The sequence below is a fragment of the Curtobacterium sp. MCBA15_009 genome (assembly GCF_001864895.1).
Taxonomy (GTDB): Bacteria; Actinomycetota; Actinomycetes; order Actinomycetales; family Microbacteriaceae; genus Curtobacterium.
The window spans coordinates 1-57,671 of the sequence record NZ_MJGO01000012.1 but is presented as its reverse complement, the minus strand read 5'-3'; the positions used below and the strand labels follow the sequence as shown (position 1 = coordinate 57,671).

The following is a 57,671-nucleotide window of genomic DNA, read 5'->3' as shown; positions in this document are numbered from 1 at the left end:
CTCATGCGGCGGCACGGCGACCTGCTCGAACAGCTCGACACGGCGTCGATCGTCCGGGGCGTCGCCGCGCGCGACCCGCGGGTGTCGGACGGCGACACCGTGCAGCTCTGGCCGCACCGCGTGGGGACGGACGCGATGTTCATCGCGCTGTTCCGACGCGTCGGCTGACCACCGCGCCGACTGACCACCGCGCCGACCGGGACGGGGCTCAGCGCGACCGTCGGTAGGCACTGCCGTCGCACGTGTGCACGGCCGTGTCGTCGAACAGGGTGCGCAGGTTGTACGCGGCGCAGTCCCGGAAGGTGCCGATGCTTATCCACCGCGCCGAGCGGCGCAGCTCGCCCTTGGAGGGGCCGTCCGAGCCGATGCCGGCGCGGTGCACCGTCCAGGCGATGTCCTGCGCCTCGGCGTCGAGGTAGCGCATCACCGACTCGTTGTCCGCGTGCTGCCCGATGTACTCCCGCGCGAGCGTCGACCGGACGAGGCGGAGCACGGGCGCGAGGCGCTTGCCGGGAGGCGCACTCAGCCCACCGGCCTGGTACAGCAGCCGCCGGGTGCCGCTCCGGCGCATGGCCGGCACGAGCGTGCGGACGAACGCGGTGTTGACCGGTCGCTCGCGCTGCGCGGCGACGTCCCCGAGCATCACGACCACGCCCGTCACGCCGTCGAGCAGCGCGTCGAGGTCGAGGCCGTCGGTGACCGAGCCCTGCTCGACCTGCAGGTCGTCGTGCTGGACCGCCAGCTTCGACGGTGTCCGGACGACGGCGCGGACGCGGTGTCCGGCCTCGAGTGCGAGCCGGGTGAAGTGCTGGCCGGTCTGTCCGGTGGCGCCGAACACGAGCAGGTGCTGTCGAGGTGTCATGCGCCCAATCTAGGCACTGACTAGAAAATAGACAATGCCTAGTACCGCGCTAGGCTGGTGGCATGCCGGAGCGTCCCTTCCACCACGGGAACCTGCGGGCCGTGCTGCTCGACGAGGCCGTCCAGGTCCTGCGCGAGGACGGCGTCGACGGGGTGTCCCTCCGTGACCTGGCGCGGCGGGCCGGGGTCAGCCACGGTGCGCCGCGGAGCCACTTCGTCGACCGCCAGGCCCTGCTCGACGCCCTCGCCGTGCTCGGCTTCGAACGACTGACCAGCGCGGTGCGCCGGGCCCTCTCCGGGTCGGGCGACCTCGACGGCCGGTTCCGCCGGGTCGCCCTGGCGTACGTCGACTTCGCCGTCGACGACGCGGCGCTCATGGACCTCATGTTCCAGGCGTCGACGGCCGGACGGTCCGGATCCGTGCGGACCGCTGCCGAGTCACTGTTCGCCGTGCTCGACGGCGCACTCGGTGCGTCCGCGCCGGAGCCCGGCGAGGACGCCCGGACCACCTTCAAGCTCCTGTTCGCCGCCACCATGCAGGGGATCGCGGCCCTCGTCGTGTCGCGCCGGATCGACCGCCCGCAGGGCGAGCGGCTGGTCGAAGCAGCACTCGGGACGATGCTCCGGTCCGACCTCGGCACGCGCGCCCTCGGCGACGGCTGAGTCCGCCCGGAACGGTGTGGCGCGCACCGGTGCGGGGCGGCCGGGCAGGTGCGCGCCGGTAGGCTCGACGGGTGACGATCCGCATCTCGCCGAGCATCCTGTCCGCCGACTTCGCGAACCTCGAGCGGGAGCTGCACCGCATCGAGACCGCCGACCTGGTGCACGTCGACGTGATGGACAACCACTTCGTGCCGAACCTGACCCTCGGGCTGCCGATCGTGCAGCGCCTGCAAGAGGTCTCGCCGGTGCCGCTCGACGTCCACCTCATGATCACCGACGCCGACACCGAGGCCCCGAAGTACGCCGAGACCGGTGCGTCGAGCGTGACCTTCCACTTCGAGGCCGCCACCGACCCCGTCGCCACCGCCGCGGCGATCCGGTCGAACGGGGCGAGGGCCGCCGTCGCCGTGAAGCCCGGCACCCCGATCACCCCGGTGCTGCACCACCTCGACGCCTACGACATGATCCTGCTCATGACCGTCGAGCCGGGCTTCGGCGGCCAGTCGTTCATGCCCTCCGTGATGCCGAAGCTCGCCGACGCGCGCGCCGCCGTCGACGCCTCCGGGCTCGACGTCTGGCTCGAGGTGGACGGCGGCATCGCGGTCGACACCGTCGCCGAGGCCGTCCGCAGCGGCGCCGACACGCTCGTGGCCGGCTCGGCCGTCTACGGCGGCGAGCCCGCTGCCCGCATCGCCGACCTGCGCGCGGCGGCCGCCGCGGCCCGCTCGTGACCGGGGGAGCGCCGGGCGCGACCGGACCCGCCGAGCCGCACCGGGCCTCCCGTCCGGACGGTGCGTCGGCCGCGACCGCGGGGACCGGTAGCCTGGTCGGCGTGAAGACGTTCGACGACCTGTTCGCGGAGCTGACCGAGAAGGCGCGCACGCGCCCGGACGGCTCCGGCACCGTCGCCGAACTGGATGCCGGTGTGCACCAGATCGGCAAGAAGATCGTGGAAGAGGCCGCCGAGGTCTGGATGGCGGCCGAGTACGAGGGCGACGAGCGCACCTCGGAGGAGATCTCCCAGTTGATCTACCACCTCCAGGTGCTCATGGTCGCCAAGGGGCTCACCCCGGCGGACGTCTGGCGACATCTCTGATCCGCTGATCAGCCGCCGACACCCCTCCCAGAAAGCAGACCCCCTGATGCTCCGCATCGCCGTGCCCAACAAGGGCTCCCTGTCCGAGACCGCCTCCGAGATGCTCCGCGAGGCCGGGTACGCCGGCCGCCGCGACCCGAAGGCGCTGCACCTGCTCGACGAGCGCAACGGGGTGGAGTTCTTCTTCCTCCGACCGCGCGACATCGCGACCTACGTGGGGTCCGGCGCGCTCGACGTCGGCATCACCGGCCGTGACCTGCTGCTCGACTCCGGGTCCGAGGCGCACGAGGTCGACGCGCTCGGCTTCGCCGACTCGACGTTCCGCTTCGCCGGCACGCCCGGGCGCTTCGGGTCGCTGCAGGACCTCGACGGCGTCCGGGTGGCCACGAGCTACCCCGGCCTGGTCGGCGCGTTCCTCGCCGAGCACGGGGTGACCGCGACGCTCGTGAAGCTCGACGGCGCCGTCGAGAGCGCCGTCCGCCTCGGCGTCGCCGACGCCGTCGCCGACGTCGTCTCCACGGGCAGCACCCTCCGCCAGGCCGGGCTCGAGATCTTCGGCCCGGTGATCCTCGAGTCGACCGCGGTGCTCGTCTCCACCGACGAGACCATCCCCGGCGTCGACGTCCTGCGCCGACGCCTGCAGGGCGTCCTGGTCGCCCGCGGCTACGTCATGCTCGACTACGACGTGCCGACGGCCCTGCTCGAGCAGGCCACCGCGGTGGCCTCCGGCATCGAGTCGCCGACCGTGTCGCCGCTGCACGACCGCGACTGGGCCGCCGTCCGCGTGATGATCCCGCGCGACGACGCGAACCTCATCATGGATGCGCTCTACGACCTCGGCGCTCGGGCGATCCTCGTCAGCCCGATCCACGCCGCACGCCTGTGACCGCCGGTGGCGTGTCGGTCCGGGTCATCCCGTGCCTCGACGTCAAGGGCGGCCGGGTCGTCAAGGGCGTCAACTTCCTGGACCTCCAGGACGCCGGTGACCCCGTCGAGCTCGCGGCGCGGTACTACGAGCAGGGTGCCGACGAGCTGACCTTCCTGGACGTCGGCGCCACGGTCGAGAACCGGGCGACGATGTACGACACCGTGACCTGGACGGCCGAACAGGTCTTCATCCCGCTCACCGTCGGCGGCGGGGTCCGCAGCGTCGACGACGTCTCGCGGCTGCAGCAGTGCGGGGCCGACAAGATCGGTGTGAACAGCGCGGCCATCGCCCGGCACGAGCTCGTCGGCGAGATCGCCGACCGGTTCGGCGCGCAGGCCGTCGTGCTCTCGCTCGACGTCAAGCGCTCCGACCGGATGCCCTCGGGCTTCGTCGTCACCACGCACGGCGGGCGGACCGAGTCCGACCTCGACGCCGTCGCGTGGGCACGCGAGGCCGTCGAGCGCGGCGCCGGGGAACTGCTCGTCAACTCGATCGACGCCGACGGCACGAAGAACGGGTTCGACCTCGAACTCGTGGCCGCGGTGCGCGCCGTCTCGTCCGTCCCGGTCATCGCCTCGGGAGGCGCGGGTCGCGTCGAGCACTTCGCCCCCGCCGTCGACGCGGGTGCGGACGCAGTCCTCGCCGCGTCCGTCTTCCACCGTGGCGAGATGACGGTCGGCGACGTCAAGGCCGCGCTCCGCGCGACCGGCCACGCCGTCCGCTGACGCGGCCGCGCGCCGCCCGTCGCGGTTCTCCACACCCCACTGCCCGCGTCCCGGCACGCCGTAGGCTAGGAGCCTCATGACCGACAGCACCAGCACCGACACCGACGCGGTCCTCGACCGTGCACGCTTCGGAGCCGACGGGCTGCTCCCCGCCATCGTGCAAGAGGAGTCGTCGAAGGACGTCCTCATGCTCGGCTACATGGACCGGGAAGCGCTCCGACGCACCCTGACCGAGGGGCGCGTGACGTTCTGGTCCCGGTCGCGGAACGAGTACTGGCGCAAGGGCGACACCTCCGGGCACGCCCAGTACGTGCGGGGCGCTGCGCTCGACTGCGACGACGACACCCTGCTCGTGACCGTCCAGCAGGTCGGGGCCGCCTGCCACACCGGTGCGCACCGGTGCTTCGACGTCGACCCGCTCGCGCCGGTGACGGCGTCCGCGCCGTCGTCCGCCGGGTCGTCCGGCGCTGCAGGGCCTGACCGCGCGGATGCCGCCGGGTCCGCCGGCGCGGACGCGGACGCTGCTGTGGAGGCGACCCGGTGACCGCCGCGACCGTGTCCGACCAGCCGCACACGACCTCCCGGCCGGAGTTCGACGCCCTGCTCGGCGACCACCGGGTCGTGCCGGTGGTGCGCGCGCTCTACGCCGACAGCGAGACGCCGGTCGGTGTCTACCGGAAGCTGGCCGACGGCCGCCCCGGGTCGTTCCTGCTCGAGTCCGCCGGTCAGGGCGGCCTGTGGTCGCGCTGGTCGTTCGTCGGCGTCCGCAGCTTCGGCGTGCTGACGCAGGACGGCGAGCGTGCCGCCTGGATCGACACCGGCATCGACGCCGCCCGTGCCGTCGGGTCCCTCGAGGGCCAGCCGCTCGAGGTCCTCGCGCGGCTGCACGAGCGCTGGGCGACGCCGCGCGTCCCCGGCACGCCGCCGCTCGTCGGCGGCACCGTCGGCTTCATCGGCTGGGAGGCCGTCCGACAGCTCGAGCACCTGCCGAACGTCCCGCCGTCGGACTTCGACGTCCCCGGGCAGGCACTGTCCTTCGTGTCCGAGCTCGCCGCGCTCGACCACCGCACCGGGCTGGTGCTGCTCGTCGCGAGCGCCCTGAACGACGGCGTCGACGACCCCGACACGCTGTGGCTCGACGCGCAGGCCCGGCTCGACCGCATGCAGGCCGACCTCGTGCAGCCCTCGGTGGCGACCGTGGCCGAGGCCTTCGACATCGCCGAGCCGAGCCCGGTGCACCGGTCGACGCCGGACGAGTACATGGCGTCGGTCCTGCGCTCGAAGGACTTCATCCGCGACGGCGACGTCTTCCAGGTCGTCATCTCGCAGCGGTTCGACCACGAGGTGACCGCCGACCCGCTCGACGTCTACCGCGTGCTCCGGACGCTCAACCCGAGTCCGTACATGTACTTCCTCGCGCTCGCGGACACCGCCGACGAGCGCTTCTGGATCGTCGGCGCCTCACCGGAGGCCCTGGTCAAGGTGCAGGGCGGCCGGGCCATCACCCACCCGATCGCCGGGTCGCGCCCGCGCGGGGCGACCCCCGAGCAGGACGTCCGCCTGGGCGAGGACCTGCTCGGCGACCCGAAGGAGCGCGCCGAGCACCTGATGCTCGTCGACCTGGCCCGCAACGACCTGCAGAAGGTCTGCCAGCCAGGGTCCGTCGCGGTCACCGAGTTCATGACGGTCGAGCGGTTCAGCCACATCATGCACCTGGTGTCGAGCGTCGAGGGCGCGGTGCGCCCGGAGGCGTCGGCGATCGACGTCTTCCGCGCGACGTTCCCGGCCGGCACGCTCTCGGGGGCACCGAAGCCGCGCGCGCTCGAGATCATCGACGAGCTCGAACCCGCCGGCCGCGGCGCGTACGCCGGGGTCGTCGGCTACTTCGACTTCGCCGGGGACGCCGACCTCGCCATCGCCATCCGCACCGCCCTCATCAAGGACGGCGTCGCCCGTGTGCAGGCCGGTGCCGGTCTCGTCGCGGACTCGGACCCCGAGACCGAGCACGTCGAGGCCGTGAACAAGGCCGCCGCCCCGCTCCGCGCCGTGGCCACCGCGAACCGGATGCGCGAGGTGCGCGCATGAGGCGTTCCCGTCCGATCGTCGTCGTCGCCGGGCTCCTGGTGGCCGGCGTCGTGATGCTGGCCTGGACCCAGACGTGGTTCACCGTCCACCTGCACGCGGGCGACGCCGTCACCGGCACGGTCGACGCCGACGGCGCGGCCGTCGTGCCCTCGTACACGGCGTTGGCGATCGCGAGCCTGGCGCTGTTCCTCGCGATGACCATCGCCGGACGGGTGCTGCGCGTCGTCCTCGCCCTCGTCGAGGTCCTGCTCGGCCTCGGCGTCGTCGTCAGCGGCATCAGCGCCCTGCGCGACCCGGTCGCGGCCGCCCGCGGAGCGATCGGCCAGGTCGCCGGGGTGAGCGACCTCGGGGCCGTGCGCCGCGTGGTGACCGAGGTCGACGTGACCCCGTGGCCCGTCGTCGGCATCGTCGGCGGGGTGCTCGCGATGGCGCTCGGCGTCGTCGCGGTGGTCGTGCAGCGCTCCTGGCCGGGTCCGAGCCGCAAGTACGGCGCGGCGACGGCCGGCGCTGCCGCGGACGCCCGCGCGTCGGCGCCGGTCGAGCGCGACGCCGTCGTCGACTGGGACGACCTCAGTGCCGGGGTGGACCCGACGACGCTCGACGGGACGGCCGCCGCGGACGACCAGGGCGGCACGGGCGGCGCGGTCGCCGGTCCCGTCGGGGACGACACGGTAGGATCGACACGGCGTCGCTCGGACGACGACGCCGGAGCAGAACGAGGAGCACCGTGAGCAACACCGAACCCGCAGAACTCGGCGAAGGCCACTCGCCGGCAGCCTGGACCGCCGTCGTCATCATGCTGATCGGCTTCGCTGCGGGCACGTTGTTCTTCTGGTTCGACATGCCCTGGGGCGTGTGGGCGTCCGCCGCCGTCGTGCTCATCGGCCTCGTCGTCGGTGGTGTCATGAAGAAGGCCGGCTACGGCGTCGACGGCCCGAAGTTCGTCCCCAAGCACCACGGCGAGTAGGAACCCCGTGCCGAACGTGCTCGAGACCCTCGTCGCGGGCGCGCTCGAGGACGCCGCCACCCGTCGCCTCGACCGTCCCGTGACGGACGTCGAACGCGACCTCGACCGGGTGGCGCCGCCGCTCGACGCCCTCGACCACCTGCGTCCCGGTGACCACGTCAAGGTCATCGCCGAGGTCAAGCGCGCCAGTCCCTCACGCGGGTCGATGGCCCCGATCGAGGACCCGGCGTCGCTCGCCGCCGACTACGAGCGCGGCGGCGCGTCGACGATCAGCGTCCTGACCGAGGGGCGCAAGTTCCTCGGCAGCCTCGCCGACCTGCAGGCCGTCAAGCAGCGGGTCGCGATCCCGGTGCTCCGCAAGGACTTCATCGCCGACCCGTACCAGGTGCTCGAGGCCCGCGCGGCCGGAGCCGACGTCGTGCTGCTCATCGTGGCGGCGCTCGAGCAGCGGCAGCTCGTCGAGCTGCACACCCTGGCCGAGTTCCTCGGCATGCGCGTGCTCGTCGAGGCGCACTCCGGTGACGAGGTCGCTCGCGGGCTCGACGCCGGCGCGCGCATCCTCGGCGTGAACGCCCGCGACCTGACGGACTTCTCGCTCGACCGCGACCTGTTCGGGTCGCTCGCCGACCGCATCCCCGACGGGGTCGTGCGGGTCGCCGAGTCCGCGGTCGCCGGTCCTGCCGACGTGGCGCACTACCGAGCGGCCGGCGCCGACGTCGTGCTCGTGGGCGAGGCCCTCGTCACCGGCGCCGACCCCGCCGCCACCCTCGCATCGTTCATCGACGCCGCCGACCGCGGCTGACCCCCACACCGCATCCCGGCCGCGGACCGCGGCCGCACGACCCACCCCGTCCGGCTCCGGCTCCGCGCCGCGCCGGGCTCGTCCCGGAAGACCCCATCGTGACCTCACTCCGCGACCTGCACGGCCCCTACTTCGGCGAGTTCGGGGGACGCTTCGTCCCCGAGTCGCTCGTACTCGCCCTCGACGAGCTCGAGGCGGCGTTCCGCACGGCCTGGGCCGACCCCGAGTTCCGCGCGGAGCTCGACGCGCTCCAGCGCGACTACACCGGGCGTCCCTCGATCATCACCGAGGTGCCCCGCTTCGCGAAGCACGCCGGCGGTGCCCGCGTCATCCTCAAGCGCGAGGACCTCAACCACACCGGGTCGCACAAGATCAACAACGTGCTCGGGCAGGCGCTCGTCGCCCGTCGCCTCGGCAAGACGCGGCTCATCGCCGAGACCGGCGCCGGCCAGCACGGCGTCGCCACCGCGACCGCAGCAGCGCTCTTCGGCATGGAGTGCGTCGTGTACATGGGCGCGGTGGACACCGAGCGCCAGGCGCTCAACGTCGCCCGGATGCGACTGCTCGGCGCCGAGGTCATCCCGGTCGAGACCGGTTCCCGCACCCTGAAGGACGCCATCAACGAGGCGCTCCGCGACTGGGTCGCCAACGTCGAGTCGACGCACTACCTGCTCGGCACCGTCGCGGGACCGCACCCGTTCCCCGAGATGGTGCGCGAGTTCCACAAGGTCATCGGCGAAGAAGCCCGGCAGCAGGTCCTCGACACCGTCGGGCGCCTGCCGGACGCCGTCGCGGCGTGCGTCGGCGGCGGCTCGAACGCGATGGGGATCTTCGAGGCCTTCCTCGACGACGAGGGCGTCGCACTGTACGGCTTCGAGGCGGGCGGCGACGGCGTCGAGACCGGCCGGCACGCCGCGAGCATCACGCTCGGCCGACAGGGCGTGCTCCAGGGCACGAAGTCGTACCTGATGCAGGACGAGGACGGCCAGACCATCGAGAGCCACAGCATCTCCGCCGGCCTCGACTACCCGAGCGTCGGGCCGGAGCACGCGCACCTGGCCTCGATCGGCCGCGCGACCTACCGACCCATCACCGACGCCGAGGCGATGGAGGCGTTCCGCCTGCTGAGCCAGACCGAGGGGATCATCCCCGCGATCGAGTCGTCGCACGCGCTGGCCGGTGCCATGCAGCTCGGCAAGGAGCTCGGCCCCGACGGGGTCGTGCTCGTCAACCTGTCCGGCCGAGGGGACAAGGACGTCGCGTCCGCCAGTCGGTACTTCGGCATCCTCGACGAGAACGCGGTGCAGCTGTGAGCCAGAACCGGACCGTCGCCACGACGATCGACAGCGCCAACGCCGAGCGCGCCGGTGCCGTCGTCGGGTACCTGCCCGCCGGGTACCCGGACCTGCAGACCAGCGTCGACGCGGCCGTCGCCCTCGCCGAGAACGGCGTGGACGTCATCGAGCTCGGTCTGCCGTACTCCGACCCCGTGATGGACGGTCCCGTGATCCAGCGCGCGGCCGAGGAGAGCCTGGCGAACGGCTTCCGGGTCGCCCACGTCTTCGACGCCGTGCAGCAGATCACCGAGCGCGTGGACGTCCCCGTGCTCGTCATGACGTACTGGAACCCGGTGCTGCGCTACGGCGTCGACCGGTTCGCCGACGACCTCGTGTCCTCGGGTGCCGCCGGGCTCATCACGCCCGACCTCATCCCGGACGAGGCCTCCGAGTGGACCGCCGCGTCCGAGCGCACCGGCCTCGACCGCGTCTTCCTCGCCGCCCCCTCGTCGTCCGACGTGCGGATGCGCCAGGCCGTCGAGTCGAGCCGCGGCTTCGTGTACGCGGTCTCGACGATGGGCGTCACCGGCGCCCGCGCCGGGGTCGACGTCGCGGCCCGGACCGTCGTGTCCCGGCTGCGTGACGCCGGGGTCGAGCGCACGTGCGTCGGCCTCGGCATCTCCACCGCCGAGCAGGTCCGCGAGGTCCTCGAGTACGCCGACGGCGCGATCGTCGGTTCCGCGTTCGTCCGTGCCCTCGCCGACCTCGGCGTGCAGGGCGTCGCGGACCGCGCCGCCGACCTCACCGCGGGCGCCCGCCGCGGGTAGCCCCGGTTCCTGTCGGCCCCGTCCCGCGCGCTACAGTGAGCGGGGCCGACGCCACGTCGACACCGCGCCCAGTCAGTTCCGAAAGGCGACCGCACCTCCATGCCCCTCCTGAGCATCCCGAGCCCGAGCACCGCCTGGCAGTACTTCGACCTGACCGCATGGCTGCGCGACGTCTTCGGCTGGTCGCTGCCGCTCGACTTCCGCATCCACGCGTACGCGATCTGCATCCTCATCGGGATCGTCGCGGCCGTGGTGCTCGCGAACCGCCGTCTCAACGCGCGCGGTGTCGAGCGGTGGATCATCATCGACATCGCGATCTGGGCCGTGCCGGCCGGCATCATCGGCGGCCGGGCGTTCCACGTGCTCACGCACGTCAGCGACTACTTCGGCCCCGGCATCCTCTGGTGGAAGCCGTTCGCGATCTGGGAGGGCGGCCTCGCGATCTTCGGCGCGCTCATCCTCGGCTCGGTCGGTGCCTGGATCGGCTGCCGCCAGGTCGGGCTGCGGTTCTCGTCGTTCATCGACGCCGTCGTGCCGGGCGTCCTGCTCGCCCAGGCGTTCGGGCGGCTCGGCAACTACTTCAACCACGAGCTCTTCGGCATGCCGACGAGCCTGCCGTGGGGTCTGCAGATCGAGTCGTCGAACCCGGCGTACCCGGCCGGTCTGCCCGAGGGCACCCTGTTCCACCCGACCTTCCTGTACGAGATCATCTGGAACCTCGTCGGCGTCGCGGTGATCCTGCTGCTCGACCGCCGCTTCCAGCTGCAGTGGGGCAAGGTCCTCGCGCTGTACCTCATCTGGTACGGCACCGGCCGTTCCGTCCTCGAGTCGATTCGGGTGGACACGAGCGAGACCTTCGCCGGCATCCGCACGAACGTCTGGATGTCCTTCGCCGCGATCCTGCTCGGCATCGTCATCTTCGTCGTGCAGTCGCGACGCCACACCGGCAAGGAGCCGAGCCCGTACCTGCCGGGCCGCCAGCCCGGCCCGAAGTCCGATGTAGACTCCGACGACACGTTCTCGGAGCACGACGACGACGCGGACGACGACTCCACGCACGACCACTCCACGGACGTCCCGAGCACCGACCCGGTCGCGTCCCCGCGCTGACCGGACCGCACGGGTCCCACCAGCACCACCCGTCTGACCCCGCCACAAGCGGGTCCGACTCCTCGCCGGCCGACAGCGCACCTCACTGACGGCGGGCACGGGCACCAGTCCCGCCCGCTCGGGCGGAACGCACCACCGGGCCACCGCTGTCCCTGTTCCACTTCCTCGTGAGGACGGTTCCCCATGGCGCTCCAGCCAGACCAGACACCGGCATCGACGACGCTCGTGCCGCCGCACCGCCGCTTCTCGGCGATCCCGGACGCCACGGGTCTCTACGACCCGGCGAACGAGAAGGACGCCTGCGGTCTCGCGATGGTGGCGACCCTGCGCGGGACGCCGGGCCACGACATCGTCGACGCCGCCCTCGGCGCGCTCCGCAACCTCGAGCACCGCGGTGCGGTGGGCTCGGACGCGGGGACGGGCGACGGCGCCGGCATCCTCTGCCAGGTGCCCGACGAGTTCCTGCGGGCCGTCGTGCCGTTCGAGCTGCCCGCAGCGGGGGAGTACGCCGTCGGCACGGCCTACCTGCCCACCGACGACGACCGTCGGCACGCGGTCAAGGGCGCGATCGAGCGCCTCGCGCGGGAAGAGGGCCTGAAGGTCCTCGGCTGGCGCACCGTCCCGGTCCGGCCCGAGGTCCTCGGGTCGCTGGCGCGCGCCGCCATGCCGGCGTTCGAGCAGCTCTTCGTGGCGTCGGTCCGGCACGACGTGCACGGCCGCCCCTGGAGCGGCATCGCGCTCGACCGCCAGGCCTTCCGGCTGCGCAAGCGTGCCGAGCACGACGACGACCTGTACTTCATGTCGCTGTCGAGCCGGACCACGGTCTACAAGGGCATGGTCACGACGCTGCAGCTCGAGCCGTTCTACCCGGACCTCAGCGACGAGCGCTTCGCGTCGAAGCTCGCGATCGTGCACTCCCGCTACTCGACCAACACGTTCCCGTCGTGGCCGCTCGCCCAGCCGTTCCGGACGATCGCGCACAACGGCGAGATCAACACGGTCCGCGGCAACCGCAACTGGATGCGGGCGCGCCAGTCGCAGCTCGAGAGCGAGCTGCTCGGCGACATGGCACCGCTGCTGCCGATCGTCAGCCCCGGCGCCAGCGACTCGGCCTCGTTCGACGAGGTGCTCGAGCTGCTCACGCTGACCGGCCGCTCGCTGCCGCACGCGGTGTCGATGATGGTGCCCGAGGCGTGGGAGAACCAGGTCGCGATGGACCCGGACCTCCGTGCCTTCTACGAGTACCACTCGATGCTCATGGAGCCGTGGGACGGCCCCGCCGCCATCACGTTCACCGACGGCTCGCTCGTCGGCGCGACGCTCGACCGCAACGGCCTCCGCCCCGGACGCTTCCTGGTGACCGACGACGGACTCATCGTGATGGGCTCGGAGACCGGCGTCATCGACGTGCCGGCGGAGAAGGTCGTGCGCAAGGGCCGCCTCCGACCCGGACGGATGTTCCTCGTCGACACCGAGGCCGGCCGGATCATCGAGGACGACGAGGTGAAGCGCGGGCTGGCCGCATCGGGCCCGTGGGCCGAGTGGCTCGGGGCCGGTCGGATCAACCTCAACGACCTCCCGGACCGCGAGCACATCGTGCACACCCCGGCCTCGGTCACCCGACGGCAGCGTGCCTTCGGGTACACCGAGGAAGAGGTCCGCATCCTGCTCCGGCCGATGGCGCAGACCGGCGCGGAGCCGCTCGGTGCGATGGGGTCGGACACGCCGATCGCGGTGCTCTCGCAGCGGCCGCGCCTGCTGTTCGACTACTTCACGCAGCAGTTCGCGCAGGTCACGAACCCGCCGCTCGACTCGATCCGCGAGCAGGTCATCACGTCGATGGGGATGGGCCTCGGGCCGGAGCGCAACCTGCTCTCGGCCGGCCCCGAGCACGCGAAGCAGATCACGCTCGACTTCCCGGTGATCGACAACGACCAGCTCGCCAAGGTGCAGCACTTCGAGACCGGTTCCGGCCGCCACCTCACCGTGACGATCAAGGGGCTCTACCGTGTCGACGCCGGCAAGAAGGCGATGCAGAAGCGCATCGCCGCCGTGTGCGACGAGGTCGACGCCGCGATCGAGTCCGGCAAGCAGTTCATCGTGCTCTCCGACCGCGACGGCAACGCGGAGCAGGCGCCCGTGCCGTCGCTGCTGCTGCTCGCCGCGGTGCACCACCACCTCATCCGCACCGAGCAGCGCATGAAGGTCGGGCTCATCGTCGAGGCCGGCGACGTCCGCGAGGTCCACCACGTGGCCACGCTGATCGGGTACGGCGCCTCGGCGATCAACCCGTACCTCGCCATGGAGACCTGCGAGAACCTCGTGCGCTCCGGCATGATCAGCGGGATCAGCCCCGAGCAGGCCGTCAAGAACGTCATCAAGGCGCTCGGCAAGGGCGTCCTGAAGATCATGTCGAAGATGGGCATCTCGACCGTCTCGAGCTACGCGGGCGCCCAGGCGTTCGAAGCGGTGGGACTGAGCCAGGAGTTCGTCGACCGCTACTTCACCGGCACCTCGTCGATCCTCGGCGGCGTCGACATCGACGTCATCGCGAAGGAGAACGCCGAGCGCCACGCCCAGGCGTACCCGCAGGACGGCGCGGTGCTCTCGCACGAGCGGCTGCAGACCGGCGGCGAGTACCAGTGGCGCCGCGAAGGACCGCCGCACCTGTTCAACCCGGACACGGTCTTCCGTCTGCAGCACGCCACGCGGGCGCGGCGGTACGACATCTTCCGCGAGTACTCGAGCGCCGTGGACGACCAGTCCGAGGAGCTCATGACGCTCCGCGGCCTGTTCCGGTTCAAGCACGGTGTCCGCCCGCCGATCGCGCTCGACGACGTCGAGCCGATCGAGTCGATCGTGAAACGGTTCAACACCGGTGCCATGTCCTACGGGTCCATCTCGAAAGAGGCCCACGAGACGCTCGCCATCGCGATGAACCGCCTCGGCGGACGCTCGAACACCGGTGAGGGCGGCGAGGACGTCGACCGCCTGCTCGACCCGGAGCGCCGCAGCGCCATCAAGCAGGTGGCGTCGGGCCGGTTCGGCGTGACGAGCATGTACCTGACGCACGCCACGGACATCCAGCTGAAGATGGCCCAGGGTGCGAAACCCGGCGAGGGCGGCCAGCTGCCGCCGACGAAGGTCTACCCGTGGGTGGCCCGGACCCGGCACGCCACCGCGGGCGTCGGGCTCATCTCGCCGCCCCCGCACCACGACATCTACTCGATCGAGGACCTCAAGCAGCTGATCTTCGACGTGAAGCGCGCGAACCCCGCCGCCCGCGTCCACGTGAAGCTCGTGAGCCAGTCCGGCATCGGCGCGGTCGCCGCCGGCGTGACGAAGGCCCTGGCCGACGTCGTGCTCGTCTCCGGCCACGACGGCGGGACGGGGGCGTCACCGCTCAACTCGCTCAAGCACGCCGGCACGCCCTGGGAGATCGGTCTCGCCGAGACGCAGCAGACGCTCATGCTGAACGGCATGCGCGACCGCGTCGTCGTGCAGGTCGACGGCCAGATGAAGACCGGTCGCGACGTCGTCGTCGCCGCGCTCCTCGGGGCCGAGGAGTACGGCTTCGCCACCGCGCCGCTCGTGGTCGAGGGCTGCATCCTCATGCGTGTCTGCCACCTCGACACCTGCCCGGTGGGCGTCGCGACGCAGAACCCGGAGCTCCGCAAGCGCTTCTCGGGCAAGCCCGAGTTCGTCGTGAACTTCTTCGAGTTCATCGCACAGGAGGTCCGTGAGCTGCTCGCCGAGCTCGGCTTCCGCACGCTCGACGAGGCCATCGGCCAGTCCGACGTGCTCGACGTCGACCGTGCGCTCGAGCACTGGAAGGCCTCTGGCCTCGACCTCGGCCCGGTGCTCACCGGACCGCACTTCGACGCATCCGAGCCCCGCCGGCACCACCGCGCGCAGGACCACGAGCTCGAGCAGCACTTCGACGTCCAGCTCATCGAGCAGACCGCCGACGTCCTCGACCACGGCGGCTCGATCGCGCTGGACCTGCCGATCCGGAACACCGAGCGCGCGGTCGGCACGATGCTCGGCCACGAGGTCACCCGCCGCCACGGCGAGCACGGGCTGCCGAACGGTTCGATCGACATCACGCTCCGCGGTTCCGCCGGGCAGTCGCTCGGTGCGTTCCTGCCCGCCGGCATCACGCTGCGGCTCGTCGGCGACAGCAACGACTACGTCGGCAAGGGCCTGTCCGGCGGCGAGATCGTCGTCGCGCCGGACGCGGGCTCCGGCTTCGACCCGGCCGAGAACGTCATCGCCGGCAACGTCATCGGCTACGGGGCGACGCAGGGCAGCATGTTCATCCGCGGCATCGTGGGGGAGCGCTTCCTGGTGCGCAACTCGGGCGCCACCGCCGTCGTCGAGGGCGTGGGCGACCACGCGCTCGAGTACATGACGGGTGGCCTCGCGCTCATCCTCGGCGAGACCGGTCGGAACCTCGGCGCGGGCATGTCCGGCGGGACCGCGTACGTCCGCGGCCTGCGTGAGGAGCACGTCAACACGGACGCCCTCGCGACCGGGGAGCTCCGGCTGGAGCCCCTCGACAGCGCCGACGTCGAGATCGTGACCGACCTGCTCACCCGGCACGCCGACGAGACGGGGTCGACCCTCGCGGCGGACCTGCTCGCGGCCGGCGACCTGAGCGAGTTCGTCAAGGTGCTCCCGCGTGACTACGCGGCGGTGCTCGAGACCCGCAAGCAGGCGGTCGACGAGGGGCTCGACCCCGACGGCGACGTGGTCTGGAACCGGATCCTCGAGGTCACCGGTGGCTGAGCACGGCACGCACCCCGCACCACCGACCACGACCAGCAACGACACGACGGAGGCGACCCGTGGCTGACCCGAAGGGCTTCCTCAAGGTCCAGGAGCGCGAGCTCCCGGCCCGACGACCCGTACCCGTGCGGCTCATGGACTGGAAAGAGGTCTACGAGCAGCAGGAGTCCGGCGCGCTCAAGCGCCAGGCCGGCCGCTGCATGGACTGCGGTGTGCCGTTCTGCCACCAGGGCTGCCCGCTCGGCAACCTCATCCCGGAGTGGAACGACCTGACCTGGCGGGGCGAGGGCCGCCAGGCCATCGAGCGCCTGCACGCCACGAACAACTTCCCGGAGTTCACCGGCCGCCTGTGCCCCGCTCCGTGCGAGGCGTCCTGCGTGCTCGGCATCAACCAGCCCCCGGTGACGATCAAGCAGGTCGAGGTCTCGATCATCGACGAGGCGTTCCAGCAGGGCTGGGTCACGCCGCACCCGCCGGAGCGCCTGACCGGCAAGACCGTCGCCGTCGTCGGGTCCGGTCCGGCCGGTCTCGCCGCCGCGCAGCAGCTCACGCGCGCCGGTCACACCGTCGCCGTCTACGAGCGGGACGACCGCATCGGCGGCCTGCTCCGCTACGGCATCCCGGACTTCAAGATGGAGAAGCGCCAGATCGACGCGCGCCTCGCCCAGATGCAGGCCGAGGGCACCCGGTTCCGTGCCGGGGTCGAGATCGGGCGCGACATCACCTGGGACGACCTGAAGTCGCGCTACGACGCCGTCGTGGTCGCGACCGGCGCCACCGTGCCGCGCGACCTGCCGATCCCGGGCCGGGACCTCGAGGGCGTCCACTTCGCGATGGACTACCTCGTGCAGCAGAACAAGGCGAACGCGGGCACCCGGGTCGACAACCAGCTGACGGCCGAGGGCAAGCACGTCATCGTCATCGGCGGCGGCGACACCGGTGCGGACTGCATCGGCACGGCCCACCGGCAGGGCGCCCTGAGCGTGACGAACCTGGCGATCGGCAAGCAGCCGCCGCTCGAGCGTCCGTCCGAGCAGCCCTGGCCGATGTTCCCCACTGTGTTCGAGGTCACCAGTGCGCACGAGGAGGGCGGCGAGCGGCACTTCCTCGCCTCCACCGTCGAGTTCCTGGCGAACGAGGCCGGCGAGGTCCGCGCACTGCGGGTCGCCGAGACCGAGTACCTCGACGGCCGACGTGTGCCGAAGGCGGGCACCGAGCGCGAGATCCCGGCGGACCTCGTGCTCATCGCGATGGGCTTCACCGGCCCCGAGTCGGAGACGATCGAGCCGCAGCTCGGTCTGCCGACGACGGTCTCCGGTGCGATCGACCGCCGCCCCGACTACGCGACGAACGAGCCGGGCGTCTTCGTCGCCGGCGACGCCGGCCGCGGGCAGTCGCTCATCGTCTGGGCCATCGCCGAGGGTCGCGCCGCCGCCGCGAAGGTCGACGAGTACCTCGAGGGCTCGACGATCCTGCCGGCCCCGGTCAAGGCGACCGACCGGGCGATCTCGGTCTGATGTCGGACCACCACCAGATGCTCACCTCGACGTGAGCGGGAGGCCACCAGTACTCGGTAGGGTGCTGGTGGCCTCGTTCGTTCCGCGCGGCCCCACAGCGTGGAAACCGAAGGCTCCATCCACCACCACGAAGGAATCCATTGAGACGCGCAAAGATCGTTTCGACGCTCGGACCGGCAACGTCGGAGTACGAGACCGTCAAGGAGATCATCGAAGCGGGCGTCGACGTCGCCCGACTGAACCTCAGCCACGGTGACTACAGCGTCCACGAGGCCAACTACGAGAACGTCCGTCGCGCCGCCGAGGAGCTCGGCAAGCCGGTCGCGATCCTCGTCGACCTGCAGGGTCCGAAGATCCGCCTCGCCAAGTTCGCGGACGGGCCGCACGAGCTCGCCGTCGGCGACGTGTTCACGATCACCACCGAGGACGTCCCCGGCACGAAGGAGATCTGCGGCACGACGTTCAAGGGCCTGCCGCAGGACGTCAAGCCCGGCGACCCGCTGCTCATCGACGACGGCCGCGTGCGCCTCCGCGTGCTCGACACCGACGGGGTGCGCGTCCGCACCGAGGTCGTCGTCGCCGGCACCGTCTCGAACAACAAGGGCATCAACCTGCCCGGCGTCGCCGTCAACGTCCCCGCGCTGAGCGAGAAGGACGAGGCCGACCTGCGCTGGGCGATCCGCCAGGGCGCCGACCTCATCGCGCTGTCGTTCGTGCGCAACGCCGCCGACGTCGACCGTGCGCACGAGATCATGGACGAGGAGGGCAAGCGCCTGCCCGTCATCGCCAAGGTCGAGAAGCCGCAGGCCGTCGACGCCCTCGAGGAGATCATCGACGCCTTCGACAGCATCATGGTGGCCCGTGGTGACCTCGGCGTCGAACTCCCGCTCGAGGCCGTCCCGATCGTGCAGAAGCGCGCCGTCGAGCTGTCCCGCCGCATGGCGAAGCCCGTCATCGTCGCGACGCAGATGCTCGAGTCGATGATCTCGTCGCCGATCCCGACCCGCGCCGAGACGTCCGACGTCGCGAACGCCGTCCTCGACGGCGCGGACGCGGTCATGCTCTCGGGTGAGACGAGCGTCGGCGAGTACCCGGTGCAGACCGTCCGCACGATGGCCCGCATCGTCGAGTCGACCGAGGACCACGGCCTCGAGCGCATCGCGCCGCTCGGCACGAAGCCGCGCACCCTCGGTGGCGCGATCACGCTCGCCGCGGTCGAGATCGCCGAGTTCACCGAGGCCTCGTACCTCTGCGTCTTCACCGAGTCCGGCGACTCGGCCCGTCGCATGTCGCGGCTCCGCCACGGCCTGCCGATCATCGCCTTCACCCCGAACGAGGCCACGCGCCGCCGGATGGCCCTCACCTGGGGTGTCCGTTCGTTCCTGGTGGAGCGGAAGACCCACACCGACGAGCTCTTCTCGCAGGTCGACGACGTCCTCCTCGAGAACGGCCTCGCCGCGCCCGGCGACCGCGTCATCGTGACGGCGGGGTCCCCTCCCGGCATCGAGGGCTCGACGAACGACCTGCGGGTGCACCGCGTGGGTGACGCCCACGCCGAGGCCGCCCCGGCCTACGTCCGGGACTGATCCGCGGGATCCGTCGCCACAGGGCGCGGACGGGAGGCACGGCGCACGTGGTGCGCGCAGCCTCCGGTCCGCGCCCTGTCGCGTCCCGTCCGCTCATACCGGTGCTGCGCCCCGCCGCGGTCGTCGCGCCCCCGCACAGCGGGGCGCGACGACGTCCGCGGGGCGCGGTCGTGGGGTTCCCGACGCGCGTCGACGCTCCGGGCGCGCTCGGTGGGGTGGAGCCGGGGCGCGACCGGACCGCCGGCCGGGCAGGATGGGCGGGGTGAGCCTCCAGGACGACACCGCCACCGCACCCACCGCAGCCGACGTCCGCCGGTGGCGTCGGTACCTGGCGGACGAGCGCGCGGAAGCCGCCGTCTACCGCAACCTCGCCGCGCGCCGGTCCGGCGAGGAACGCGAGATCCTCGCCGCGCTGGCCGAGGCCGAGGGCCGGCACGAGCAGCACTGGGTCGACCTGCTCGGCGAGGACGTCGGCCGACCGCAGCGGGGGAGCCTGCGCACCCGGGTCCTGGCGTCGCTCGCGAAGCGGTTCGGTTCGGTGTTCGTCCTCGCGCTCATGCAGCGGGCGGAGGACCGCTCGCCGTACGCCGACGACGCCGACGCGACCGCGCAGATGGCGGCCGACGAGCGCATCCACGGCGAGGTCGTCCGCGGGCTGGCGAACCGGGGCCGCATGCGCCTGTCGGGGACGTTCCGCGCGGCGGTGTTCGGCGCGAACGACGGCCTCGTGTCGAACCTGGCGCTCATCATCGGGATCAGCGCCTCTGGTGCCGACCGGCACTTCGTCCTGCTGAGCGGGATCGCGGGACTGCTCGCCGGTGCGCTGTCGATGGGGGCGGGGGAGTACGTCTCGGTGCGATCGCAGCGCGAACTCCTCGACGCGTCCGCACCGCACCCCGAGGCGGGCCGCGCGGTCGCCGACCTGGACGTCGACGCGAACGAGCTCGCCCTCGTCTACCGGGCGCGTGGCATGTCGGAGGCCGAGGCGACCGAGCACGCCGCGCAGGTGCTCTCCGGCATCGGCGAGCGGTCCCCGGCGACCGGCGGGATCGTGACCACCGCGGACCACGAGGCCGTCGGCACCGGGCTCAGTGCCGCGGTGTCGAGCTTCTGCTTCTTCGCCTCCGGGGCGGTCATCCCCGTGCTGCCGTTCCTGTTCGGCATGCAGGGCTGGGCGGCGATCGCCGTCGCCGGTGCGCTCGTCGGGCTCGCCCTGCTCGGGACGGGCGCGGTCGTCGGTGTGCTCAGCGGGGCCTCGCCGGGTCGCCGCGCACTGCGCCAGCTCGCGATCGGGTTCGGAGCCGCGGTGGTGACCTACGCGCTCGGGCTGCTGTTCGGGACGGGCAACGCCTGATCCGCAGCCCTACCAGCGGCGGACCGCGGCGCGCGGCGGCAGCAACAGCAGCGTCCCGGCGCCGACGACGACGAGCGCGATGCCGGCGAACACCGTGAAGACCGCGAGCGCCGTCCCCGGGGCGAGCAGCACGACCACCCCGGCGAGCACCGACACCACGCCGCTCACGATCGTCGGGACGCGTGACGAACCGGGGTGCCCGACGAAGCCGCCGACGAGCGACGCGACGCCCTCGACGACGAAGCCGATGCCCGCGAGCACCGCGTAGACGAGCAGCGGGATGACGGGGTCGACGAGGGTGACCAGTCCGGCCACCGCGACGAGCGTCCCGACCACCCCGGAGGTCCACCGCCAGAGCGTCGGCGTGCCATGTCCCCGCGCTGCCGCCAGCACGCGCAGGGCGCCCGCGACGACGAGGTACACACCGAACACCAGTGCCACCACCACGAGCGACGGGCGGGGCCAGGCGATCGCGGTGACGCCGAGCACGATCGCGACGACCGCGGTGACGACGACGAACACCCGGAACGTGCGGACGGCACGAGAGTCCACGAGCACTCCTTGCTGATCTGACCGCTGACGTCCACGACGCTACCCGGCAGCGGGCGCCTCCGGTTCCGTCCGGGCCGACGAGGCGGCCGGGAGGCGCGGGGTGCGCGACCCGCTCGGGTCGCGCCCGGCACCGCCCGGCCCCGACGTCAGGAGCCCGAGCCCGAGCCCGAGCTGGGCTGCGGGGTCGCGGTCGCCGACGCGTCGGGACGGCCCGGCGTCGGTGCGGCGGGAGCGTCGCCCTGCTTCGGCGGCTTCGGGGTGTCGCCCTGCTTGGGCGGCTTCGGTGCGTCGCCCTGCTTGGGCGGCTTCGGTGCGTCGCCCTGCTTGGGCGGTGCCGGCGGTGCCGGGGTCTTCCCGTCACCGCCGCCGGCGCCCGGCAGTGCGGCGCACCCGGGTGCTGCCGCGTCGGGTCCGGCCGGCCCGGGGACCACGGTGGCGTCGTCGCCCGGCGCGTCGCTCGGCCCGCTGCTCGCGGACGCCGAGGGCCCGGCGGTGGCCCCGCCCGTCGCAGCGGTGGCGGCGGTGACGCCGCCGCCGCCGAGCACGAGGACCGCTGCCGCCGCCGCTCCGATGCCCACCCGGCGCAGCACCGCCCGGCGGCGCGTCCCCGTCGTCCCGGTCGTCCCCGTCGTCTCGTCGTCTCGTTCGTCGTGCATGGTGGTGTCTCCTGTTCGGGTCGGAGGTGGGCCGTGTGGTCCACCGACGAGGACGACGCTCGAGTCCGAATCTGAAGCAGACCTGAAGCACAGGGGTTCTCCAGCGTCCTCCAGGCTCCGTACCCGACGGCAGGCCCTACCGTGTCCGCCGTGCCTGCTCCTGCCCGTGTCCTCGTGGTCGACGACGACGACTCCATCCGCACCGCCGTCGCGACGACCCTCCGCGCCGAGGGGTTCCTCGTCGCCGAGGCCCCCGACGGTCGCGACGTCCTCGAGGACCTCCGTCGCGCAGCCCCCGACCTGGTCCTGCTCGACTGGATGATGCCCGGACCGAGCGGCATCCTGCTCGCCGGGCGCATCCGGTCGGCCTCCGACGCGGCGGTCGTGATGATGACGGCCCGCGACGAACTCGACGAGCGGCTGCGGGGGTTCGCGGAGGGCGCGGACGACTACGTGGTGAAGCCCTTCGCGATGGCCGAGCTCGTCGCCCGGGTCACGGCGGTGCTCCGGCGTCGCGGGCGGATCCCGTCGGTGGTCGAGGTCGCCGACCTCGTCGTGGACCCCGAGGCCGCGACGGCGCACCGCGCGGGCGTCCGGCTCGAGCTCACCGCGACGGAGTTCCGCCTCCTGCGCTTCCTGGCCGAGAGCCGCGGCCGGACGGTCTCGAAGGCCCAGATCACGACGCAGGTGTGGGGGTACGAGGAGGTCGCGGCGAACGTGGTCGAGGTGCACCTCAGCGCGCTGCGCCGGAAGATGGAGGCGCACGGTCCCCGGCTCGTGCACACCGTCCGGGGCCTCGGCTACCGGCTCAGCGACGACCGGACGCCGGCGTGAGCGACCAGCGGACCGGCGGCCTCCGCACGACCTCGCTGCGCCTGCGGACCGTCGTCGCCACCGTGGTGTTGCTCGCGGTCCTGCTCGCCGGCCTCGCGGTCGCGGTGGAGGCGCTGCTCGGGGTCCGTCTCCGTGCCCAGGTCGAGGACCGGCTCCGCGACCGGGCCTCGGCGGCCGCGGCGCTCGTCGGCACGGTCGACGCCGAGGACCTCGCGGACCGGCTCTCCGCACAGGGCCTGTCGGTCCGGATCGTGCAACCCGACGGCGCCGCGGTCGAGGCCGGCCCGACCCCGGACGAACTGCGCTCCGGTCCACCGGACTCGGCTGCGCTCCCGGTCCCCGGTCCGGCCCGGCGACCCGGGACGGACGCCTCGGCCTCGCCCTCGGCGTCCCCGTCGGCGTCGCCCGGTTCCGACGGGGGCCGGACGGTCACCTCGTCGCGGCTGCGGGAGGACGACGGCGTGCTCACCCTGGTCAGTCGGCTCGACGACGGCACGCGGATCACGCTGACGACCGGCACGCGGGACGTCCAGGACACGCTCGTGCAGCTCGCGTGGGTGATGGGCGGTGCCTCGGCGGTCTTCCTGGGCGTGGCGGTCGCCGGCGTGGTGCTCGTCGTCCGCCGGTCGCTGCGGCCCCTCGACGTCATGACCACCACGGCGCGGTCGATCGCCGCGGGTGACCGTGGGCGTCGCCTGCGCCCCTCGCGCCGGGACACCGAGATCGGCCGCGTCGCCGTCGCGATGGACGAGATGCTCGACGCGGTCGAGGGGGCCGAGCACGACGCGGTCGCCGCCGAGGCCCGGGTCCGCTCGTTCCTGTCCGACGCCGCGCACGAACTCCGCACGCCGGTCGCCGGCGTCCGTGCCGCGGCGGACACGCTCGTGCGCGGCGGAGGTGACGACGCGACCCGCGAGGCCCTCGCGGTGCACGTCGTGCGTCAGGCGGACCGGGCCGCACGGCTCGTCGACGACATGCTCACGATGGCCCGGCTCGACCGCGGCATCGAGCTCGACCGGCGTTCGGTCGACCTCGGCGCGGTGCTCGTCGCCGAAGGGGACCGGCTCCGGCTGCGGCTGCCGTCCGTCGACCTGCGCGTCGCGGTCCCCGACGGCCCGGTCCCGGCGACCGTCGACGCCGAGCGACTGGCCCAGGTCGTCGGCAACCTGGTCGACAACGCCGCACGCGCCACCGGCGGTCGAGGCACCGTCGTCATCGCGCTCGAGGACCGCGGGCGCGAGGTCGCGGTCCGCGTCGCGGACGACGGCCCCGGCATCCCGCCGGCCGACCGTGAGCGGGTCTTCGACCGGCTCGTCCGGCTCGAGGCGTCGCGCGACGCCCGGACGGGCGGCGCCGGGCTCGGGCTGCCGATCGCGCGGGGGATCGCCGAGGCGCACGGCGGCACCCTGCGGTACGTGGAGGCCGCGGGCGGAGCGGCGCTCGGCGGTGCGGTGTTCGAGCTGGCACTGCCGGGGACCGGGGCGGTACCCGGGTCCTGCTAGCCTGGAGCCCTCGCGAGTGTGGTGGAATCGGCAGACACGGGGCACTCAAAATGCTCTGCCTCACGGCGTGCGGGTTCAAGTCCCGCCACTCGTACAAGCACCGTCCACAGCGTCCTGGATCGGGCAGGCGCGCTGTGGAACCGCACAGGCACGCGCGGCGCGCAACTCCCTGATCGGCACCACTTCCGCCGTCTAGTAGGCTCTCCTCCGTGAGTGACTCAGAAGCAACAGCAACCGCACCCCGTCGCGTCGTCGTCGCTGAGGACGAGTCGCTCATCCGCCTCGACATCGTGGAGATCCTCCGCGACAACGGGTTCGACGTCGTCGGCGAGGCCGGTGACGGCGAGACCGCGGTGCAGCTCGCGACCGACCTCCGACCCGACCTCGTCGTGATGGACGTCAAGATGCCGCAGCTCGACGGCATCTCCGCGGCCGAGAAGCTCTCGAAGAACCACATCGCCCCCGTGGTCCTGCTCACCGCCTTCAGCCAGAAGGACCTCGTCGAGCGTGCGACCGAGGCCGGCGCCCTGGCCTACGTGGTCAAGCCCTTCACCCCGAACGACCTGCTCCCCGCGATCGAGATCGCCCTCTCGCGGTACCAGCAGATCATCACGCTCGAGGCCGAGGTCGCCGACCTCGTCGAGCGCTTCGAGACCCGCAAGCTCGTCGACCGTGCGAAGGGCCTGCTCAACGAGAAGATGGGCCTCACCGAGCCCGAGGCGTTCCGCTGGATCCAGAAGGCCTCGATGGACCGCCGCCTGACCATGCACGACGTCGCCAAGGCGATCATCGAGCAGCTCAGCGCCAAGAAGTAGGCGACACCGTCGCTCGGGGAGCGCCGTCGGACCCCGGTCCGGCGGCGCTCCTGCACGTCCGGGGCACGAGAGCCGGCCACCTGGCAGGCTGGAGCGGTGGACGACGTGGTGATCCGGGCCTCCCGGCCTGACGACATGCCTGCGGTGGCCGACCTGCGCTGGCGGTGGAGCGTCGACGAGGGCGGGGCGGTGCCGGCGGCGACGCCCGCCGCGTACCGCGAGGCGATGGTCGCGTTCGCTGCGGCGAACCCGGACACCCACCGGTGCGTGGTGGCCGAGCGTGACGGCGTCGTGCTCGCGATGGCGTGGCTCGCGCTCGTGTCGCGCCCACCGACGCCGGACCGTCCGGGGCGTCGCCTGACCGCGGACGTGCAGACGGTCTACGTGCACCCGGACCTGCGCGGTGCCGGCGTCGCCGGGCGGCTCGTCACCGCGCTGCTCGAGGTCGCCGACGACCTCGGGGTCGAGCGGACCTCCGTGCACTCGAGCGTCGACGGGGAGCGGCTCTACCGGCGGCTCGGCTTCGGGGACGCGCACCTGCTGCTGCAGCGTCCGCCGGAGGACTGACGCGCCGGTACGGTCGGGGGATCAGCGCAGTCGGCGGATCAGCGCCGCTCGCGGATCATGTTCGTGATGCGCACCGTCGAGCACCGTCGGCCCTGGTCGTCGGTGAGGACGATCTCGTGCGTGGTGAGCGTGCCGCCGAGGTGGATCGCGGTGCAGGTGCCGGTGACGGTGCCGCTCGTGGCGCTGCGCGAGTGCGAGGCGCTCAGCTCGATGCCGACGGCGTAGCGGCCGGGACCGGCGTGCACGTTCGCCGCCATCGACCCGAGGCTCTCGGCGAGCACGACGTACGCGCCCCCGTGCAGCAGACCGACCGGTTGCCGGTTGCCCTCGACGGGGATCGTGCCCACCGCACGCTCGGCGCTGAGCTCGGTGATGACCATGCCCATCTTCTCGGCCAGCTCGCCGACACCCCGCTCGGTGAGCCGCTCGTCGACGCCGGTGCTGGTGGTCGCTTCGTCGGTCACGTGGTCGGACTCCCGTGTCGGATGGCGTCGGTAGGCTGTCCGGGTGTCGGACTCCGCAAAGCCTACCCTCATGGTCATCGACGGCCATTCGCTCGCCTTCCGGGCCTTCTACGCACTGCCGGTGGACAGCTTCGTCAACCGTGACGGGCAGCACACGAACGCCATCCACGGCTTCATCTCGATGCTGCTCATGCTCCTGCAGCGCGAGAAGCCGACGCACCTCGCGGTCGCGTTCGACATCTCCCGCTTCTCCTTCCGCACGCGGGAGTACGCCGAGTACAAGGGCACCCGCTCGGAGACCCCGGCCGAGTTCAAGGGCCAGATCCCGCTGCTCCAGCAGGCGCTCGAGGCGATGGGCATCACCACCGTGACGAAGGAGGACTACGAGGCCGACGACATCCTCGCGACCCTCTCGTCGCAGGGTGCCGCCCAGGGCTTCCAGGTCTACGTCGTCTCCGGCGACCGTGACTCGATCCAGCTCGTGAACGACGACGTCACGCTGCTCTACCCGTCGGTCCGCGGGGTGTCCGAGCTCACCCGCTACGACCGCGACAAGGTGTACGAGCGGTACGGCATCGAGCCGCACCAGTACCCCGACATCGCCGCACTCGTCGGCGAGACGAGCGACAACCTCATCGGCATCGACAAGGTCGGCGAGAAGACCGCCGTGAAGTGGGTCACCCAGTACGGCTCCCTCGACGGCGTCCTCGAGCACGCCGACGAGATCAAGGGCGTCGTCGGCAACAACCTGCGCGAGCAGAAGGACCGCGCGGTCCGCAACCGGCGGCTGAACCGCCTGGTCACCGACGTGGAGCTGCCGGTCGGCCCCGCCGACGTGGCGCTCCGTCCCCTCGACGAGACCGCGGTGCGCGAGCTGTTCGCCAAGCTGCAGTTCCGCACCCTGCTCGACCGCGTGTTCAAGGTCGCCGGCTCGGGTGAACCGTCCGACGCCACCGCGGCCGAGGGCTCGGTCGACGACGGCGCCCCGACCCCGCCGCCGGTCAAGACCCTCATCGACGAGGAACTCGGCTACTGGCTCGAGCGCCGCAACGCGACCGAGGCGGCGAACGGCTACGGCGTCGCGGTCGAGGTCATCGACGGCCGGCTCAGCGCGATCGGCATCGCCACCCACGACGACGCCGTGCTCGTCCCCGGGGGCAGCGGTGCGAAGGACTACGAACAGCTCACCGCCTGGTTCGCGTCCGACGCCCCGAAGCACTTCCACGACGCGAAGGCGGCGATCAAGGCCCTCGGCACGGTCGGCATCGCCGTGAACGGCGTCGCCGGCGACGCCCGGATCATGGGCTGGCTCGCCAACCCCGGCAAGCAGGGCCAGCCCCTGGCCGACCTCGTCTACCAGGAGCTCGGCGAGGAACTCCCCACCGCCGACCCGAACCAGCTCGTGCCCGAGACCGACCCGGTGAACATCGGCGTGCACGCCTGGTTCGTGCTCCGCGTCGCGACCGCGCTGCGCGCCCGCATCGACGAGTCCTCGCTCACCGTGCTCGACGACATCGAGCTGCCCCTCGTCTCGGTGCTCGCGGGCATGGAGACCATCGGCGTCGGGATCGACCGCCCGGTGCTCACCGGGCTGTCGAAGGAACTGGGGGAGCGCGCCGCCGAACTCGCCCAGCAGGCGTTCGCCGAGATCGGCCACGAGGTCAACCTCGGGTCGCCGAAGCAGCTGCAGGAGGTCCTGTTCACCGAGCTCGCGATGCCGAAGACCCGCAAGACGAAGACGGGCTTCTCGACCGACGCGGCGAGCCTCGCCGACCTGCAGGAGCAGCACCCGCACCCGTTCCTCGGCCTGCTGCTGCAGCACCGCGACGCCACGAAGCTGCGCCAGATCGTCGACACGCTCGACGCCGCGGTCGTCGACGGTCGCATCCACACCCGCTACGAGCAGACCGGCACGAGCACCGGCCGCGTCTCGTCGACCGACCCGAACCTGCAGAACATCCCGGTGAAGACCGCCGTCGGCCGCCGCATCCGGTCGGCGTTCGCCGTCGCCGAGCCGTACACGACGCTCGTCACGGCCGACTACTCGCAGATCGAGATGCGCATCATGGCGCACCTGTCCGGCGACCCCGGCCTCATCCAGGCCTTCAACGAGGGCGAGGACCTGCACCGCTTCGTCGGCGCCCGGGTCTTCGGCGTCGACCCGTCCGAGGTCACCCCGGAGATGCGCACGAAGGTCAAGGCGATGTCCTACGGCCTGGCCTACGGGTTGAGCGCCTTCGGGCTCTCGAAGCAGCTGCGCATCGAGCAGTCCGAGGCCCGCACGCTGATGACCGAGTACTTCGCCCGCTTCGGCGCGGTGCGCGACTACCTGCGCAACGTCGTCGAGCAGGCGCGCGAGGACGGCTACACCGAGACGATCTTCGGTCGCCGCCGTCCGTTCCCGGACCTGAAGAGCCCGAACCGCGTGCTGCGCGAGAACGCCGAGCGTGCCGCGCTGAACGCCCCGATCCAGGGCTCCGCAGCGGACATCATGAAGATCGCGATGCTCGGCGTCGCGGACGACCTGCGCGACGGGGGCCTCGACTCCCACCTGCTGCTCCAGGTGCACGACGAACTCATCCTCGAGGTCGCGCCCGGCGAGCAGGAGCGCGTCGAGGAGATCCTCCGCACCCGGATGGGCGCCGCCGCCGAACTGACCGTCCCGCTGGACGTGTCGGTCGGGGTGGGCCCGAACTGGGAGAGCGCAGCGCACTAGCTGCGCGCTGCGGTCGTGGGTCGCGACCACACCACGGACGGGAGGCCCGGTGCCGGCTGGCACCGGGCCTCCCGTCCGTCCTGTGGTCGGTCTCTCCCACCGCACGCGGCGTGGGAAGCACATCCGCGCGTGGGAGGTCGTCCTGCGCGACTGCCCACGCGCGGAACTGCTCACCATGCGCGGAAGTGCGGCGGCGGTGCCAGTCGGTAGGGTCGGGGCATGAGCGATGAACGACCCGTCCGCCAGCCCTCCGCCGTCGACCGTGTCGCCGAGGACTGGGTGACCACCCTCGTCGACCTCGACCCGATGACCGCCACGTACATCGGCGTCCCGGGACGCACGGGGGAGTACGGCGACACCTCGCCGGCCGGGGCCGACGCCACGGCCGATGCCGCCCGCGCGGCCAAGCGTGCGCTCGACGCGGCGCCGGCGGTCGACGCGGTCGACGCGGTGACCAAGGCCGACCTCGGTGCCGAGCTCGACCTCGTGCTCGAGTCGCACGAGCGGAAGCTCCACCTGCGCGACCTCAACGTGATCGCGAGCCCGGCGCAGTCGGTCCGCGAGATCATCGACCTCATGCCGACCGCCACCGAGTCGGACTGGCAGGACGTCGCCGGTCGGTTGAACGCGCTGCCGGACGCGCTCGAGGGCATCCGCGAGACCCTGCTCCAGGGCACGCGCGAGGACGTCACCCCCGCCAAGCGCCAGGTCGCGCTCATCGCCGAGCAGGCCGCCCGGAACGGGGCCGACGACGGCTTCTTCCGCCGCCTGGTCGACGGCGCCGCGCTCGACGACGGCGGCAGCGTGCCGGCGGCACTGCGGGCCGACCTCGAGCGCGGCGCCACCGTCGCGGCCGCCGCCTACCGGTCGTTCGGGCGGTTCCTCGAGCACGAGCTCCTGCCGCTCGCCACCCCGGTGGACGCGGTCGGGCGCGACGCCTACGAACTGCACTCCCGTCGCTTCCTCGGCGCCACCGTGGACCTCGACGAGACCTACGAGTGGGGACTCGAGGAACTCGCCCGGATGCGCGACGAGCAGGAGCGCATCGCGGACCGCATCGAGCCGGGCGCGAGCGTCGCCCGTGCGATCGAGGTCCTCGACGCCGACCCGTCCCGCGTCCTGCACGGCACCGACGCGCTGCAGCGGTGGATGCAGGAGACGAGCGACGCCTCGATCGAGGCGATGGCCGGCACCTACTTCGACATCCCGGACCCGATCCGCCGCCTGGAGTGCCGGATCGCGCCGACGCAGGAGGGCGGCATCTACTACAGCGGCCCCTCCGACGACTTCTCGCGCGCCGGTCGCATGTGGTGGTCCGTCCCGCAGGGCGTGACCGAGTTCGGGACCTGGCGCGAGAAGACGACGGTGTACCACGAGGGCGTCCCCGGACACCACCTGCAGATCAGCCAGGGCGTCTACAACCGCGGCGAGCTGAACACGTGGCGTCGGCAGCTCGCCGGCTCGTCCGGGCACGTCGAGGGGTGGGCGCTCTACGCCGAGCGCCTCATGGAGCAGCTCGGGTTCCTCGACGACGACGGCGACCGGCTCGGCATGCTCGACGGCCAGCGGATGCGCGCCGCCCGTGTCGTGCTCGACATCGGCGTGCACCTGCAGAAGACGAACCCCGACGGCGGCGGCTGGACGTGGGAGTACGCCCTCGACTTCATGCGCGAGAACGTCAACATGGACGACGCGTTCGTCCGGTTCGAGGTGGCGCGGTACTTCGGTTGGCCGGGGCAGGCGCCGTCCTACAAGGTCGGCCAGCGGGTGTGGGAGTCGATCCGCGACGAGGTCGCCGCTCGCGAGGGCTCTTCCTTCGACCTGAAGGCCTTCCACCACCGCGCGCTGTCCCTCGGCAGCATCGGGCTGGACACCCTGCGGAGCGCCCTGGTCGGATGACGCGCCGGGTCCCCGCACGGTTGTGGGGCTTCCGCCGGTGCGGTTAGACTTGTGCGGCGCAATCCGCGTCACCACACCAATCGCCACGGCGGAGCACCACGGGGGCTGATCCCCCTCCCGCCACGGCCCGACTCATGTCCGTTCGGAGCAATCTCTACATGACAACCACTACGACCAAGGCTCCTAAGCAGGTCGCCATCAACGACATCGGTTCGGCTGATGACTTCCTGGCCGAGGTCGAGAAGACCCTGAAGTTCTTCAACGACGGTGATCTCATCTCCGGCACCGTCGTGAAGATCGACCGCGACGAGGTCCTCCTCGACGTCGGTTACAAGACCGAGGGCGTCATCCCCTCGCGCGAGCTCTCGATCAAGCACGACGTCGACCCCAACGAGGTCGTCGAGGTCGGCGACGAGGTCGAGGCCCTGGTCCTCCAGAAGGAGGACAAGGAAGGTCGCCTCATCCTGTCGAAGAAGCGCGCGCAGTACGAGCGTGCGTGGGGCGACGTCGAGAAGATCAAGGAGTCCGACGGCGTCGTGACCGGCACGGTCATCGAGGTCGTCAAGGGCGGCCTCATCGTCGACATCGGTCTCCGCGGCTTCCTCCCGGCATCGCTCATCGAGCTCCGCCGCGTCCGCGACCTCACGCCGTACCTCGGCCAGGAGATCGAGGCGAAGATCCTCGAGCTCGACAAGAACCGCAACAACGTGGTCCTGTCGCGCCGTGCGCTCCTCGAGCAGACGCAGTCCGAGTCCCGCACCACCTTCCTCAACAACCTCCACAAGGGCCAGGTCCGCAAGGGCATCGTGTCCTCGATCGTCAACTTCGGTGCGTTCGTGGACCTCGGTGGCGTCGACGGTCTCGTCCACGTCTCCGAGCTCAGCTGGAAGCACATCGAGCACGCCAGCGAGGTCGTCGAGGTCGGTCAGGAAGTCACCGTCGAGATCCTCGAGGTCGACCTGGACCGCGAGCGCGTGTCGCTCTCGCTCAAGGCGACCCAGGAGGACCCGTGGCAGGTCTTCGCCCGCACCCACGCGATCGGCCAGATCGCACCGGGCAAGGTCACGAAGCTCGTGCCGTTCGGTGCGTTCGTCCGTGTCGCCGACGGCATCGAGGGCCTCGTGCACATCTCGGAGCTCTCGAACAAGCACGTCGAGCTCGCCGAGCAGGTCGTCTCGGTCAACGACGAGGTCTTCGTCAAGATCATCGACATCGACCTCGACCGTCGCCGCATCTCGCTCAGCCTCAAGCAGGCGAACGAGGGCGTGGACCCGGAGGGCACCGAGTTCGACCCGGCGCTCTACGGCATGCCGACGGAGTACGACGACAAGGGCGACTACAAGTACCCGGACGGCTTCGACCCGGAGACGAACGAGTGGCTCGAGGGCTACGACACCCAGCGCACCGAGTGGGAGGGCCAGTACGCGGCCGCCCAGTCGCGTTGGGAAGCCCACAAGGCGCAGGTCGCGAAGACCATCGCCGACGAGGCGCAGGGCGGCTTCGACCTGCCCGCCGCCGCGTCGTCGTCGTTCACGAGCGAGTCGAACAACGCCAGCCCGCTGGCTGACGACGCCTCGCTCGCGGCGCTCCGCGAGAAGCTCAGCTCGACCAACTGATCGAGCGGGTCACCCCGACCGGAAGCCCGGCACCCTCGTGGTGCCGGGCTTCCGGCGTTCTCGGGCACCGTGCTCGACGGATGCCGTGGGCCGCGAGCGTCGTCGGCGGGTCGTAACCTGGGTCGGTGCGCATCATCGGTCTCACGGGCGGCATCGCCGCGGGCAAGTCGACGGTCTCCCGACGCTGGGCCGAGCACGGGGCGGTCGTGGTCGACGCGGACCGTCTCGCGCGGCAGGCGGTCGAACCGGGGAGTCCCGGACTGGCCCGGGTCGCGGAACGCTTCGGGCCGGGCGTCATCGCCGAGGACGGCTCGCTCGACCGGCCTGCACTCGGCTCGGTGGTGTTCGCCGACGCTGCGGCGCGGAAGGACCTCGAGGCGATCACCCACCCCGAGGTCTGGCGGCTCGCGCAACAGGCCTTCGACGCCGCAGCCGCCGCCGACCCCGACGCCGTCGTCGTCTACGACGTCCCGCTGCTCGCCGAGGCACGTGGCTCCCGCCCGATCCGCTTCGACGCCGTCGTGGTCGTGGACGCGCCAGCTGCGCAGCGCGTCGAGCGGCTCGTCACGCACCGGGGGATGGCTCGTGACGAGGCAGAGCGCCGGGTGGCCGCGCAGGCGAGCGACGAGGACCGACTCGCCCTCGCCGACCACGTCGTCGACGCGACGGGGGACCTGGACCGCACCGTCCGGTCGGCCGACGAGGTCTGGGCGCGTCTCGTCGCCTGACACCCGGCGCGCGGGCGTGTGTCAGTGGTGCCGACTAGCGTTGACGTCATGGGTGTTGCGATCGAACCGACCAGGGCGATACGGCCGTTCGAGGTCATCAGCGAGTACTCGCCGAGCGGTGACCAGCCGGCCGCGATCGCCGAGCTCGCCGGGCGCATCAACGCCGGTGAGACCGACGTCGTGCTCCTCGGTGCGACCGGTACCGGTAAGTCCGCGACGACGGCCTGGCTCATCGAGCAGGTGCAGCGTCCGACGCTGGTGCTCGCGCACAACAAGACGCTGGCGGCACAGCTCGCCAACGAGTTCCGCGGACTGCTCCCGAACAACGCGGTCGAGTACTTCGTGTCGTACTACGACTACTACCAGCCCGAGGCCTACGTCCCGCAGACGGACACCTTCATCGAGAAGGACTCGTCGGTGAACGCCGAGGTCGAGCGGCTGCGGCACTCCACGACGAACTCGCTGCTCAGCCGGCGCGACGTCGTCGTCGTCTCCACGGTCTCCTGCATCTACGGCCTCGGCACGCCCGAGCAGTACATGAACGCGTCCGTGGCCCTGCACGTCGGGCAGACCATCTCGCGCGACCAGCTCGTCCGCAAGTTCGTCGCGATGCAGTACCAGCGGAACGACGTCGACTTCGCCCGCGGCACGTTCCGGGTGCGCGGCGACACGATCGAGATCATCCCGATGTACGAAGAGCACGCGATCCGCATCGAGATGTTCGGTGACGAGATCGAAGCGCTCTCCTCGTTGCACCCGCTGACCGGCAGCGTGATCGACGACCTGCCCGCCGTGTCGATCTTCCCGGCGTCGCACTACGTCGCGGACACCGACGTCATGCACCGGGCGATCGGCGCCATCAAGGAAGAACTCGCCGAACGCCTCGCCGAGCTCGAGGGCCAGGGCAAGCTGCTCGAGGCCCAGCGGCTCCGCATGCGCACCACGTTCGACATCGAGATGATGGAGCAGATCGGGTTCTGCTCGGGCATCGAGAACTACTCGCGGCACATGGACGGCCGTGCCGCGGGCGAGGCCCCGCACTGCCTCATCGACTACTTCCCGGACGACTTCCTCATCGTCATCGACGAGTCGCACGTCACGGTCCCGCAGATCGGTGCGATGTACGAGGGCGACGCCTCGCGCAAGCGCACGCTCGTCGAGCACGGCTTCCGCCTGCCGAGCGCCCTCGACAACCGACCGCTCACGTGGGAGGAGTTCCTCGAGCGCGTCGGCCAGAAGGTCTACCTGTCCGCGACCCCCGGCCGCTACGAGCTCGGCGTCACGGACAGCGTCGTCGAGCAGATCATCCGTCCGACGGGCCTGATCGACCCGGAGATCGTGGTGAAGCCGAGCGACGGCCAGATCGACGACCTGCTCGAGGAGATCAAGCAGCGCGTCGAGAAGGACGAGCGCGTGCTCGTCACCACGCTCACCAAGCGGATGGCCGAGGAGCTCACCGACTTCCTCGGCAACGCCGGCGTCCGGGTGCGCTACCTGCACTCCGACGTCGACACCCTGAAGCGCGTGGAGCTGCTCACCGAGCTGCGCCAGGGCGTGTACGACGTGCTCGTCGGCATCAACCTGCTGCGCGAGGGGCTCGACCTGCCCGAGGTGTCGCTCGTCGCGATCCTCGACGCCGACAAGGAGGGCTTCCTCCGCTCGTCGACCTCGCTCATCCAGACGATCGGTCGCGCGGCGCGCAACGTGTCGGGCCAGGTGCTCATGTACGCCGACAAGATGACCGACTCGATGAAGACGGCGATCGAGGAGACCGACCGCCGACGCGAGAAGCAGGTCGCCTACAACCTCGAGCGGGGGATCGACCCGCAGCCGCTCCGCAAGAAGATCGCGGACATCACCGAGGTCCTGCAGCGCGAGAACGACGACACCAAGGCGCTGCTGAACGGCCGCGGCGCCGCCGACGGACGACGATCGCCCACGCCGAACCTGCGACGCGAGGGCATCGCGGGCGAAGGCGCGACCCAGCTCGAGGCCACGATCGCCGACCTGAACGACCAGATGCTGCAGGCGGCTGCGGAGCTGAAGTTCGAACTCGCTGCGCGCCTGCGCGACGAGGTCCAGGACCTGAAGAAGTCGCTGCGGCAGATGGAGTCGGCCGGACATGTCCGCTGACACCGCCCGTCGCACCGTCGTCGTGACGGGGGCGAGCGCCGGCCTCGGCTACCACGCCGCCGAGCAGCTCGCCGCCGCCGGTCACCGGGTCGTCCTCGCGACCCGCAACCGTGAGCGTGGAGCGGCAGCGGAGCGCAGCATCCGCCGCCACGTGGCCGACGCCGACCTGGCGCACCTGCACCTCGACCTGGCCGACATCGACAGCGTGCGCGCGGCCGTCGATGCCCTCACCGACCTCGGGCCGGTGCACGCGCTGCTCAACAACGCCGGCGTGGTCGGCTCCGCGCAGCGGCGGGACACCGCACAGGGGGTCGAGCTGCAGGTCGGGACGAACCACCTCGGAAACTTCGCCTTCACGGCGCTGGCGCTGCCCCTGCTCGACCAGGAGACCGGTCGCGTCGTGCACCTCGGCTCCATCGCGCACCGTTTCGCCACGCTCGACCGGCGCGACCCGCTCGCGTCCGGGCACTACGAGGGGCACCGGCAGTACGCCCGCAGCAAGCTCGCGGTGATGCTCTTCGGCTTCGAGCTCGCGCAACGGTTGGCCGACGCCGGGTCACGGGTCCTGAGCGTCGTCGCGCACCCCGGACTGTCGCTCGACGCCGCGGCGCCGCCCCGTCCGGACATCGCGCCGACGCGGTCGGAGCCCGCCTGGATGCGCCTCGGCTCGGGCTGGGTCGCGCAGGGGAAGGACGTCGGCGCGCACCCGCTCGTGCACGCGGTCGTCGGCGCCGGTGTCCGTTCGGGCGAGTACTGGGGTCCCGGCGGGCCCTTCCAGTTCGCGGGCGCTCCTGCGCTCGTGCCGGCGCAGCCGCGGGCCCACGACCGGACCGAGGCAGCACGGCTGTGGACCGCGAGCGAGCAAGCGGCCGGGGTCGCGTTCGCTCTCGACGCAAGCGTCTGACCGCGACGCGCGGGCGGATGTCGGACCCACTTCGTAGAATCGTCGGCGATGACAATCACCTCTGACCGCGGCACTGCGACCCCCGGCCGGAACGCCTTCGGCGAGCCGACCGATCCCGACCTCCCCGGCGTGACGACGCCCACGAGCTCCACGACGCTCAGCGTCCGCGGCGCCCGGGTGCACAACCTGCGGAACGTCGACCTCGAGATCCCGCGCGACTCCCTCGTGGTGTTCACCGGGCTGTCCGGATCGGGCAAGTCCTCGTTGGCCTTCGACACGATCTTCGCCGAGGGGCAGCGCCGCTACGTCGAGTCGCTCTCCGCGTACGCGCGCCAGTTCCTCGGCCAGGTCGACCGTCCCGACGTCGACTTCATCGAGGGCCTGTCGCCCGCGGTCTCCATCGACCAGAAGTCGACGAACCGCAACCCGCGGTCGACGGTGGGCACGATCACCGAGGTCTACGACTACATGCGTCTGCTCTGGGCGCGCATCGGTGTGCCGCACTGCCCGACCTGCGGTGAGGTCATCAGCAAGCAGAGCGTGCAGCAGATCGCCGACCAGCTCATGGCCTTCGAGTCCGGCACCCGCTTCCAGGTGCTCGCTCCGGTCGTCTCGAAGAAGAAGGGCGAGTTCGTCGACCTCTTCCAGGAGCTCGCGGCGTCGGGCTACGCGCGAGCGATCGTCGACGGCGAGCGGGTCCAGCTGAGTGACCCGCCGAAGCTGAAGAAGCAGGTCAAGCACGACATCTCGGTCATCGTCGACCGACTCGTGTCGAGCGACGACATCCTCGGCCGCCTGACCGACTCCCTCGAGACCGCACTACGCCTGACGAACGGCACGGTGGGCATCGACCTCGTCGACCACGAGGGGCCCGGGGCGGTCCGCACCTACTCCGAGAACCTGTCCTGCCCGAACAACCACCCGCTGGCGCTCACCGAGATCGAGCCGCGCACCTTCTCGTTCAACGCACCCTTCGGTGCCTGCCCGGAGTGCTCCGGGCTCGGCACCCGGATGTCCGTCGACCCCGACCTGGTGCTCGGCGACCCCGAGGCCTCGCTGCGGTCCGGCGTCCTGCTGCCCTGGACCGGGACGAGCGGGCTGTATTCGTACTTCGAGAAGCTCCTCGCCGGTCTCGGCAAGGAGCTCGGGTTCGACCTCGACACCCCGTGGAACCGGCTCGACCCGTCGGTGCAGGCGGCGATCCTCACCGGCAAGGACTTCCAGGTGTCGGTGTCGTGGCGCAACCGCTTCGGCCGCGAGATGCGCTACACGAGCGGTTTCGAGGGCGTCATGCCCTACATCGAGCGCAAGTTCGCCGAGGCCGAGTCGGACTCGCAGCGTCAGCGCTTCCAGGGCTACCTGCGCGAGGTCCCGTGCCCCGTGTGCGACGGGACCCGCCTCAAGCCCGAGGTCCTCGCGGTGACGGTCGACGGTCGCAGCATCGCCGACGTGACCGACATGTCCCTCGACAACGCCTACGCGTTCATGGAGACGCTCGAGCTGACCGACCGCGAGGCGCACATCGCCGCGGCCGTACTGCGCGAGATCCGTGCCCGCCTCGAGTTCCTGCTCGAGGTCGGTCTCAACTACCTGACCCTGGCGCGCGGCGCCGGCGGCCTCTCGGGTGGCGAGGCCCAGCGCATCCGACTCGCGACCCAGATCGGCTCCGGCCTGACCGGCGTGCTCTACGTGCTCGACGAGCCGAGCATCGGCCTGCACCAGCGCGACAACCGTCGGCTCATCGACACGCTCGTCAAGCTCAAGGACCTCGGCAACACGCTCATCGTCGTCGAGCACGACGAGGACACCATCCGCACCGCCGACTGGGTCGTCGACATCGGTCCGGGTGCGGGCGTCAACGGCGGCCGCGTCGTGCACTCCGGCTCGTACGAGGGCATCATCGAGAACCGCGAGTCGGTCACCGGTGACTACCTGGCCGGACGACGCGCGATCGAGGTCCCCGCCGAGCGGCGCAAGGTGAACCTCAAGCGCACGATCAGCGTCCAGGGCGCCCGTGCGAACAACCTCAAGACGATCGACGCCGACTTCCCGCTCGGGGTCTTCACGGCGGTGACCGGCGTGAGCGGCTCCGGCAAGTCCACCCTGGTCAACGACATCCTGTACAAGGTGCTCGCGAACCAGCTCAACGGCGCCCGGCACATCGCGGGCAAGCACACCCGCGTCAAGGGGCTCGACCAGCTCGACAAGGTCGTGCACGTCGACCAGGCGCCGATCGGCCGCACGCCGCGGTCGAACCCGGCGACGTACACGGGCGTGTTCGACCGCATCCGCCAGCTCTTCGCCGAGACCCCGGAGGCGAAGACCCGCGGCTACCAGCCCGGTCGCTTCAGCTTCAACGTCAAGGGCGGCCGCTGCGAGAACTGCTCGGGTGACGGCACGATCAAGATCGAGATGAACTTCCTGCCCGACGTCTACGTCGCGTGCGAGGTCTGCGGCGGCGCACGGTACAACCGCGAGACGCTCCAGGTGCACTACAAGGGCAAGAGCATCTCCGAGGTCCTCGACATGCCGATCAGCGAGGCGGCCGAGTTCTTCGAGCCGATCTCCGCGATCCACCGCTACATGGCGACCCTGGTCGACGTCGGCCTCGGCTACGTCCGGCTCGGCCAGAGCGCCACGACGCTGTCCGGCGGCGAGGCGCAGCGCGTCAAGCTCGCGACCGAGCTGCAGCGCCGGTCGAACGGCCGCACGGTGTACGTGCTCGACGAACCGACGACGGGTCTGCACTTCGAGGACGTCCGCAAGCTCCTCCTGGTGCTGCAGAGCCTGGTCGACAAGGGCAACACCGTCATCACGATCGAGCACAACCTCGACGTGATCAAGTCCGCCGACTGGGTCATCGACATGGGCCCCGAGGGCGGTGCCGGCGGCGGCACCGTGCTGGCCACGGGTACGCCGGAGCACGTCGCGGACGTCCCGGAGAGCCACACCGGCGTCTTCCTGCGCGAGATCTTCGACGCGCAGGACGCCCGGGTCGGCAAGCAGCAGGCGGTCGGGGCGCGCCAGGCGACCCAGAAGCAGGCGGGGTCGAAGCAGAAGGCGGGTGCTCGGTAGGTGGCGGACACCGTCCCGTGGCGCCCGAAGGCTGGTGAGATCCCGACCGACCCCGGCGTCTACCGTTGGCGTGACGAGGCCGGCCGGGTGCTGTACGTCGGCAAGGCGAAGAACCTCCGCGCCCGGCTGAGCAACTACTTCGCCCCGCTGCCCACCCTGCACGAGCGGACGCGGCGCATGGTCCTGACGGCGCGGAGCGTCGAGTGGACGACCGTCGGGTCCGAGATCGAGGCGCTCCAGCTCGAGTACACCTGGATCAAGGAGTTCGACCCGCCGTTCAACGTCAAGTTCCGGGACGACAAGTCGTACCCGTACATGGCGATCACCATGGCGGACGAGGCGCCCCGGGTGATGGTGACGCGCAACCGCAAGATCAAGGGGGCCAAGTACTTCGGGCCCTACCCGAAGATCTGGGCTGTCCACGACACCATCGACCTGATGATCAAGGTGTTCCCGATCCGGACGTGCTCGGACTCGTCCTACAAGCGGGCGATGCAGACCGGCAAGCCCTGCTTCCCCGGTCAGATCGGCAAGTGCGGCGGGCCGTGCTCCCAGAAGGTCACCATCGAGGAGCACCGCGCGCTCGTCGAGGAGTTCGTCCGGTTCATGGGCAGCTACGACCGCCGGGTCATCACCGAACTGCGCCAGCGCATGGGCGCCTCGGCCGACGCCATGCAGTACGAGCAGGCCGCACGCTACCGCGACCAGGTCGGTGCCCTCGAGGCGGTGCTCGAGAAGTCCGCGGTCGTGCTCCGCGACTCCGTCGACCTCGACCTGTTCGGCATCTCGGAGGACGAGCTCGCCGCCGCGGTGCAGCTGTTCTCGGTCCGTGGCGGACGCATCCGCGGTGTGCGCGGATGGGTCGTCGACAAGGAACTCGACATCGCGACGGGGGAGCTCGTCGAGCAGATCGTGCAGGCGAACTACGTCACCGACGAGCCACCGCGCGAGGTCGTCGTCCCGGCCCTGCCGGAGGACGCCGACGCGCTGCAGCAGTGGCTCAGCGAGCGGCGCGGCGGTCGCGGCACGAAGCTCAGCACCGCGCAGCGCGGGGACCGGGCGGGACTCGCCCGCACCGCGGCACAGAACGCCGCGCAGGCGCTCATGCTCTACAAGACCAAGCGCTCCGCGGACTACACCACGCGCTCGGCGGCGCTGGCCGACATCCAGGACGCCCTCGGCATGACGGAGGCGCCGCTCCGGATGGAGTGCTACGACATCTCGCACCTGCAGGGGACGAACGTCGTCGCCTCGATGGTCGTCTTCGAGGACGGCCTGCCCCGCAAGGACCAGTACCGCCGGTACACGATCGCGGAGACCACCGACGACACCGACAGCATGTACCAGGTCCTGTCGCGGCGGCTCGCCCGCCTCGACGAGGACGCCGAGCTGCCGGACGTCCCCGACGTCACGACCGACGAGGTCGTCGAGGGGTCGAAGCCGACGAAGCGCTTCGCGTACCGTCCGCAGCTGCTCATCGTCGACGGCGGTCAGCCCCAGGTGCAGGCGGCGAAGCGTGCGATGGACGAAGCCGGTGTGCACGACGTCGCCCTGGTCGGCATCGCGAAGCGCCTCGAGGAGCTCTGGCTGCCCGACGACGACTTCCCGGTGATCCTGCCGCGCAACTCCGAGGCCCTGTTCCTCATCCAGCGCATCCGCGACGAGGCGCACCGCTTCGCCATCACCCACCAGCGCACCCGGCGCAAGCGCGACGTCCGGTCGAGACTGTCCGAGATCCCGGGCCTCGGCCCGACGCGGGTCAACGCGCTGCTCAAGCACTTCGGCTCCGTCGCGCGGCTGCGCGAGGCGACCGCCGAGCAGATCGGCGAGGTGAACGGCGTCGGACCGGCCACCGCGGCCGCGGTCGTCGCGAAGCTGGCGCAGACCCCGACGAGCGCCGACGGTCCGACGAGTGCGGACGGTCCGACGAGCGCCGAGAGCCCGACCAGCGTCGCCGGCCCGACCAGCGCCGACGGCCCGACGAGCGTCGGTGCCCCGACCAGCGCCGAGGCGCCGTCGGGCCCGCCCGCGGGCAGCGTGCCGTCCGGGTCGGTGCGGGTGCCGGACGTGACCGCCGACGGTCCGCAGCGACCGTCGTGACGCCCCACGAGCCCCCCGGGCCCCCGTCCGTCGACCACGGTGGATCCGTTGCCGGAACCGGACGTCCCGCGAGGCCGGCCGTCGGCCGGACGGTAGCCTGGACCCGCAGCCGAGACCTCCCCGGGCGACGCGCCCGGGCCGCCACGACGGAGCCCACTCCCAGATGACCGACAGCGCCACCACGACGCCGCACGCGTCGCAACACGACATCCTCATCGTCACCGGCATGTCCGGGGCCGGGCGCTCGACGGTCGGCAAGGCCCTCGAGGACCTCGGCTGGTACGTGGTCGACAACCTGCCGACGCAGATGCTCGCCCCGCTCACCGAACTCGCGGACCGCGCGGGCGAGAAGATCCCGAAGATCGCCACGGTGGTCGACGTCCGCGGCGGACGGTTCTTCACCGACCTCGAGCAGGCGGTCGAGCAGGTCCGGTCGAGCACGTCGGCGCGGGTCCGGGTGCTGTTCCTCGAGGCCACCGACGCCGTCCTCGTGCGTCGCTTCGAGCAGGTCCGCCGGCCGCACCCGCTGCAGGCCGAGGACACCCTGCTCGACGGAATCGCGCGGGAGCGCACCCGGCTCGCGGGGCTGCGCGAGGCCTCCGACATGGTGATCGACACCTCGGACCTGAACATCCACCAACTCGCGAACACCGTCACCGAGAAGTTCGCCGACGACCACTTCGTCGGTGTGCAGGTGACCCTGATGAGCTTCGGCTTCAAGTACGGGCTGCCCGCCGACGCCGACATGGTGGCGGACGTCCGGTTCCTGCCGAACCCCTACTGGGTCCCGGAACTGCGGGCCCACACCGGCCTCGACCGACCCGTCTCCGACTACGTGCTCGCCCAGTCCGGAGCCCGTCCGTTCGTCGACCGGTACGCCTCCGTGCTCGAGCCCGTGCTCGAGGGGTACCAGCGCGAGAACAAAAGACACGCTACGATCGCCATCGGCTGTACCGGCGGCAAGCACCGCTCGGTCGCCATCGTCGCCGAGTTGGCGAGTCTCCTCCGCGGGATGCCCAACGTCGCCGTGCGGGTGAAGAACCGAGATCTCGGCCGGGAGTGACCGTCCCTCCGGCCGCTCCCCACGCACGGGTGCCGGACCCGCGGGACCACCAGAAAACGTTAGGAATGATGCTGTGCCGTTGACTGCCGAGGTCAAGGACGAACTGGCCAGGGTCGCCGTGAGCCGCAACACGGTCCGCGCCGCCGAACTCGCCACGATCCTCCGGTTCGCGGGTGGCCTGCACGTCATCTCGGGGCGGATCGCGGTCGAGGTCGAGCTCGACACCCGGATCATCGTCCACCGGGTCCGCAAGGACCTCGCCGAGCTCTACGGCGTCCGCAGCGAGGCCTCCGTCGGCTCGTCGGCGTCCGCCCGTCGGGGCACCCGTTACCTGGTCCGCGTGCTCGAGGCTGGGGAGACCCTCGCGCGCCAGACCGGTCTGATGGACGCCCGTCGCCGCCCCGTCCGCGGGCTGCCGAACCGGCTCACGACCGGCAACCGCGAGGACCTCGCCGCCATCTGGCGCGGCGCCTTCCTCGCGTCCGGCACCTTGACCGACCCGGGTCGGGCCGCGGCGCTCGAGGTCACGTGCCCGGGCAACGAGGCCGCGATGGCGCTCGTCGGCGCCGCCTCGCGGCTCGGCGTCGCCGCGAAGGGCCGCGAGGTCCGCGGGGTGCACCGCGTGGTCGTCCGTGACGGCGAGGCCATCGGGCAGATGCTCACGGTGATGGGTGCCGCGCGCACCACCGCCGACTGGGAGGAGATGCGCCAGCGCCGCGAGGTCCGCGCCACCGCGAACCGCCTGGTCAACTTCGACGACGCGAACCTGCGCCGCTCGGCCCAGGCCGCCGTGGCCGCCTGCGCCCGCGTCGAGCGCGCCCTCGAGATCCTCGGCGACGAGGTCCCGGACCACCTGCAGTACGCCGGCACGCTGCGCCTGCAGCACCGCGACGCCTCGCTCGACGAGCTCGGCCAGCACGCCGACCCGCCCATGACGAAGGACGCCATCGCCGGCCGCATCCGCCGCCTGCTCGCGATGGCCGACAAGCGTGCGTCCGACCTCGGCATCCCGGGCACCGAAGCGAGCGTCCCCGAGGAGCTCGAGGGGGCCTGAGCGACGGTCGTGACGACGTTCCGGACGGGAGGCGCGGTGCCAGCTGGCACTGCGCCTCCCGTCCGTCTGTGGGCCTGCCCACAGCTGCCGTCATCCGGCGGTGTCGCGCGGGGTCCGACTGCTAGGGTCGTTACGGCGACGTTACGGGGCGTATCGTCCACCACACGCGGGCCCGCCAGGGCGCGCGCCTCCGAAAGCAGCGCCCCCCGGGCGCTCCACACCCACCAGGAGATCCATTGACCGTCAAGATCGGTATCAACGGCTTCGGCCGCATCGGCCGTAACTTCTTCCGGGCCGCCCTCGCCAAGGGCTCCGACCTCGAGATCGTGGCGGTGAACGACCTCACCGACAACGCCGCACTGGCGAACCTGCTGAAGTTCGACTCCGTCACGGGTCGTCTCGGCGTCTCCGTCGAGCTCGACGGCGACAGCATCGTCGTCGACGGCAAGCCGATCAAGGTCCTGGCCGAGCGCGACCCCGCCAACCTGCCCTGGGGCGAGCTGGGCGTCGACATCGTCATCGAGTCGACCGGCTTCTTCACCAAGGCCGCCGATGCGCAGAAGCACATCGACGCGGGTGCCAAGAAGGTCATCATCTCCGCCCCGGCGACCGGTGACGACGTCACCGTCGTGCTCGGCGTGAACGAGGACCAGTACGACCCGGCGAACCACCACATCATCTCGAACGCGTCGTGCACCACGAACAGCCTCGCGCCGCTCGCCAAGGTCTTCAACGACAAGTTCGGCATCGAGCGTGGCCTCATGACCACGGTCCACGCGTACACCGCCGACCAGAACCTGCAGGACGGCCCGCACAAGGACCCCCGTCGTGCCCGCGCCGCCGCGCTGAACATCGTGCCGACCTCGACCGGTGCCGCCAAGGCCATCGGCCAGGTCATGCCCGAGCTCGCCGGCAAGCTCGACGGCTTCGCGCTCCGCGTGCCGGTCCCGACCGGTTCGATCACCGACCTCACCCTCGAGACCAAGTCCGAGGTCACCGTCGACGAGATCAACGCCGCCTACAAGGAGGCCGCAGAGGGCCCGCTCAAGGGCATCCTGCTCTACAGCGAGGACCCGTTGGTGTCGACCGACATCACGACGGACCCGCACTCCTCGATCTACGACTCCGGCCTGACCAAGGTCATCGGCGGCCTCGTGAAGATCACCTCGTGGTACGACAACGAGTGGGGCTACTCGAACCGCCTCGTCGACCTGACCGAGTACGTCGGCGAGCGTCTGTAACACATGGCCCTCCGCACCCTCGAGGACCTCGGCGACCTCGCCGGCAAGCGCGTCGTCGTCCGTTGTGACCTGAACGTCCCGCTCAAGGACGGCACGATCACGGACGACGGCCGCGTCCGCGCGTCGTTGAGCACCCTGAACACGCTGATCACCGCCGGCGCGCGCGTCATCGTGATCTCCCACCTGGGCCGTCCCGACGGGAAGCCCGCGCAGGAGTTCTCGCTCGCGCCGGTGGGTCAGCGGCTGTCCGAGCTGCTCGGCAAGCCGGTCACGTTCGTCGGCGAGACCGTCGGCGACGAGGCCACCGCTGCCGCCGAGGCCCTCGAGGACGGCGACGTCCTGCTGCTCGAGAACCTCCGCTTCAACCCGGAGGAGACCTCGAAGGACGCCGACGCCCGCCACGCGTTCGCGGAGCGCATCGCCGCCCTCGGAGACGCCTTCGTCTCCGACGGGTTCGGCGTCGTGCACCGCAAGCAGGCGTCGGTCTACGAGCTCGCGTCGGCGCTGCCGTCCGCGGCCGGCTCGCTCATCGAGACCGAGCTCGGCGTGCTCGAGCGACTCACCACCTCACCGGAGCGGCCCTACACGGTCCTGCTCGGCGGGTCGAAGGTCAGCGACAAGCTCGGCGTCATCGACCACCTCCTGCCGCAGGTCGACACCCTGTGCATCGGCGGCGGCATGCTCTTCACGTTCCTCGCGGCCCAGGGCCACGGGGTCGCGAAGTCGCTGCTCGAGGCGGACCAGCTCGACGTCGTCCGCGAGTACCTCTCGCGGGCGAAGGAGCTCGGCGTGACGATCGACCTGCCGACGGACGTCGTCGTGGCGTCCGGGTTCGCGGCCGACGCGTCGCACGAGACCGTCGCCGCGGACGCGATCGAGTCGTCGTCCTTCGGGGCGGACGGCATCGGCCTCGACATCGGTCCGGAGACGGCGGCGCGGTTCGCGTCCGCGGTCTCCGCGTCGAAGACCGTGTTCTGGAACGGCCCGATGGGCGTGTTCGAGTTCCCGGCCTTCGCCGCCGGCACGAAGACGGTCGCGCAGGCCCTGACCGAGGTCGACGGCCTCGGCGTGGTCGGCGGCGGCGACTCCGCCGCGGCCGTGCGGTCGCTCGGGTTCTCGGACGACCAGTTCGGGCACATCTCCACCGGTGGTGGGGCGAGCCTCGAGTTCCTCGAGGGCAAGTCGCTCCCCGGCCTCGAGGCACTGGGGTGGTCGCGATGACTCGTACGCCCCTGATCGCCGGCAACTGGAAGATGAACCTGGACCACCTCCAGGCCATCGCCACCGTGCAGAAACTCGCGTGGACGCTGAAGGACGCACGCCACGACCACGACGACGTCGAGGTCGCGGTGTTCCCGCCCTTCACCGACCTGCGCAGCGTGCAGACGCTCATCTCGGCCGACAAGCTGTCGATCCGCTTCGGTGCGCAGGACCTCTCGCAGCACGACTCCGGTGCCTACACCGGCGACGTGTCGGGAGCCTTCCTCGCCGCGCTCGACGCCCAGTACGTCATCGTCGGGCACTCCGAACGGCGCACGATGCACGGTGAGACCGACGAGGTCGTCGCCGCGAAGACCGCGGCGGCCGTCAAGCACGGCCTGGTCCCCGTGGTGTGCGTCGGTGAGACCGGTGCGCAGCGCGAGGAGCGCGGCGCCGGCGTCGTCCCCGTCGAGCAGCTCCGTGTCGTGCTCGACGCGGTGCAGCCGGCCGAGATCGTCGTCGCCTACGAGCCCGTCTGGGCGATCGGCTCCGGTCAGGCCGCCACTGCCGAGCAGGCGCAGGACGAGTGCGCGGCGATCCGTCGCGGCATCGCCGACGTCTGGGGCGAGCAGGCCGCAGCGGACACCCGCGTGCTCTACGGTGGATCGGTCAAGTCCGGCAACATCGCCGGGTTCCTCCGCGAGCCGGACATCGACGGCGCCCTCGTCGGCGGCGCGTCCCTCGACGTGCAGGAGTTCGCGGCCATCGCGCGCTTCCGCCAGCACGTCGGGCTGTAGTCCGCACCACTCCCGTCCAGGTACCGGCCGTGCTCCGCGCGGCCGGTACACTGATACGGCTGACTGACACGAAAGGTACGTCGTGGCGATACTCTCCGTCGTGCTGCAGGTCCTGCTCGCAATCACGAGCCTCCTGCTCACGCTCCTCATCCTGCTGCACAAGGGCCGCGGTGGCGGCCTCTCCGACATGTTCGGTGGCGGTGTGACGAGCAACCTCGGTGCGTCCGGCGTGGCCGAGCGCAACCTCAACCGCATCACGGTGATCCTCGGTCTGGTCTGGATCGTCAGCATCATCGTGCTCGGTCTCATCAACAAGTTCACGGCGGGGGTCTGATCCATGGCTAGCGGAGGCAGTGCAATCCGAGGGTCCCGCGTCGGCGCCGGCCCGATGGGGGAGCAGGACCGCGGGGTCCAGGCAGAGCGTGTGGCGATCTCCTACTGGGACGCCCTCGGCAACGAGGTCGTCCGGTACTTCGCCGCGAACCTCCCCGACGAGGAGATCCCCGAGACGGTCGACTCGCCGTCCACCGGACTCCCGGCCGGTCGCGACAAGGAGAACCCGCCCGTGGTCTCCAAGACCGAACCCTACAAGACGCACCTCGCGTACGTGAAGGAACGCCGCACCGAGGAAGAGGCAGCGCAGCTCCTCGAGGACGCGCTCCAGCAGCTCCGCGAGCGACGCGGCACCGCGAAGAAGGACTAGCGCACCGAGCGCGACGAAGGCCCCCGTACCGTTCCGGTCCGGGGGCCTTCGTGCGTCTGGTGCTGCGTGGGCTCGTCTCGTCGGGGGCTGCGCCTCGACGGTGGCGTCCTGGCGTCCCGACTGTCGGCCCCGGGGGCGAGCTGTCGCGGACGCGCAGGCGCAGCGCCGGCACCGGCTCCCGCGCGGGCTCCTGCCTCCCGAGTGCTTGCGACATGCCGCATCCGGACGCCGAGTGTGCACGACCTGTCGCTCGGCGCGGAGTCGGGCGACAGGTTCCGCACCCTCGCGCCCCCACGGTGGCGCGACGGGACCACGCGGCATCGGCACGTGCTCCGTGGGTGCGCCCCCGATGGGGCCCGAACCGGGTCGCCGAGTGGTCACGACATGCCACGTCGTGGATGCCGAGGGCGCAGGAAGTGCCGCTCGGCGCGAGACGAGGCGACACGTCGTGCGACCTCGGCGGCACACGGACGGCACGTCGTGACCACTCGGCGCCGAGGCGGCCCGGCACCTCGGCCTGGAACCCCGCCACGTCGGCCCCGGCGCCCGGAACGCACGAAACCCGGTGCCGATCGGCACCGGGTCTCGTGGTCGTCAGGACGACGTGGCTAGTACGTCGACGCGATGAGGTTCTCGGGGACGTCGCGGGCGGCGTCCTGGTCGACGAAGAACACCGTGCGCTTCCGACCCTGCACGCCACCGACAGGGACCTCGTCCACGGCGGCGCCGGCCAGGGCGAGCCCGAGGACGGAGGCCTTCTCGGCACCGGACAGGATGACCCACACCCGCTGGGAGGCGTTGATCACCGGGAAGGTGACGGTCAGGCGCTGCGGCGGCGGCTTGGGGGAGTCGTCGACGGACACGACGGCGCGGTCCTTCACCGCGAGCTGCGGGAACTCGGGGAAGAGCGAGGCCGTGTGACCGTCGGGGCCGACGCCGAGCAGGGTGATGTCGAACCGGGGAGCGACGGCACCCTCGGGCGCGGCGTCCTGCAGCTCGCGCTCGTACTGCGCGGCGGCCTCGTCGATCGAGAGTCCGGCGTCCGAGGTGGCCATCGGGTGGATGTTCGCCTCGGGGATGTCGACGTGGTCGAAGAAGTCGGTCTGCGTCCCGGTGGTGTTCCGGTCCGCGTCACCCGCGGGCACCCAGCGTTCGTCGACCCACCACACGTGGACCTTGGACCAGTCGACGCTCTCGTGCGCCGGCGACTGCGCGATCGCCGCGAGCACCAGCGACGACACCGAGCCACCGCTGATGGCGATGTCGGCGCGCTCTTGCTCGTCGAGCACGTCGATGATCTTCGTGATGAAGCGTGCGGCGACCGAAGCGCCGAGGGCCTGCTTGTCCGGGTGCACGAGCACCCGCCGTTCGTTGGTCACATGACTCCCGTGTTCGTGGCGGCCGACCGGTCGGGCGACGGCCTTCGGTCCGACCGTCCCTCCGGCCGTCGCCCGTGGTGTGCGGGCGACGGCCGGTCCGGACGGCCGTGTGGGGTGCTCAGCGGGCGATGGTCTCGCGCAGCTGGGCGACCCCGTGCTTGACGACGTCTCCGAAGAGGACGTCCGGGTCGAGTCTACGGAGTTCCTCGGCCAGGCAGTCGCGCAGGTTGCGGCGTGGCAGCGACAGGTCGTGGGTCGGCTGTCCGGGCATCGAGAGCGTCGCCACGTCCACCAGGGACCGTTCGAGGTCGATGGTGCCCGACTCGCGCACCAGCTTGACGCCGTGGATGCCGCTCGAACCGGTCGCACGGGGCGACGTCACGACCGACACCGGCACCTGGAGCTGCAGCTGCAGCCAGGCCGCGAGCAGGATCGTCGACGGGCTGTCGAACGCGCCGCTGACCTCGACCGCGGTGATCGGCTCGTACGGCGGCTGGTCGAGCGCCGCGGCGAGCTGGTTCCGCCAGAGGGTCAGGCGGGTCCACGCGAAGTCGGTGTCGCCCGGCACGTACGAGGCCCCGAGGGCCTCGATCGCCCCGTTCGGGTCCTTCTGCGCGGCGGCGTCGGTGATCCGGCGCTGGGCGATGCGGCCGAGCGCCGAGGCGGCCGGCTGCTCCGGGGCGGTCTGCGGCCACCAGGCCACGACGGGGGCGTCCGGCAGGAGCAGGCCGGTGACCAGGCTCTCCTCGTCGGTCGCGGTCTCGCCGTAGGCGCGCAGCACGATGACCTCGCTGGCGCCCGCGTCGCTGCCGACACGGATCTGCGCGTCGAGGCGCCCGGGCGACTTCGTGTCGCCGTCGTTCTTCGACACGATGATGACGCGCATCGGGTGCTCACGGGACGCCTCGTTCGCGGCCTCGATCGCCTCTTCCTCGTGGCCCAGGGCCGTCGAGATGATGAGGGTCAGGACGCGTCCGAGTGCGACGGCGCCGCCCTCCTCGCGGATGTGGACGAGCTTCTTCTGGATCTTCGAGACCGTGGTGTTCGGCATGTCGATCTTCATGGACGCCTCCAGGTCCGGCCGTCGCGGGCGAGCAGGGCGTCGGCGGATGCCGGACCCCACGTGCCGGGGCGGTACTGCTCGGGCTGGCCCTGCGTGGCCCAGAACTCCTCGATCGGGTCGAGGATCTTCCAGGACAGCTCGACCTCCTGGTGCCGCGGGAACAGCGGCGGGTCGCCGAGGAGCACGTCGAGGATGAGTCGCTCGTACGCCTCGGGGGATGCCTCGGTGAACGCGTGGCCGTAGCCGAAGTCCATCGTCACGTCGCGCACCTGGGTGCCGACGCCGGGGACCTTCGAGCCGAAGCGGAGCGTGACGCCCTCGTCCGGCTGCACGCGGATGACGAGCGCGTTCTGTCCGAGCGGCGACTGGCTGTTGCCGTAGACGTCCTCGGGGACGCGCTTGAACACGATGGCGATCTCGGTCACGCGGCGGCCGAGTCGCTTGCCGGCACGCAGGTAGAACGGGACGCCCTGCCAGCGACGGGTCGCGATGTCGAGCTTGATCGCCGCGTAGGTCTCGGTGCCGGACTGCGGGTCCATGCCCGCCTCGTCGAGGAACCCGAGCACCTTCTCGCCGCCCTGCCAGCCGCCGGCGTACTGTCCGCGCGCGGTGGCGGTCGACAGGTCCTCGGGCAGGCGCACGGCGGAGAGCACCTTCTCCTTCTCGGCACGCAGGTCGGCGGCCTTGAACGAGACGGGCTCCTCCATCGCGGTGAGCGCGAGGAGCTGCAGCAGGTGGTTCTGGATGACGTCGCGCGCTGCGCCGATGCCGTCGTAGTAGGCGGCACGTCCGGCGACGCCGATGTCCTCGGCCATCGTGATCTGGACGTGGTCGACGTAGTTCGAGTTCCAGATGGGTTCGTACATCTGGTTCGCGAAGCGGAGCGTCAGCAGGTTCTGGACGGTCTCCTTGCCGAGGTAGTGGTCGATGCGGAACACGTCGTCGGGGGCGAAGACGCTCTCGACGATCGCGTTCAGCTCGCGCGCGGTGCGGAGGTCGGAGCCGAACGGCTTCTCGACGACCACGCGGCTCCAGGAGCCGTCGCGCTTCTCGGTCAGGCCGGACAGCTTGAGCTGTTCGGTGACGACCGGGAACATCTTCGGCGGGATCGACAGGTAGAACGCGTGGTTTCCCAGCGTCCCGCGCTCGGCGTCGAGGTCGTCGACGGTCCGCTTGAGTTCGCGGAACGCCTCGGGGTCGTCGAACGAGCCCTGCACGAAGCGGATGCCCTGTTCGAGCTGACGCCAGACGTCCTCGTCGAACGGGGTGCGGGAGTGTTCCTTGACCGCGTCGTGCACGAGCTGGGAGAAGTCCTGGTCCTCCCAGTCGCGTCGGGCGAAGCCGACGAGCGCGAACCCCGGGGGCAGCAGCCCCCGGTTTGCCAGGTCGTAGACCGCGGGCATCAGCTTCTTGCGGGACAGGTCGCCCGTCACGCCGAAGATGATGAGCGTGCTCGGTCCCGCGATCCGGTTCAGTCGACGATCCGTGGGCAGTCGGAGCGGGTTGTGCTCCGGAGTGACAGCCACCGGTGACATGAGTCGGTGAACTCCTTCGGGGGTCAGTGTGAGACGGCGGAGGCGATGGCCGCGGTGGCGGCGCGCACGTCCGACGTCGTGAGGGTCAGGACCGGCCGGCCGTGCTGCGCGAGGACACTCGCGTCACCGGCGGCCTGGGCCTGGATGAGTCGGCCGAACGAGAAGGGACGGCCCGGGATCGCCAGGTCCTCCGCTTCGTCGGCCACGATCTGCAGGAAGACGCCGTTCGCGGGTCCGCCCTTGTGGTACTGCCCGGTCGAGTGCAGGAACCGCGGGCCGTACCCGAAGGTGACGGGGCGGCCTGTGCGCGCCGCGATCGCGTCGCGCAGCGACTCGAGGTCGCCGTTCGCGGTGCGGTCCACGTACGCCTGCACCGACACGTAGCCGGTCGCGTCGAGTCCGGACAGGAGGCCCGACACGGCTTCCGCGAGCGTCGTCCCGACGGGCAGTCCAGGCGTCGCGCGGACGGCGATGCCGTCCTCGGAGAACGCCGGCTCGGCCGGCACGGGACGGTCCTCGAGCAGTCCCCGGGTCGCGACCTTGGCGGCCTCGACGTCGGGCTGGTCGAACGGGTTGATGCCGAGCAGACGCCCGGCGACCGCGACGGCGTACTCCCAGACGAGGATCTGCCCACCGAGCGTGCCGGTGATCTCGACCTCGCCCTCGACGACGTGGCGCTCGTCCTCGCGCGATCCGACCAGGCGGATGACCTGGACGTCGGGCAGGCCGGCGGTGACCTCGGGGGAGTCGGGGTGCAGGACGACGGGCAGGAGACCGCGGCCGTCCTTGCCGGTCGACTCGGCGATCAGCTGCTCGACCCAGTCGCCGAAGCCGACGATGTGGGTGCCGTCCGGCACGATCGCGATCTTGTCGCGCAGCGGTTCCGTCCCGGCGAGGACCGCGCCGAGCACGAGCCCGGGGTTCTCGTCGAGGTCGACGGAGAGCAGTGCCGAGATGGCGTCCGCCTCGTCGAGGAGCTCCGCGATGTCCGCACCCGCGAGCCCCGAGGGCACGAGGCCGAACGCGGTGAGCGCGGAGTAGCGGCCGCCGACGGTCGGGTCGGCGGTGAAGACGCGGTACCCGGCCGCGGTCGCGGTGGCCTCGAGCTCGGAGCCCGGGTCGGTCACGACGACGATGCGGCGGGCGGGGTCGATGCCGGCGTCACGGAAGGCCTGCTCGTACACCCGACGCTGCGAGTCCGTCTCGAGCGTGGAGCCGGACTTCGACGACACGACGAGCACGGTGCGCTCGAGGTCGGTGGCGACGGCCGCCCGGACCTGGGCCGGGTCGGTCGAGTCGAGCACGGTCAGCGGGACGCCCGCGGTCCGGGTGATGACCTCGGGCGCGAGCGACGAGCCGCCCATGCCGGCGAGGACGACACGGTCGACCCCGTCGGCGATGAGCGACTCGCGCAGTGCAGACACCTCGGCGACGAGCGGGCGGGAGACCGAGACGGCCTCCACCCAGCCGAGGCGCTTCGACGCCTCGGCCTCGGCGTCGGCTCCCCACAGGTCGGCGTCCTGGGCGGTGATGCCCGAGGCCACCAGGTCAGCGACGAGCCGCGGGACCACCTGTTCGATGGCCCGCGCGGCATCGCCGCTGGCTGCGATGGAAACCGTCACTACTTCGCGCCCTCGAGCGCGGCCTTGACGGTGTCGACGAGCTCGCCCCACGACACGTTGAACTTGTCCACGCCCTCCTTCTCGAGGAGCGCCACGACGTCGTCGTAGTCGATGCCCTGCGCGGCGAGCTGGTCGAGGACCTGCTGCGCGTCGTCGAACGAGCCGGCGATCGCGTCGCCGTGGATCTCGCCGTGCTCGAAGGTCGCGTCGAGGGTCTTGCCCGGCATGGTGTTGACCGTGTTCGGGGCGGCGAGCTCGGTCACGTAGAGCGTGTCGGGGAGCGACGGGTCCTTGACGCCGGTCGAGGCCCACAGCGGGCGCTGCGTGTTCGCACCGGACTCGAGCAGGCCGAGGGCGCGCTCGGAGGCGAACGCCTCGGTCCAGACCTGGTAGGCGAGCTGCGCGTTGGCGATGCCGGCCTTCGACTTGAGGGCCTTGGCCTCGTCGGTGCCGACGGCGTCCAGGCGCTTGTCGATCTCGGAGTCGACGCGCGAGACGAAGAACGAGGCGACCGAGTGGATCTTGGAGAGGTCGTGGCCGGCGGCCTTGGCCTTCTCGAGCCCACCGAGGTAGGCGTCGATGACGGCGCGGTAGCGCTCGAGCGAGAAGATCAGCGTGACGTTGACGGAGATGCCGGCGCCGATGACCTCGGTGATGGCCTCGAGGCCCTCGACCGTGGCGGGGATCTTGATGAGGACGTTCTCGCGACCGACCTTCTCGAACAGGAACTTGGCCTGCTCGATGGTCTTCTCGGTCTCGTGGGCCAGGCCCGGCTCGACCTCGATCGAGACACGGCCGTCGAAGCCCTTGGTCTCGTCGTAGATCGGCTTGAAGACGTCGGACGCGTTCGCGACGTCCTGCGTGGTGATCTCGAAGATCGCCTCGGTGACCTCGGTGCCCGCAGCGGCGAGCTCCTTGACCTGCGAGTCGTAGCGCTCGCCCTTGGCGAGGGCCGACGCGAAGATCGTCGGGTTCGTCGTCACGCCGACGACGTTCTTCTGCTCGATGAGCTCGGTGAGCTTGCCGGTCTCGAGGAGCTCACGGGAGAGGTCGTCGAGCCAGATGCTCACGCCGACCGCGGAGAGGGCGGCGGTGGGGGTGGTGTCAGCCATGTGTTTCTCTTCTTCTTTCGTCGACCGGCCCGGCGTCGTGGCGACGACCGGAGCCGTGGAGTCGTGGTGTGGGGGGCCGGGAGGTGGCTGGCGGAGGCGAGCCGCGCCTCCCGGCAGAAGGGCCGGATCCGGGTGACCGGACCCGGCCCCGGTGGGTCAGGAAGCCGCGATCGATTCCTTCGCGGCGGCGACGACGTGCTCCGTCGTGAAGCCGAACTCCTTGAAGAGCGTCTGGTAGTCGGCCGAGGCACCGAAGTGCTCGATCGAGACGCTGCGGCCCTTGTCGCCGACGATGTCGCGCCAGCTCATGGCGATGCCGGCCTCGACCGACACGCGTGCGGTGACGTCCTTCGGGAGCACCTGGTCCTGGTAGTTCTCGGACTGGGCGCGGAACCACTCGAGCGACGGTGCGCTGACGACGCGGGCGTTGATGCCCTCGCCCTTGAGCTGCTCGCGGGCCTCGACGGCGATCTGGACCTCGGAACCGGTCGCGATGAGGATCACGTCCGGGGTGCCGTTCGGCGCCTCGGCCAGGATGTACGCACCCTTGGCGACGTTCTTCGCCGACGCGAAGGTCTCACCCGACGCCTCGCCCTCGCCACGCTCGAAGACGGGGAGGTTCTGACGGCTCAGCGCGATGCCGGCCGGGCGGTCGGTGTGCTTGAGCATCTCGAGCCAGGCGTAGGCGACCTCGTTGGCGTCGGCGGGGCGGACCACGTCGAGGCCGGGGATCGCACGGAGCGAGGAGATCTGCTCGATCGGCTGGTGCGTCGGGCCGTCCTCGCCGAGGGCGACGGAGTCGTGCGTCCAGACGTAGATCGCCGGCGCCTGCATGAGCGCGGCGAGACGGACCGCCGGACGCATGTAGTCGCTGAAGATGAGGAACGTGCCGCCGAAGGGGCGGGTGTTCCCGTGCAGCACGATGCCGGACAGGATCGAGCCCATCGCGTGCTCGCGGATGCCGAAGTGCAGCACCCGGCCGTACGGGTCGGTGCTCCAGGCCTTCGTCGAGGCCTCGGCCGGACCGAAGGACTTGGCGCCCTCGATCGTGGTGAGGTTCGACTCGGCGAGGTCCGCCGAACCACCCCAGAACTCGGGCATGAGCGGCGCGATGGCGTTGATGACCTTGCCGGAGGCGGCGCGGGTCGAGACGGCCTTGTCGGTCGGGAAGACCGGCAGCGCCTCCTCGAGGCCCTCGGGGAGCTCGCCCGCGTTGATGCGGTCGAGGATCGCCTTCTTCTCCGGGTTGGCCGCGGCCCACGCGTCGAAGGTCTTCTGCCACTCGGCGTGCTCGGCCTGGCCCTTGGCGACGGCGCCGCGGGTGTACTCGAGGACCTCGGGGTCGACGTGGAAGGTCTGCTCGGGGTCGAAGCCGAGGACCTCCTTGAGGCCCTTCAGCTCCTCGCCACCGAGGGCGGAGCCGTGGATCTTGCCGGAGTTCTGCTTGGTCGGCGACGGCCAGCCGATGATCGTCTTGAGGACGATGAGCGACGGCTTGTCGGAGACGGCCTTGGCGGCCTCGACCGCGGCGAAGAGCGCCTCTGCGTCCTCCGAGTACTCGCCGGTCTGCTTCCAGTCGACGGTCTGGACGTGCCAGCCGAGGGCCTCGTAGCGGTCCGGGACGCTCTCCGAGAAGGAGATGTCGGTGTCGTCCTCGATCGAGATCTGGTTCGAGTCGTAGAAGACCACGAGGCGACCGAGCTGCTGGCGGCCGGCGAGGCTCGCGGCCTCGTTCGTGACGCCCTCCTGCATGTCGCCGTCACCGGCGATCACGTAGGTGAAGTGGTCGAACGGCGACTCGCCGTCGGCGGTCTCCGGGTCGAACAGGCCGCGCTCGAAGCGCTGCGCGTAGCCGAAGCCCACGGCGCTGGCGAGGCCCTGGCCGAGCGGGCCGGTGGTGATCTCGACACCGTCGGTGTGGCCGTACTCCGGGTGACCCGGGGTCTTCGAGCCCCACTTGCGCAGGTGCTGGAGGTCCTCGAGCTCGAGGCCGTATCCGTGCAGGTAGAACTGCACGTACTGCAAGATCGAGGCGTGACCGGCGGAGAGGATGAAGCGGTCGCGGCCGATCCAGGTGGAGTCGCTCGGGTCGCGACGCATCACCTTCTGGAAGAGCAGGTGGGCGAGCGGAGCGAGGCTCATCGCGGTGCCGGGGTGACCGTTGCCGGCGGCCTCGACCGAGTCGGCGGCGAGTACGCGGGCCGTGTCGACGGCCTTCCGGTCGATGGCGTCCCAGGTGAATTCAGCCACTTGGATGTTGACCCTTCTTGATGCGACATGTGCGAGGGCTCGTGCCATCGCACGGACATGTGGCCATCCCGGGGCCGAGTCGTGTCGCCGTCGAGCGGCGGCCGACCGGCTCGTCACGCCGACGTCATCGGGGCACGCACTGCGGGAGGGCATGTCCAGCATAGTGACCCGGCACTCAGAGGGGGTTCAGGAGACCTCCGAAGTCGGCGCCCGGGCAGCCGTCGGTGCTCCCCGCCGGGCGTGTCGGCGGCGTCGGGGTCCGCCGCGGATCCGGTCGGGATGTCGGAGCGGGGCACCGTCGCGGCGCTTCCATCGCGTAAACTGATCGGGACCCGTGGACATTCCGGGTCAGCGCATGCCCGGACGCCGCCGCAGTCGTCCACCGAGTGTGCGAGCTGATGCGAACAGACTGAGGTTCCCTTGCCGACTGCCACCGTGACCCGGCCAGACACCGACCGACCCCGTTCGGTCCTGTCGCGCAAGGTCCGTGCGTACGTCTCGTTGACGAAGCCGCGCGTGATGGAGCTGCTGCTCGTCACCACGGCGCCGACGATGTTCCTGGCCGAGCGCGGTGTGCCGGATCTGTGGCTCGTCTTCTGGACGATGCTCGGCGGCGCGATGTCCGCCGGCTCCGCGTCGGCGTTCAACTGCTACATCGACCGCGACATCGACCGCCTCATGAAGCGGACGAGCACGCGGCCGCTCGTCACCGGCGAGCTCTCCGACCGCGAGGCCCTCGTGTTCTCGTGGGTCCTCGCCGTGCTCTCCACGGCGGTGCTCGGGTTCCTGGTGAACTGGCTCGCCGCCGCGCTGAGCGTCGTCGCGATCCTCATCTACGTGTTCGTGTACACGCTGTGGCTCAAGCGCCGCACCCCGCAGAACATCGTCTGGGGCGGCTCCGCGGGCTGCATGCCCGTCCTCATCGGCTGGGCCGGCGTCACCGGGTCGCTCACCTGGGCCCCGGTCATCCTGTTCATGGTCATCTTCCTCTGGACGCCGCCGCACTACTGGCCGCTCTCGATGAAGTACCGCGACGACTACGACGCCGCCGACGTCCCGATGCTCGCCGTCGTCCGCGGCCGCACCGTCGTCGGCCTGCAGGTGGTCCTGTACGCCTGGGCGACGCTCGTCTGCTCGCTCCTCCTCATCCCGGTCGCGCACATGGGGCCGCTCTACACGGTCGTCGCACTGGCCGGCGGCATCTGGTTCGTCGTCGAGGCCCACCGGCTGTACTCGCGGGCGATCCAGCACGTCGAGCACGTGCAGCCGATGCGCGTCTTCCACAGCTCGATCACCTACCTGACGCTGCTCTTCATCGCCGTGGGCATCGACCCGCTGCTGCCGCAGGTCTTCACCTTCTAGGCCGGGGCGTCGCCGCTGGGCGACGTCCGTGTCGTCGAGGCGCCGCCGGGGACGGCGGCGCCTCGTGCGTCGCGGGGCGTGCCGGCCGACGTCGGTCCGCTGCGACGCACGACGTGCCCGACCGGCGGCCGGGAGGCCCGTGG

The 57,671-nt window shown here is 71.3% G+C and carries 47 protein-coding genes, 1 tRNA gene and 1 pseudogene (1 of these 49 running past the window's edge); 39 read left to right on the top strand and 10 right to left on the bottom strand.

Annotation, left to right across the window (positions count from 1 at the left end; all coding sequences use genetic code 11):
- Window positions 1–168: the final stretch of an RsmB/NOP family class I SAM-dependent RNA methyltransferase gene (locus BIU97_RS04230; protein ID WP_254782891.1), read on the top strand. Its footprint begins 1,401 nt before the window's first position; only the last 168 of its 1,569 coding nucleotides appear in the window; its start codon lies off the left edge, out of view; its stop codon occupies window positions 166–168.
- 40 nt (window positions 169–208) lie between these two features.
- Here BIU97_RS04230 and BIU97_RS04225 read toward each other — a convergent pair whose 3' ends face one another.
- Window positions 209–862 (bottom strand): NAD(P)-dependent oxidoreductase, encoded by a 654-nt coding sequence (locus BIU97_RS04225; RefSeq protein WP_071297132.1) that lies wholly within the window; start codon window positions 860–862, stop codon window positions 209–211.
- A gap of 62 nt (window positions 863–924) precedes the next feature.
- Between BIU97_RS04225 and BIU97_RS04220 the strand changes: the two genes are divergently transcribed.
- From BIU97_RS04220 to BIU97_RS04140, 17 genes and pseudogenes are all read left to right on the top strand, one after another.
- Window positions 925–1,524 carry a TetR/AcrR family transcriptional regulator gene (locus BIU97_RS04220; protein WP_071255752.1) on the top strand — a complete coding sequence of 200 codons (600 nt, stop codon included), beginning with the start codon at window positions 925–927 and terminating at the stop codon, window positions 1,522–1,524.
- 71 nt (window positions 1,525–1,595) lie between these two features.
- On the top strand, window positions 1,596–2,255 hold the full coding sequence (gene rpe, locus BIU97_RS04215) for a ribulose-phosphate 3-epimerase (RefSeq protein ID WP_071255751.1): 660 nt from the start codon (window positions 1,596–1,598) through the stop codon (window positions 2,253–2,255).
- A gap of 101 nt (window positions 2,256–2,356) precedes the next feature.
- On the top strand, window positions 2,357–2,620 hold the full coding sequence (locus tag BIU97_RS04210) for a phosphoribosyl-ATP diphosphatase (RefSeq protein ID WP_071256418.1): 264 nt from the start codon (window positions 2,357–2,359) through the stop codon (window positions 2,618–2,620).
- A gap of 46 nt (window positions 2,621–2,666) precedes the next feature.
- Window positions 2,667–3,506, top strand: coding sequence for an ATP phosphoribosyltransferase (hisG, locus tag BIU97_RS04205; protein WP_071255748.1), 840 nt, complete (start codon window positions 2,667–2,669; stop codon window positions 3,504–3,506).
- Between the two features lie 11 nt (window positions 3,507–3,517).
- On the top strand, window positions 3,518–4,273 hold the full coding sequence (hisF, locus tag BIU97_RS04200) for an imidazole glycerol phosphate synthase subunit HisF (protein ID WP_071297196.1): 756 nt from the start codon (window positions 3,518–3,520) through the stop codon (window positions 4,271–4,273).
- A gap of 76 nt (window positions 4,274–4,349) precedes the next feature.
- Window positions 4,350–4,718: pseudogene (gene hisI, locus BIU97_RS04195) on the top strand (phosphoribosyl-AMP cyclohydrolase); the annotation flags it as partial.
- Between the two features lie 95 nt (window positions 4,719–4,813).
- Window positions 4,814–6,358, top strand: a complete 1,545-nt coding sequence (locus BIU97_RS04190) for an anthranilate synthase component I (RefSeq protein WP_083404624.1) — start codon at window positions 4,814–4,816, stop codon at window positions 6,356–6,358.
- A complete protein-coding gene (locus BIU97_RS04185; RefSeq protein ID WP_071297131.1) occupies window positions 6,355–7,089 on the top strand; it encodes a Trp biosynthesis-associated membrane protein in 735 nt (244 codons plus the stop codon). The genes BIU97_RS04190 and BIU97_RS04185 overlap by 4 nt, the downstream gene beginning before the upstream one ends.
- On the top strand, window positions 7,086–7,325 hold the full coding sequence (locus BIU97_RS17945; protein WP_071297130.1) for an HGxxPAAW family protein: 240 nt from the start codon (window positions 7,086–7,088) through the stop codon (window positions 7,323–7,325). Before BIU97_RS04185 ends, BIU97_RS17945 begins: the two co-directional genes overlap by 4 nt.
- Window positions 7,326–7,341: 16 nt before the next feature.
- Complete coding sequence (trpC, locus tag BIU97_RS04175) at window positions 7,342–8,127, top strand: indole-3-glycerol phosphate synthase TrpC (protein WP_071297195.1); 786 nt, start codon at window positions 7,342–7,344, stop codon at window positions 8,125–8,127.
- 98 nt (window positions 8,128–8,225) lie between these two features.
- A complete protein-coding gene (trpB, locus tag BIU97_RS04170; protein WP_071297129.1) occupies window positions 8,226–9,440 on the top strand; it encodes a tryptophan synthase subunit beta in 1,215 nt (404 codons plus the stop codon).
- The gene (trpA, locus tag BIU97_RS04165; protein ID WP_071297128.1) at window positions 9,437–10,231 is read left to right on the top strand and encodes a tryptophan synthase subunit alpha; all 795 of its coding nucleotides are present in this window, start codon (window positions 9,437–9,439) and stop codon (window positions 10,229–10,231) included. Before trpB ends, trpA begins: the two co-directional genes overlap by 4 nt.
- A 99-nt stretch (window positions 10,232–10,330) precedes the next feature.
- The gene (gene lgt / locus BIU97_RS04160) at window positions 10,331–11,341 is read left to right on the top strand and encodes a prolipoprotein diacylglyceryl transferase (protein ID WP_071297127.1); all 1,011 of its coding nucleotides are present in this window, start codon (window positions 10,331–10,333) and stop codon (window positions 11,339–11,341) included.
- Window positions 11,342–11,524: 183 nt separating this feature from the next.
- The gene (gene gltB / locus BIU97_RS04155) at window positions 11,525–16,129 is read left to right on the top strand and encodes a glutamate synthase large subunit (protein WP_139195889.1); all 4,605 of its coding nucleotides are present in this window, start codon (window positions 11,525–11,527) and stop codon (window positions 16,127–16,129) included.
- A gap of 59 nt (window positions 16,130–16,188) precedes the next feature.
- Window positions 16,189–17,646: a glutamate synthase subunit beta gene (locus BIU97_RS04150; RefSeq protein WP_071255732.1), complete on the top strand. Its 1,458-nt coding sequence runs from the start codon at window positions 16,189–16,191 to the stop codon at window positions 17,644–17,646.
- A gap of 140 nt (window positions 17,647–17,786) precedes the next feature.
- Window positions 17,787–19,232, top strand: a complete 1,446-nt coding sequence (gene pyk / locus BIU97_RS04145; RefSeq protein ID WP_071297126.1) for a pyruvate kinase — start codon at window positions 17,787–17,789, stop codon at window positions 19,230–19,232.
- 253 nt (window positions 19,233–19,485) lie between these two features.
- A complete protein-coding gene (locus tag BIU97_RS04140) occupies window positions 19,486–20,586 on the top strand; it encodes a VIT1/CCC1 transporter family protein (RefSeq protein ID WP_071255725.1) in 1,101 nt (366 codons plus the stop codon).
- Window positions 20,587–20,595: 9 nt separating this feature from the next.
- On the opposite strand, the gene BIU97_RS04135 is transcribed toward BIU97_RS04140, so the two are convergent.
- Both BIU97_RS04135 and BIU97_RS04130 read right to left on the bottom strand, forming a co-directional pair.
- Window positions 20,596–21,138 (bottom strand): HdeD family acid-resistance protein, encoded by a 543-nt coding sequence (locus BIU97_RS04135; protein WP_175472404.1) that lies wholly within the window; start codon window positions 21,136–21,138, stop codon window positions 20,596–20,598.
- 146 nt (window positions 21,139–21,284) lie between these two features.
- Entirely contained in the window at window positions 21,285–21,794 is a 510-nt protein-coding gene (locus tag BIU97_RS04130; protein WP_071297124.1) for a hypothetical protein, read from the bottom strand.
- Window positions 21,795–21,944: 150 nt separating this feature from the next.
- On the opposite strand from BIU97_RS04130, the gene BIU97_RS04125 reads away from it, so the two are divergent.
- The 5 genes from BIU97_RS04125 (at window position 21,945) to BIU97_RS04105 (ending at window position 25,512) form a co-directional block, all read left to right on the top strand.
- Window positions 21,945–22,628: a response regulator transcription factor gene (locus tag BIU97_RS04125; protein ID WP_254782889.1), complete on the top strand. Its 684-nt coding sequence runs from the start codon at window positions 21,945–21,947 to the stop codon at window positions 22,626–22,628.
- Entirely contained in the window at window positions 22,625–24,130 is a 1,506-nt protein-coding gene (locus tag BIU97_RS04120) for a sensor histidine kinase (protein WP_071297123.1), read from the top strand. Before BIU97_RS04125 ends, BIU97_RS04120 begins: the two co-directional genes overlap by 4 nt.
- A 12-nt stretch (window positions 24,131–24,142) precedes the next feature.
- Window positions 24,143–24,224: transfer RNA gene (locus BIU97_RS04115), tRNA-Leu, on the top strand.
- 115 nt (window positions 24,225–24,339) lie between these two features.
- Window positions 24,340–24,945: an ANTAR domain-containing response regulator gene (locus BIU97_RS04110; RefSeq protein WP_071255692.1), complete on the top strand. Its 606-nt coding sequence runs from the start codon at window positions 24,340–24,342 to the stop codon at window positions 24,943–24,945.
- A gap of 96 nt (window positions 24,946–25,041) precedes the next feature.
- Window positions 25,042–25,512 (top strand): GNAT family N-acetyltransferase, encoded by a 471-nt coding sequence (locus tag BIU97_RS04105; RefSeq protein ID WP_071297122.1) that lies wholly within the window; start codon window positions 25,042–25,044, stop codon window positions 25,510–25,512.
- Between the two features lie 38 nt (window positions 25,513–25,550).
- Here the strand turns inward: BIU97_RS04105 and BIU97_RS04100 are convergent, their stop codons facing one another.
- Entirely contained in the window at window positions 25,551–25,976 is a 426-nt protein-coding gene (locus BIU97_RS04100; protein ID WP_071255685.1) for a PaaI family thioesterase, read from the bottom strand.
- Between the two features lie 43 nt (window positions 25,977–26,019).
- On the opposite strand from BIU97_RS04100, the gene polA reads away from it, so the two are divergent.
- From polA to BIU97_RS04025, 15 genes are all read left to right on the top strand, one after another.
- Window positions 26,020–28,692 carry a DNA polymerase I gene (gene polA, locus BIU97_RS04095; RefSeq protein WP_071255682.1) on the top strand — a complete coding sequence of 891 codons (2,673 nt, stop codon included), beginning with the start codon at window positions 26,020–26,022 and terminating at the stop codon, window positions 28,690–28,692.
- A 219-nt stretch (window positions 28,693–28,911) separates the two neighbouring features.
- Complete coding sequence (locus BIU97_RS04090; protein WP_071297121.1) at window positions 28,912–30,591, top strand: DUF885 domain-containing protein; 1,680 nt, start codon at window positions 28,912–28,914, stop codon at window positions 30,589–30,591.
- Window positions 30,592–30,749: 158 nt separating this feature from the next.
- Window positions 30,750–32,207, top strand: a complete 1,458-nt coding sequence (gene rpsA / locus BIU97_RS04085; protein WP_071255676.1) for a 30S ribosomal protein S1 — start codon at window positions 30,750–30,752, stop codon at window positions 32,205–32,207.
- A gap of 125 nt (window positions 32,208–32,332) precedes the next feature.
- On the top strand, window positions 32,333–32,935 hold the full coding sequence (gene coaE / locus BIU97_RS04080) for a dephospho-CoA kinase (protein WP_071255673.1): 603 nt from the start codon (window positions 32,333–32,335) through the stop codon (window positions 32,933–32,935).
- A gap of 48 nt (window positions 32,936–32,983) precedes the next feature.
- Window positions 32,984–35,068: an excinuclease ABC subunit UvrB gene (gene uvrB / locus BIU97_RS04075; protein WP_175472114.1), complete on the top strand. Its 2,085-nt coding sequence runs from the start codon at window positions 32,984–32,986 to the stop codon at window positions 35,066–35,068.
- Window positions 35,058–35,972, top strand: a complete 915-nt coding sequence (locus BIU97_RS04070) for an SDR family NAD(P)-dependent oxidoreductase (protein WP_071297120.1) — start codon at window positions 35,058–35,060, stop codon at window positions 35,970–35,972. Before uvrB ends, BIU97_RS04070 begins: the two co-directional genes overlap by 11 nt.
- 48 nt (window positions 35,973–36,020) lie before the next feature.
- The gene (gene uvrA / locus BIU97_RS04065; protein WP_254782887.1) at window positions 36,021–39,047 is read left to right on the top strand and encodes an excinuclease ABC subunit UvrA; all 3,027 of its coding nucleotides are present in this window, start codon (window positions 36,021–36,023) and stop codon (window positions 39,045–39,047) included.
- Window positions 39,048–41,147 (top strand): excinuclease ABC subunit UvrC, encoded by a 2,100-nt coding sequence (gene uvrC, locus BIU97_RS04060; RefSeq protein WP_071255669.1) that lies wholly within the window; start codon window positions 39,048–39,050, stop codon window positions 41,145–41,147.
- A 163-nt stretch (window positions 41,148–41,310) separates the two neighbouring features.
- A complete protein-coding gene (rapZ, locus tag BIU97_RS04055) occupies window positions 41,311–42,210 on the top strand; it encodes an RNase adapter RapZ (RefSeq protein ID WP_071255664.1) in 900 nt (299 codons plus the stop codon).
- Window positions 42,211–42,283: 73 nt separating this feature from the next.
- A complete protein-coding gene (whiA, locus tag BIU97_RS04050; RefSeq protein ID WP_071255661.1) occupies window positions 42,284–43,264 on the top strand; it encodes a DNA-binding protein WhiA in 981 nt (326 codons plus the stop codon).
- Between the two features lie 236 nt (window positions 43,265–43,500).
- Window positions 43,501–44,505, top strand: a complete 1,005-nt coding sequence (gene gap / locus BIU97_RS04045; protein ID WP_071255659.1) for a type I glyceraldehyde-3-phosphate dehydrogenase — start codon at window positions 43,501–43,503, stop codon at window positions 44,503–44,505.
- Between the two features lie 3 nt (window positions 44,506–44,508).
- Complete coding sequence (locus BIU97_RS04040; RefSeq protein ID WP_071255656.1) at window positions 44,509–45,726, top strand: phosphoglycerate kinase; 1,218 nt, start codon at window positions 44,509–44,511, stop codon at window positions 45,724–45,726.
- Complete coding sequence (gene tpiA, locus BIU97_RS04035) at window positions 45,723–46,502, top strand: triose-phosphate isomerase (protein ID WP_071256380.1); 780 nt, start codon at window positions 45,723–45,725, stop codon at window positions 46,500–46,502. The genes BIU97_RS04040 and tpiA overlap by 4 nt, the downstream gene beginning before the upstream one ends.
- Before the next feature lie 82 nt (window positions 46,503–46,584).
- Window positions 46,585–46,836, top strand: coding sequence for a preprotein translocase subunit SecG (gene secG, locus BIU97_RS04030; protein WP_017887256.1), 252 nt, complete (start codon window positions 46,585–46,587; stop codon window positions 46,834–46,836).
- A 3-nt stretch (window positions 46,837–46,839) separates the two neighbouring features.
- Window positions 46,840–47,205 carry an RNA polymerase-binding protein RbpA gene (locus BIU97_RS04025; RefSeq protein ID WP_071255653.1) on the top strand — a complete coding sequence of 122 codons (366 nt, stop codon included), beginning with the start codon at window positions 46,840–46,842 and terminating at the stop codon, window positions 47,203–47,205.
- 608 nt (window positions 47,206–47,813) lie between these two features.
- Here BIU97_RS04025 and pgl read toward each other — a convergent pair.
- The 6 genes from pgl to tkt all read right to left on the bottom strand — a co-directional run bounded on the left by pgl (window position 47,814) and on the right by tkt (window position 56,166).
- Window positions 47,814–48,584, bottom strand: coding sequence for a 6-phosphogluconolactonase (pgl, locus tag BIU97_RS04020; RefSeq protein ID WP_071255650.1), 771 nt, complete (start codon window positions 48,582–48,584; stop codon window positions 47,814–47,816).
- Between the two features lie 118 nt (window positions 48,585–48,702).
- Entirely contained in the window at window positions 48,703–49,647 is a 945-nt protein-coding gene (locus BIU97_RS04015) for a glucose-6-phosphate dehydrogenase assembly protein OpcA (RefSeq protein ID WP_071255648.1), read from the bottom strand.
- Window positions 49,644–51,182 carry a glucose-6-phosphate dehydrogenase gene (gene zwf, locus BIU97_RS04010; protein WP_071255644.1) on the bottom strand — a complete coding sequence of 513 codons (1,539 nt, stop codon included), beginning with the start codon at window positions 51,180–51,182 and terminating at the stop codon, window positions 49,644–49,646. Before zwf ends, BIU97_RS04015 begins: the two co-directional genes overlap by 4 nt.
- A gap of 23 nt (window positions 51,183–51,205) precedes the next feature.
- On the bottom strand, window positions 51,206–52,804 hold the full coding sequence (locus BIU97_RS04005) for a glucose-6-phosphate isomerase (RefSeq protein ID WP_071255641.1): 1,599 nt from the start codon (window positions 52,802–52,804) through the stop codon (window positions 51,206–51,208).
- Window positions 52,804–53,916 carry a transaldolase gene (gene tal, locus BIU97_RS04000; protein ID WP_071255638.1) on the bottom strand — a complete coding sequence of 371 codons (1,113 nt, stop codon included), beginning with the start codon at window positions 53,914–53,916 and terminating at the stop codon, window positions 52,804–52,806. The genes BIU97_RS04005 and tal overlap by 1 nt, the downstream gene beginning before the upstream one ends.
- A gap of 156 nt (window positions 53,917–54,072) precedes the next feature.
- On the bottom strand, window positions 54,073–56,166 hold the full coding sequence (gene tkt, locus BIU97_RS03995) for a transketolase (protein ID WP_071255634.1): 2,094 nt from the start codon (window positions 56,164–56,166) through the stop codon (window positions 54,073–54,075).
- 435 nt (window positions 56,167–56,601) lie between these two features.
- Here tkt and BIU97_RS03990 point away from each other — a divergent pair, with 435 nt between their 5' ends.
- On the top strand, window positions 56,602–57,528 hold the full coding sequence (locus BIU97_RS03990) for a heme o synthase (RefSeq protein WP_071255633.1): 927 nt from the start codon (window positions 56,602–56,604) through the stop codon (window positions 57,526–57,528).
- Window positions 57,529–57,671: the final 143 nt, after the last annotated feature.

What these genes read in the sequence shown, in the direction of transcription:
- BIU97_RS04225 (WP_071297132.1), bottom strand. Translation starts at nt 862, where the DNA reads ATGACACCTCGACAGCACCTGCTCGTGTTCGGCGCCACCGGACAGACC.
- BIU97_RS04220 (WP_071255752.1), top strand. Translation starts at nt 925, where the DNA reads ATGCCGGAGCGTCCCTTCCACCACGGGAACCTGCGGGCCGTGCTGCTC.
- hisG (WP_071255748.1), top strand. Translation starts at nt 2,667, where the DNA reads ATGCTCCGCATCGCCGTGCCCAACAAGGGCTCCCTGTCCGAGACCGCC.
- BIU97_RS04185 (WP_071297131.1), top strand. Translation starts at nt 6,355, where the DNA reads ATGAGGCGTTCCCGTCCGATCGTCGTCGTCGCCGGGCTCCTGGTGGCC.
- lgt (WP_071297127.1), top strand. Translation starts at nt 10,331, where the DNA reads ATGCCCCTCCTGAGCATCCCGAGCCCGAGCACCGCCTGGCAGTACTTC.
- gltB (WP_139195889.1), top strand. Translation starts at nt 11,525, where the DNA reads ATGGCGCTCCAGCCAGACCAGACACCGGCATCGACGACGCTCGTGCCG.
- BIU97_RS04140 (WP_071255725.1), top strand. Translation starts at nt 19,486, where the DNA reads ATGGGCGGGGTGAGCCTCCAGGACGACACCGCCACCGCACCCACCGCA.
- BIU97_RS04130 (WP_071297124.1), bottom strand. Translation starts at nt 21,794, where the DNA reads ATGCACGACGAACGAGACGACGAGACGACGGGGACGACCGGGACGACG.
- BIU97_RS04090 (WP_071297121.1), top strand. Translation starts at nt 28,912, where the DNA reads ATGAGCGATGAACGACCCGTCCGCCAGCCCTCCGCCGTCGACCGTGTC.
- rpsA (WP_071255676.1), top strand. Translation starts at nt 30,750, where the DNA reads ATGACAACCACTACGACCAAGGCTCCTAAGCAGGTCGCCATCAACGAC.
- uvrB (WP_175472114.1), top strand. Translation starts at nt 32,984, where the DNA reads ATGGGTGTTGCGATCGAACCGACCAGGGCGATACGGCCGTTCGAGGTC.
- BIU97_RS04070 (WP_071297120.1), top strand. Translation starts at nt 35,058, where the DNA reads ATGTCCGCTGACACCGCCCGTCGCACCGTCGTCGTGACGGGGGCGAGC.
- uvrA (WP_254782887.1), top strand. Translation starts at nt 36,021, where the DNA reads ATGACAATCACCTCTGACCGCGGCACTGCGACCCCCGGCCGGAACGCC.
- rapZ (WP_071255664.1), top strand. Translation starts at nt 41,311, where the DNA reads ATGACCGACAGCGCCACCACGACGCCGCACGCGTCGCAACACGACATC.
- BIU97_RS04040 (WP_071255656.1), top strand. Translation starts at nt 44,509, where the DNA reads ATGGCCCTCCGCACCCTCGAGGACCTCGGCGACCTCGCCGGCAAGCGC.
- tpiA (WP_071256380.1), top strand. Translation starts at nt 45,723, where the DNA reads ATGACTCGTACGCCCCTGATCGCCGGCAACTGGAAGATGAACCTGGAC.
- BIU97_RS04025 (WP_071255653.1), top strand. Translation starts at nt 46,840, where the DNA reads ATGGCTAGCGGAGGCAGTGCAATCCGAGGGTCCCGCGTCGGCGCCGGC.
- BIU97_RS04015 (WP_071255648.1), bottom strand. Translation starts at nt 49,647, where the DNA reads ATGAAGATCGACATGCCGAACACCACGGTCTCGAAGATCCAGAAGAAG.
- zwf (WP_071255644.1), bottom strand. Translation starts at nt 51,182, where the DNA reads ATGTCACCGGTGGCTGTCACTCCGGAGCACAACCCGCTCCGACTGCCC.
- tal (WP_071255638.1), bottom strand. Translation starts at nt 53,916, where the DNA reads ATGGCTGACACCACCCCCACCGCCGCCCTCTCCGCGGTCGGCGTGAGC.